At 38.0% G+C, this 57,671-nt stretch carries 47 protein-coding genes (2 of these 47 only partly in view); 30 read left to right on the top strand and 17 right to left on the bottom strand.

The window, feature by feature from the left end:
- Positions 1–1,299, top strand: the 3' portion of a protein-coding gene (locus ABR854_RS07335; RefSeq protein WP_350264742.1) for a cellulase family glycosylhydrolase. 1,623 nt of this gene lie to the left of the window's left edge; the window shows 1,299 of its 2,922 coding nt (coding positions 1,624–2,922); its start codon lies beyond the left edge, outside the window; the stop codon is at positions 1,297–1,299.
- A 69-nt stretch (positions 1,300–1,368) separates the two neighbouring features.
- Complete coding sequence (locus tag ABR854_RS07330) at positions 1,369–2,106, top strand: hypothetical protein (RefSeq protein ID WP_350264741.1); 738 nt, start codon at positions 1,369–1,371, stop codon at positions 2,104–2,106.
- Between the two features lie 76 nt (positions 2,107–2,182).
- On the opposite strand, the gene ABR854_RS07325 is transcribed toward ABR854_RS07330, so the two are convergent.
- Entirely contained in the window at positions 2,183–3,238 is a 1,056-nt protein-coding gene (locus ABR854_RS07325) for a 3-oxoacyl-ACP synthase III family protein (protein WP_350264740.1), read from the bottom strand.
- Between the two features lie 256 nt (positions 3,239–3,494).
- Between ABR854_RS07325 and ABR854_RS07320 the strand changes: the two genes are divergently transcribed.
- A complete protein-coding gene (locus tag ABR854_RS07320; protein WP_350264739.1) occupies positions 3,495–5,936 on the top strand; it encodes a TonB-dependent receptor plug domain-containing protein in 2,442 nt (813 codons plus the stop codon).
- 131 nt (positions 5,937–6,067) lie between these two features.
- A complete protein-coding gene (locus ABR854_RS07315) occupies positions 6,068–6,496 on the top strand; it encodes an RrF2 family transcriptional regulator (protein ID WP_350264738.1) in 429 nt (142 codons plus the stop codon).
- 178 nt (positions 6,497–6,674) lie between these two features.
- On the opposite strand, the gene ABR854_RS07310 is transcribed toward ABR854_RS07315, so the two are convergent.
- Both ABR854_RS07310 and ABR854_RS07305 read right to left on the bottom strand, forming a co-directional pair.
- Complete coding sequence (locus ABR854_RS07310; RefSeq protein ID WP_350264737.1) at positions 6,675–7,739, bottom strand: 3-oxoacyl-ACP synthase III family protein; 1,065 nt, start codon at positions 7,737–7,739, stop codon at positions 6,675–6,677.
- Between the two features lie 46 nt (positions 7,740–7,785).
- The gene (locus ABR854_RS07305) at positions 7,786–8,691 is read right to left on the bottom strand and encodes a M23 family metallopeptidase (protein WP_350264736.1); all 906 of its coding nucleotides are present in this window, start codon (positions 8,689–8,691) and stop codon (positions 7,786–7,788) included.
- Between the two features lie 221 nt (positions 8,692–8,912).
- Between ABR854_RS07305 and ABR854_RS07300 the strand changes: the two genes are divergently transcribed.
- Positions 8,913–9,455 (top strand): C40 family peptidase, encoded by a 543-nt coding sequence (locus ABR854_RS07300; RefSeq protein ID WP_350264734.1) that lies wholly within the window; start codon positions 8,913–8,915, stop codon positions 9,453–9,455.
- Positions 9,456–9,534: 79 nt separating this feature from the next.
- On the opposite strand, the gene ABR854_RS07295 is transcribed toward ABR854_RS07300, so the two are convergent.
- Together ABR854_RS07295 and ABR854_RS07290 are read right to left on the bottom strand one after the other, a co-directional pair.
- Entirely contained in the window at positions 9,535–11,748 is a 2,214-nt protein-coding gene (locus tag ABR854_RS07295; protein ID WP_350264733.1) for a hypothetical protein, read from the bottom strand.
- A 179-nt stretch (positions 11,749–11,927) separates the two neighbouring features.
- Positions 11,928–12,272 carry a winged helix-turn-helix transcriptional regulator gene (locus ABR854_RS07290; RefSeq protein ID WP_350264732.1) on the bottom strand — a complete coding sequence of 115 codons (345 nt, stop codon included), beginning with the start codon at positions 12,270–12,272 and terminating at the stop codon, positions 11,928–11,930.
- Positions 12,273–12,443: 171 nt separating this feature from the next.
- On the opposite strand from ABR854_RS07290, the gene ABR854_RS07285 reads away from it, so the two are divergent.
- From ABR854_RS07285 to ABR854_RS07215, 15 genes are all read left to right on the top strand, one after another.
- A complete protein-coding gene (locus ABR854_RS07285; protein ID WP_350264731.1) occupies positions 12,444–13,202 on the top strand; it encodes a type 1 glutamine amidotransferase domain-containing protein in 759 nt (252 codons plus the stop codon).
- A gap of 4 nt (positions 13,203–13,206) precedes the next feature.
- Complete coding sequence (locus tag ABR854_RS07280; protein ID WP_350264730.1) at positions 13,207–13,581, top strand: VOC family protein; 375 nt, start codon at positions 13,207–13,209, stop codon at positions 13,579–13,581.
- The gene (locus ABR854_RS07275; RefSeq protein WP_350264729.1) at positions 13,571–14,227 is read left to right on the top strand and encodes a hypothetical protein; all 657 of its coding nucleotides are present in this window, start codon (positions 13,571–13,573) and stop codon (positions 14,225–14,227) included. The genes ABR854_RS07280 and ABR854_RS07275 overlap by 11 nt, the downstream gene beginning before the upstream one ends.
- A gap of 3 nt (positions 14,228–14,230) precedes the next feature.
- Positions 14,231–15,163 carry a bestrophin family protein gene (locus ABR854_RS07270; RefSeq protein WP_350264728.1) on the top strand — a complete coding sequence of 311 codons (933 nt, stop codon included), beginning with the start codon at positions 14,231–14,233 and terminating at the stop codon, positions 15,161–15,163.
- Positions 15,164–15,175: 12 nt separating this feature from the next.
- Positions 15,176–15,790, top strand: a complete 615-nt coding sequence (locus ABR854_RS07265; RefSeq protein ID WP_350264727.1) for an NADPH-dependent F420 reductase — start codon at positions 15,176–15,178, stop codon at positions 15,788–15,790.
- Positions 15,791–15,947: 157 nt separating this feature from the next.
- A complete protein-coding gene (locus tag ABR854_RS07260; RefSeq protein ID WP_350264726.1) occupies positions 15,948–16,847 on the top strand; it encodes a PorP/SprF family type IX secretion system membrane protein in 900 nt (299 codons plus the stop codon).
- Positions 16,848–17,052: 205 nt separating this feature from the next.
- The gene (locus ABR854_RS07255; protein WP_350264725.1) at positions 17,053–19,845 is read left to right on the top strand and encodes a 2-oxoglutarate dehydrogenase E1 component; all 2,793 of its coding nucleotides are present in this window, start codon (positions 17,053–17,055) and stop codon (positions 19,843–19,845) included.
- A gap of 80 nt (positions 19,846–19,925) precedes the next feature.
- Entirely contained in the window at positions 19,926–21,458 is a 1,533-nt protein-coding gene (gene odhB, locus ABR854_RS07250) for a 2-oxoglutarate dehydrogenase complex dihydrolipoyllysine-residue succinyltransferase (protein ID WP_350264724.1), read from the top strand.
- Between the two features lie 2 nt (positions 21,459–21,460).
- Positions 21,461–21,658, top strand: coding sequence for a DUF4177 domain-containing protein (locus tag ABR854_RS07245; RefSeq protein ID WP_350264723.1), 198 nt, complete (start codon positions 21,461–21,463; stop codon positions 21,656–21,658).
- A 46-nt stretch (positions 21,659–21,704) separates the two neighbouring features.
- Complete coding sequence (lpdA, locus tag ABR854_RS07240; protein WP_350264722.1) at positions 21,705–23,105, top strand: dihydrolipoyl dehydrogenase; 1,401 nt, start codon at positions 21,705–21,707, stop codon at positions 23,103–23,105.
- Positions 23,106–23,222: 117 nt separating this feature from the next.
- Positions 23,223–24,443: a putative hexosyltransferase gene (locus ABR854_RS07235; protein WP_350264720.1), complete on the top strand. Its 1,221-nt coding sequence runs from the start codon at positions 23,223–23,225 to the stop codon at positions 24,441–24,443.
- Between the two features lie 99 nt (positions 24,444–24,542).
- The gene (locus ABR854_RS07230) at positions 24,543–24,905 is read left to right on the top strand and encodes a hypothetical protein (RefSeq protein WP_350264719.1); all 363 of its coding nucleotides are present in this window, start codon (positions 24,543–24,545) and stop codon (positions 24,903–24,905) included.
- Between the two features lie 86 nt (positions 24,906–24,991).
- Entirely contained in the window at positions 24,992–28,498 is a 3,507-nt protein-coding gene (locus ABR854_RS07225; protein ID WP_350264717.1) for a M4 family metallopeptidase, read from the top strand.
- Between the two features lie 75 nt (positions 28,499–28,573).
- Complete coding sequence (locus ABR854_RS07220) at positions 28,574–29,131, top strand: DUF1003 domain-containing protein (RefSeq protein WP_350264716.1); 558 nt, start codon at positions 28,574–28,576, stop codon at positions 29,129–29,131.
- A gap of 30 nt (positions 29,132–29,161) precedes the next feature.
- Entirely contained in the window at positions 29,162–30,244 is a 1,083-nt protein-coding gene (locus ABR854_RS07215; RefSeq protein ID WP_350264715.1) for a Gfo/Idh/MocA family protein, read from the top strand.
- 138 nt (positions 30,245–30,382) lie between these two features.
- On the opposite strand, the gene ABR854_RS07210 is transcribed toward ABR854_RS07215, so the two are convergent.
- The 5 genes from ABR854_RS07210 to ABR854_RS07190 form a co-directional block, all read right to left on the bottom strand.
- On the bottom strand, positions 30,383–30,565 hold the full coding sequence (locus ABR854_RS07210) for a BF3379 family histone-like protein (RefSeq protein ID WP_350264714.1): 183 nt from the start codon (positions 30,563–30,565) through the stop codon (positions 30,383–30,385).
- Between the two features lie 200 nt (positions 30,566–30,765).
- Positions 30,766–31,308 (bottom strand): DUF3575 domain-containing protein, encoded by a 543-nt coding sequence (locus ABR854_RS07205; protein WP_350264713.1) that lies wholly within the window; start codon positions 31,306–31,308, stop codon positions 30,766–30,768.
- A gap of 45 nt (positions 31,309–31,353) precedes the next feature.
- On the bottom strand, positions 31,354–31,941 hold the full coding sequence (locus ABR854_RS07200; protein WP_350264712.1) for a hypothetical protein: 588 nt from the start codon (positions 31,939–31,941) through the stop codon (positions 31,354–31,356).
- A gap of 40 nt (positions 31,942–31,981) precedes the next feature.
- A complete protein-coding gene (locus ABR854_RS07195) occupies positions 31,982–32,557 on the bottom strand; it encodes a hypothetical protein (RefSeq protein WP_350264711.1) in 576 nt (191 codons plus the stop codon).
- A 99-nt stretch (positions 32,558–32,656) separates the two neighbouring features.
- A complete protein-coding gene (locus ABR854_RS07190; protein ID WP_350264710.1) occupies positions 32,657–33,919 on the bottom strand; it encodes an aminotransferase class I/II-fold pyridoxal phosphate-dependent enzyme in 1,263 nt (420 codons plus the stop codon).
- Positions 33,920–34,293: 374 nt separating this feature from the next.
- Between ABR854_RS07190 and ABR854_RS07185 the strand changes: the two genes are divergently transcribed.
- The 3 genes from ABR854_RS07185 (at position 34,294) to ABR854_RS07175 (ending at position 37,333) form a co-directional block, all read left to right on the top strand.
- Positions 34,294–35,802 (top strand): acetyl-CoA carboxylase biotin carboxylase subunit, encoded by a 1,509-nt coding sequence (locus ABR854_RS07185; RefSeq protein WP_350264759.1) that lies wholly within the window; start codon positions 34,294–34,296, stop codon positions 35,800–35,802.
- Between the two features lie 161 nt (positions 35,803–35,963).
- Positions 35,964–36,548, top strand: a complete 585-nt coding sequence (locus tag ABR854_RS07180; RefSeq protein WP_350264709.1) for a Uma2 family endonuclease — start codon at positions 35,964–35,966, stop codon at positions 36,546–36,548.
- Positions 36,549–36,748: 200 nt separating this feature from the next.
- Entirely contained in the window at positions 36,749–37,333 is a 585-nt protein-coding gene (locus ABR854_RS07175) for a DUF1648 domain-containing protein (RefSeq protein WP_350264708.1), read from the top strand.
- Here ABR854_RS07175 and ABR854_RS07170 read toward each other — a convergent pair.
- Entirely contained in the window at positions 37,278–38,735 is a 1,458-nt protein-coding gene (locus tag ABR854_RS07170) for a DUF5106 domain-containing protein (protein ID WP_350264707.1), read from the bottom strand. The genes ABR854_RS07175 and ABR854_RS07170 overlap by 56 nt on opposite strands.
- 188 nt (positions 38,736–38,923) lie before the next feature.
- Here ABR854_RS07170 and ABR854_RS07165 point away from each other — a divergent pair, with 188 nt between their 5' ends.
- A complete protein-coding gene (locus tag ABR854_RS07165) occupies positions 38,924–39,652 on the top strand; it encodes a YdcF family protein (protein WP_350264706.1) in 729 nt (242 codons plus the stop codon).
- An 82-nt stretch (positions 39,653–39,734) separates the two neighbouring features.
- Here ABR854_RS07165 and pfkA read toward each other — a convergent pair whose 3' ends face one another.
- A complete protein-coding gene (pfkA, locus tag ABR854_RS07160) occupies positions 39,735–40,709 on the bottom strand; it encodes a 6-phosphofructokinase (protein ID WP_350264705.1) in 975 nt (324 codons plus the stop codon).
- Between the two features lie 685 nt (positions 40,710–41,394).
- Here pfkA and ABR854_RS07155 point away from each other — a divergent pair.
- The 5 genes from ABR854_RS07155 to ABR854_RS07135 all read left to right on the top strand — a co-directional run bounded on the left by ABR854_RS07155 (position 41,395) and on the right by ABR854_RS07135 (position 48,499).
- On the top strand, positions 41,395–44,436 hold the full coding sequence (locus ABR854_RS07155; RefSeq protein ID WP_350264704.1) for a phage tail-like protein: 3,042 nt from the start codon (positions 41,395–41,397) through the stop codon (positions 44,434–44,436).
- Between the two features lie 375 nt (positions 44,437–44,811).
- The gene (locus tag ABR854_RS07150; RefSeq protein WP_350264703.1) at positions 44,812–45,357 is read left to right on the top strand and encodes an acyl-CoA thioesterase; all 546 of its coding nucleotides are present in this window, start codon (positions 44,812–44,814) and stop codon (positions 45,355–45,357) included.
- 49 nt (positions 45,358–45,406) lie between these two features.
- Complete coding sequence (locus ABR854_RS07145; RefSeq protein WP_350264702.1) at positions 45,407–45,997, top strand: phosphatase PAP2 family protein; 591 nt, start codon at positions 45,407–45,409, stop codon at positions 45,995–45,997.
- Positions 45,998–46,062: 65 nt separating this feature from the next.
- A complete protein-coding gene (locus ABR854_RS07140) occupies positions 46,063–47,019 on the top strand; it encodes an NAD(P)/FAD-dependent oxidoreductase (RefSeq protein WP_350264701.1) in 957 nt (318 codons plus the stop codon).
- Between the two features lie 217 nt (positions 47,020–47,236).
- Positions 47,237–48,499: a ferritin family protein gene (locus ABR854_RS07135; protein ID WP_350264700.1), complete on the top strand. Its 1,263-nt coding sequence runs from the start codon at positions 47,237–47,239 to the stop codon at positions 48,497–48,499.
- A gap of 144 nt (positions 48,500–48,643) precedes the next feature.
- Here ABR854_RS07135 and yiaK read toward each other — a convergent pair whose 3' ends face one another.
- Positions 48,644–49,663, bottom strand: a complete 1,020-nt coding sequence (gene yiaK, locus ABR854_RS07130) for a 3-dehydro-L-gulonate 2-dehydrogenase (protein WP_350264699.1) — start codon at positions 49,661–49,663, stop codon at positions 48,644–48,646.
- A 357-nt stretch (positions 49,664–50,020) separates the two neighbouring features.
- Between yiaK and ABR854_RS07125 the strand changes: the two genes are divergently transcribed.
- Entirely contained in the window at positions 50,021–50,569 is a 549-nt protein-coding gene (locus tag ABR854_RS07125) for a fasciclin domain-containing protein (RefSeq protein ID WP_350264698.1), read from the top strand.
- A gap of 65 nt (positions 50,570–50,634) precedes the next feature.
- Here the strand turns inward: ABR854_RS07125 and ABR854_RS07120 are convergent, their stop codons facing one another.
- The 4 genes from ABR854_RS07120 to ABR854_RS07105 form a co-directional block, all read right to left on the bottom strand.
- Positions 50,635–52,407, bottom strand: coding sequence for a patatin-like phospholipase family protein (locus ABR854_RS07120; RefSeq protein WP_350264697.1), 1,773 nt, complete (start codon positions 52,405–52,407; stop codon positions 50,635–50,637).
- A 284-nt stretch (positions 52,408–52,691) separates the two neighbouring features.
- On the bottom strand, positions 52,692–55,106 hold the full coding sequence (locus tag ABR854_RS07115) for an ABC transporter permease (RefSeq protein WP_350264696.1): 2,415 nt from the start codon (positions 55,104–55,106) through the stop codon (positions 52,692–52,694).
- Positions 55,107–55,235: 129 nt separating this feature from the next.
- Entirely contained in the window at positions 55,236–57,608 is a 2,373-nt protein-coding gene (locus ABR854_RS07110; protein ID WP_350264695.1) for an ABC transporter permease, read from the bottom strand.
- A gap of 4 nt (positions 57,609–57,612) precedes the next feature.
- Positions 57,613–57,671, bottom strand: partial view of a class I SAM-dependent methyltransferase gene (locus ABR854_RS07105; RefSeq protein WP_350264694.1) — the final stretch only. It continues 532 nt past the right edge of the window; only the last 59 of its 591 coding nucleotides appear in the window; its start codon lies beyond the right edge, outside the window; it ends in the stop codon at positions 57,613–57,615.

Here is a 57,671-nt window from a genome sequence, read left to right as displayed (position 1 = left end):
TTCTACCCTACTTTACCAGCTTTTTGTTATAAAAGCATTACGCTAAATCCCGCAGCTTCTAATTGCCCTGAGTTGCTCACACTTCCGCAAGACGACCCAACTTCAGCAACCATCAGCAACGGCAGTCGAACTTTCAAAGCCAAAGGTATTTTGGCAACGAATGCCGTTACAAATACTGGTACGAACGTAGCTTATACCGCTGAAAAAAATATCATTTTATCGGCAGGTTTCAAGGCTGATGGTGGAGCAGTTTTCTCGGCTAAAATTGAAAATTGCCCCCAGAGTCAAGCTCCAACGATGTATATGCAGGGAAAAGACCTCTACGATGCGAATCGGCAAAAATTTATTATTAGAGGTGTAAATTATCCTGTGATGGACGACTGGGGTTTTCCTGCCAATGATTTAATTACCGAAATTGAAAAAAGCGGGGCAAATACCGTGCGTTTGCAGTGGTATAAAACTTATGGAAATCCGACTCGCCCAGCAGTATCAAATACCGACCTTGATAATTTATTGACCAAATGCAAGACCAATCAGATGATTCCAGTCTTAGAGCTTCATGACCTTACTTGTGCCGAAGATGCCAATCTAATAAATACTCAACTGATTTCGTGGTGGACAGACCCAGCCATCGTGACAATTTTAAACAAACACAAAAAATATCTGATTATCAATTTAGCCAATGAAGTAGGTAGATACCGTTGGGCAGGATATTCAACAGCAAGCTTAAATAATTGGAAAAATGCCTATAAAGCGGCCATTACGTCTATTAGAAATGCTAATCTAAAAATGCCAATTATGATTGATAGCCCCGACTGCGGCACCGACCTACGAGCGGTTGTTGATGCGGGACAAGAACTCATAGACCACGACCCCGAACATAATATTTTGTTTAGTGTACACGCCTATTGGGCTGGCTACAATACTAACACAGATTTGACCAATGCCATAAATGCGAATTTGCCTTTTATTGTTGGCGAAGTAGCCAACAAACAAGATGAATCGGTTAATGGAGCAACCTCTTACTGCCATTATAATATTGATGGCACAAACGATGCCCCCAACAATCCTACGAATGGATTTCAATACCAAAATCTGCTCACCACCCTCAAAACCAATAACATTGGCTGGTTGGCTTGGGCTTGGGTAAGAGATGGGTGTTCGGCCAGAAATATGACCAATAATAGTCAGGCTGCTCCGTATGGTGGGTATAATACGCTCACCACGTTTGGACAAAATATCGTGAACAATGCCACTTATGGCATTAAAAATACCGCTACCCGAAGCACCGCTTTTTAGATTATTGGCCATAATTGAACAACTTTTGCTGCTTTTTCGTTGATTAAGTTTCACATATTTTCTTAAACAATGAAAAAAGCATTTCTTTACATCGCAGCCGTAATATTAGTGGTAGTCGTTGGTGCTTATCTGATTTTCAATGAAAAACTACCTACGGGCGAAAACCCAGCAAAAGCCGACGAGCTGGCCAACAAAATGTTAAAGTCGCTCAATAAGTCTGCTTGGGATAGCACCAACGTAATAGCTTGGACACACAAAGGCGGACATCAGTTTGTATGGGATAAGAAAAACCAACTGGTGGAAGTAAAGTGGGGTGAAAACGATGTATTTCTCAATCTGAAAGAATGGAATAAAGGCAAGGCTTTCAGTGAAGGAAAAGAAGTGACCGATGGTCAACTGGATGTTTTAAGAGGCAAAGCATGGTCGATTTTCTGTAATGATTCCTATTGGTTGATTGCTCCGTATAAAGTTTTTGATGAAGGTGTAACTCGAAAAATAGTAAAAACCGAAGATGGCTCAGAAGCACTTTTGGCGAGTTATTCGTCGGGTGGCGTAACCCCAGGCGATTCTTATTTATGGTTTTTAGACACCAATGGTGTTCCGAAAGCATTTAAGCTTTGGGTAAAAATTCTGCCAATTGGAGGTGTTTCTGCTACTTGGGAAGACTGGAAAACCACCGAAACAGGAGCAATAATCGCCCAAAATCATAAACTCGGGCCATTAGACCTCAACGTAACCGACCTACGCACAGGCAATGATTTAGCAGCCGTAAAAGTAGATGCAGGGCTTTTTGATAAGATAAAATAGTTTTAGACCACAGTCGATGGTCAACAGAATAATAAAAATATCTGTTGACTGTTGACCATCGACCGTGGTCTTTTTCCTACCAACGAATCAAGGCCGAACCCCACGTAAATCCACTTCCAAAAGCAGCCAAACAAACCAAATCTCCCTCTTTTATTTTTCCGGCCTCCCAAGCTTCACACAAAGCAATCGGAATTGAAGCGGCTGTTGTATTTCCGTATTTCATAATATTGTTATAAACTTTCTCGTCAGGCAGACGGAGCGTTTTCTGCACAAATTGAGCAATACGCAAATTGGCTTGGTGCGGCACGAGCATATCAATATCTGCAGGAGTATAACCCGTTTTATTGAGAGCCTCCATGATTACCTCTGGAAATTTCGTCACGGCAGTTTTAAACACTAACTGACCATTCATATTTGGGTAATAAGTCTTGTTTTCGAGCAAATTTTCATAGACAAAAATTTCACCATATTCTACATCAGGAAAACCAAACTGTTCAGTTCCTAAATGATACCCGCCATGGCTACCTGGACTAATTAAGGCCAATTCTTCGGCATGAGTGCCGTCAGAATGCAAATGTGTTGTCAAGATCCCTTTACCTTCTTCGGTACTTGGTTGAAGCACCACTGCTCCTGCCCCATCACCAAACAAAACTGCAACATTTCGGCCACGAGTCGTAAAGTCAAGCCCCATTGAGTGCATTTCCGAACCAACAACCAATACATTTTTATACATCCCACCTTTGATAAATTGGTCAGCTACCGAAAGAGCATAAATAAAGCCCGAACATTGATTTCTAATATCCAAAGCACCCATTTCTTTATGTGTAATGCCCAATTCTCGCTGCAAAAGTACCCCACAACCTGGGAAATAATAATCAGGACTAAGTGTGGCAAATACAATAAAATCTATGTCTTCGGGGCTAATTCCCGCACGTTCACAAGCAATTTTTGTGGCAGCGGCTCCCATTGTAGTTGGTGTTTCAACACCTTTTATTCCATAGCGTCTTTCTTTAATTCCTGAGCGTTCTTGTATCCATTCGTCAGTTGTATCCATCACTTTCATGAGGTCGTGGTTTGTCACAACTTTCTCTGGTACATAAAAACCTATTCCTGCAATTTTCGAGTGTAACATATTTTTTAGTTTGTTTAGAATCTAGCTACGAATTTACAAGAAAAACTACTCATTGTACAAATAATTCTTAGAAATATTATGTTTTAATAAAAACTCAAAAGATAAGTTGCCTCGTAAAACTTCTGTATAAATTTTAAAATAACCACTCATCAATAAAAAACTAAAAAATTAGTTATAATATTTTCAATTCTAACTTTTTATATTCATTTTGCAGTACAAAACAATACAAATTCAAACACATCTTCTTACTGTTTCAATGAAAACAAACCTATTATCACTCGCACTCGCTACAATACTATTTGCTTTTACTTTCGAAGACGATTTACTTGAGAAAATTGTAACTAAATTCAATCGTTTCCAAGATGAACTGCCACAAGAAAAAGCCTATTTACACCTCGACAAACCTTATTACACCGCTGGCGAAACCATCTGGTTTAAAGCTTATTTAGTAGAAGCCACTACACACTTACCTGATACGATAAGTATTCCACTCTATGTCGAATTGATTGATAATCAGCGAGGTAAACTAATCGAAAAAAAGATTTTGAAATTAGAGGGGGGTAGTGCCGCAGCCGATTTTCAATTGGCTGATACCTTAAAAGCAGGCTATTATAGCCTTAGAGCTTATACAAATTGGATGCTAAATTTTGATGAGAACCTGTTGTTTACAAAGGATTTTAAGGTTTTCAGGTCAAACCAAGTGGATGAACCTACTAAACTCAACGTCCAAGAAATTGACTTTAGATTCTTCCCTGAAGGTGGTAATTTAATTGAAGGAATCGAGAACCGAATGGCCTATAAAGCAGTAGATGCATTAGGAAGTGGCATTGATGTTACAGGGATTATTATGAATGATAAGGGCGATACAATCATCAATTTTGAAAGCGAACACTTAGGTATGGGAGTGATGACTTTCAAGCCGCAAGTTGGCGAACAGTATATTGCAAAAGTCAAGTATAGAAATATTTTTGAAAAGGAAGTAAAATTACCCACAATTGAAAAACAGGGATTTGTGATGGGTATTGAATCAGTGGCAGATAAAAACAATATCCGCTTGTTTGTAGGCCATAACATTGACAATTTAACTGGACAAATTGCCATTGTGGGGCAATCGCAAGGTAAAATCTGCTACACAGCTAAGACTGTATCTACTAAGAAGGTTTTGCTCGTTAAAATTCCTAAAAGTAAATTCCCGAGTGGGATTACTCAGTTTACGGTTTTCAGCGATAAAGGCTTACCACTCTGCGAACGTGTGATTTTTTTAAGGAATGATAGTACATTAAATATCAGACTTTTAACAAACAAAACACAATACAAAACCCGAGAAAAGGTAACACTCGATATTGAAGCCAAAGATGCAAAGGGGCAACCTATTTCTGGCGATTTTTCGGTTTCGGTTACAGATGCAGCACAAGTTCTAAGAAACCCTTTTTCCGAAAATATTGAGACGAATTTACTCCTAAGCTCCGACTTAAAAGGAAGAATCGAACAACCAGCTTATTATTTTTCAAAAGAAAATCCAGATGCTGCTCGTCATTTAGATATTTTAATGATGACCCAAGGCTGGCGTCGATACCAGTGGAATGATATAATGAAAGAAGAATTGCCTAAGACTAAATTTCTATTTGAGCGTGGGCTAAGTATCTCAGGAGAAATCAGCCGACCAAATGGAAAACTTTTTGAAAAACCAGTGAATTTAACTTTTATGTTCAAGCTAAAAGATAGCACACAACTTTTTGGTATGGGTATGGCCGAAAAAGATGGTTCTTTTGCAGCATATAACCTTGATTTTGCAGATTCCGCCAAAGTGATCATACAGGCAATTGCGGGAAATAATAACCGAAATACCAAAATTTTTATCAATAAAGCCTTCTCACCAAAAGTACAAATTGTAGCTATCCCGTTTAATGCGGTTACTTTCGATGAAAAAGACCTCGCTGATTACTTGAAACGCACCAAAGAAGCATTAGATTTTGAGCGAACGTTACGCTTCAATAAAGCCATTATGCTCAACGAAGTTACGGTTAAGGCCAAGAAAAAAACACAAGAGCGAGACTCACGTGTATTGTATGATAAACCAAGCAAATCGCTTACGGTTGATAGAACAATGGCAGGTTATACAAATATACTCGACTTGATCAGAGGTCGTTTTGCGGGCGTACAGGTATCGGGAAGCGTCAATGACCCTACTATCACAATCAGAGGTGCAAGTTCTATTATGCTTTCATCGGAGCCAATGTTTTTGTTAGATGGTATGCAGACTAACAAAGAAGCTATTTTAATGCTACCCGTTCCAGATGTTGACAGAGTTGACGTACTTACAGGAGCAGAAGCCTCTATCTATGGTTCAGGAGCAGGTGGTGGTGTCATTTCAATACTAACAAAAAGAGGAAGTCCAAACTATGATTACAGCCAAGATGAAACAATGGGTGTTCAACATTTTAGTATTGCAGGCTACTACCCCACTAAAGAATTTTATGCTCCCAAATACGATGTCGATATTCCAGAAAACCTTCGTCCAGATTTTCGCTCAACAATTTTTTGGTCGCCAAAAATAAAAACCGATGCCAACGGTAAAGCCAGTATTACATTTTTTAATACAGATGCTACAACCAAAGTCGATATACACTTAGAAGGAATTTCGTCAACTGGAATTCCGATTGCAGCAAAAACTACCTATTCAGTAGGCATGAAATAATTTTAGATTATTGAATGTGGGGTGTTTGAAGAAAGCTATTGGAAAGTGAACGAAAAATTGTACTTTTGTTCGGTAAGATGTCAGTTTTCCTATTTCCTGATTTCTTTAAATTCTTCGTCAAAACTAATAAAATGATTTCGAAAAAAGCAAAATATGCACTGAAAGCCCTCAAGGTCCTTGCAGAAAGATACGAGTCGAAGCAACCGATTTTGATTGCTGATATTGCCGAACAACAGAGTATTCCGAAGAAATTTTTGGAGGCAATTCTGCTCGAACTCCGCAATAATGGTGTACTTCATAGTCAAAAAGGAAAAGGTGGTGGATACCAACTCAGAATGTCACCAGAACAAGTTTCTATTGCTAAAATCGTCCGTATCATTGATGGGCCGATTTCGCCAATGCTTTGTGTATCGCTTTATTTCTACGGAAAATGTGATGATTGTGCCGACGAAAAAACTTGCAAAATCAGACCTATTATGGAGCGGGTTCGAGATGCTAACTTGGCAGTTTACGAAAATACGACATTGAAAGATTTGATGGATTTGCCAGAAGAGGAATAAATAGTCAACGGTCGATAGTCCGCAGACAACAGTATTTCAATGAGTTATAATTACATTCTTGATAATCAGACAAATAATATAACAAAAACGGCACAAAAACTAAGTTTTGTGACGTTTTTGTTACTAATCATTAGTTGTTGAAATAATTTATGGCGAAGTCGGAACTTCGCTCCAGAATTTAAAACTGATAAACGATTGCGTTGCAGTGCATTCCTGCACCAACCGATGCCATCACGACTTTCATTCCTTCCTTGATGTTGTAATTTGCCAACTCGCTTTTACGAATCAAATCAAGCATTGTCGGAATGGTCGCTACTGAAGTATTTCCTGTAAACTCGATTGTAGTGGGAATTTTTCCCTCAAAAGACAGACCTTCAATATTATACATTTGAGCCAAATTATTAGCAAAAGCATGTAGCATTTTGCCATTTGCTTGATGAAATAAAAACATATCAACATCAGACGCATCTAAACCAGCTTTATCAAGGGCTTTTTTGATAACTTTCGGTACCCAAACTGTGGCATATTTATAGACATCTTTACCATTCATTTTAAATAATGTCGGATTTTTCAGTTCCTTATTATACGAACCACTCAAGTAAATACACGAAACATCTTCTTGGGCGTGTGAGTAAGTAGCATAAGACACAATGCCCGAATTATCTGTTTCGGAAGCTGAAATAATGGCAGCCCCACAACCATCGGCCAAAATCATGGAGTCTAAATCGTGAGGGTCGAGCAAGCGTGATGCTACCTCAATTCCTACCACCAACACATTAGTAGCATCGCCCATTTGAATGGCTTGATGTGCCTGAATAATGCCCTGCAACCAACCTGGGCAACCAAAAAGCAAATCATAAGCAAAACATTCGTGGTTGCTGATTTCGAGTTTATTTTTGAGCAAAGCCGCCATATTTGGTACAGTATGAAAACCCAACGTACCTTCAAGCATATTACCCGCATTATGAGCCACAATTATTCCATCTATTTGGTTTTTATCAATTCCTGCATCTGAAATCGCATTTTTTGAAGCTTCAACCATTAAAGGCACTGAATCTCCTTTTTCGGGAATATATCTTCTTGATTTTATGCCAGTAATAGCCTCCAGTTTTTCGATGATTTCTTCGGCAGGTTTTGGATTCACGACACCATTGGCGTCCATGAATTGTCTATCCAAAAAATAGGAGTTTTCTATGATGCGTTCGGGTAAGTGGCTTCCCGTTCCTTTGATAATTGTTTTCAATGTTAGTGTTTTATAGATGGTTTTGCAGTTTAATCTAAAAGAAAAATTATTGACGATTACGGCGACGGCGAGACTTTGATTCTTCCTCTTGTAATGGTACAACCTCTCGGTAAGCCACTTGGGGTGCTTCGATAAGAGACATGTTTTTAATATTTTCTGGTAATTTTTTAACTTCAATTGCCGAAATTGGTTCTAAATCGATTGCAATGCGTGGGTCGAGCAAAGTTGTGGCATTTTTAAGCCAGCCATAGGTATTTACAGGAAACGGATTGCCTTCTTCATCAATTCTTAGGTAGGTCATGTGCAAATGCGTATCCGAACGGGGCATGGCAGCATTGAATCCTGTTCGACCAACAAGTGCTATTTTTTGGCCAGCACGCACAGTTTGTCCCGTTTTTACATAAATTTCTCTTTGGTGAGCATAGTACCAAAGTCCACCAGTGGCGGTGTCATAAATCCAGATATAATTCCCACCACGATATTCGCTACCAGCTTGCCAGCCATTTTCGGTGGCTATCACTATCCCATCGGAGGTTGAAAGTACTGGTACATAATCACCAGTTCGATCGTCTCGACAATCTTGGTCTTTATCTTTCATAAAAATATCATGAGCAGGGTGGCTTCCTTTTTTGGTTTGATCGAATAAATCATATCCCCGAGGAATGTACCCACTACCACGCCCACCAACGGCACGAAAATCGAAACCCATCAACGGAAAACAGATTTGCACTTGGGTAGAGTCATAACGAGCAGTTGGGTGAGCTTTTTTCAGAATCATCATCATCTCTTGGAAACGCTCACGGGCTTGCTGGGGCGAGAGTTTATACTCACGAATATCGACCAGCAACTGTTTATATCCATTAATGACGCTGAGGTATTGTTTATGGGTAACGGAAGAGGTGTCTTTCTGCAAAAGCAGGAAGTTAAAACAAAAAACAAAAATTTTAATCATACTTTTCAACGAGTCACCGCATTTGTTTCTGGCACGAAATTAAGAAAATCTTGTGCTAATACAGAACCAAAACACTCAAAATCTTAGTTTAGTTTAGCATTTTTTACAGTAAAATTAAACTTTTTGACGATAAAATTTCACTAAACAACTATTAGTCAATATTTTAAGGTTATTTTAATTTGCATTTATTTAATTTTGTGCCTGAACCAAAAATTGTATGTATGCGAAGAAAGTATTTTATTGGTTCGTTGATTGTCATTTTATCGTTGTCAAATTTGGTCAGTAGAGCAAATTTCATCAGCGAAACTCCTACCAAAAAAGTATCGGTATCGGCTAATGAAACACCTATCGGGGAATCTTATCTAAAGTTAGCCAACGACATTCAGCGGTATGCCAAAAAGTTTATCGGAACACGCTATAAAAGTGGTGGAAAAGCAGCCAAAGGCTTCGATTGTTCGGGTTTTGTGGGCTATGTTTTCAAGAAATTCGGCATGAAACTCGGAGCTTGTAGCACCGAAATGTTTAAATTGGGCTACGATGTTGAAACAAACGAAGCACTTCCTGGTGATTTAATATTTTTCAGAAGGGGACGCAGCTCAAAAAGTGGTATTTCTCATGTTGGTATTGTGGTTGAATCAACCGCTAAAGGTTTGAAATTTATTCACTCCGCAACGAGCAAAGGCGTAACTATTAGTTATCTGAAAGACCCTTATTACTCGGCTCATTTTGTGGGTGTAAAACGAGTAATTGATAGCTTTAAGTAAGACCATTTTGAGTCGGGAATTTATATTTCGGTACAAGTATTTAAAAAACGCACTTGTACCGAAAAAGCTTTAAGTTTGTTCAAAACTTCATTCTGACCACACTCGTGTATTGTCCTCTGATGATAATTTCTTGACCATCAACTACAATTTTTACAGCCTTATTAGCAGGATTATGCCCCCAATAAGCCGTATAAAGTACATCTTTGCTATCATCATCACGTTTTTTCATTACTAATGGAAACCCTTTAATGAAAGCTTCGGTCGGGAGCTTATTATCGCCAGTTACTCGACGACCATCTGGCAATGTTACATCTGGGTATTCGATGGGTGTATTTGCTTCGATAATATCTTTGTTTACGCTCATCGCCCACACGCCTGCCATAAGCCAATCAATATTTTTCTGAGATTGAAACGGATAACTCGAAAGATTCTCACCAAAACGATTCTCAAGAAACTTATCGGCTTCAAGTTCCATTGCTTTGCTTCCCCACAAATCGGGATTATCTACTTTTGTGTTAGGGTCACTCCAAAGGTCTATTCCGTCGAGCCACATGCCCCATACTCCCCAACTTTGCATTAAATCGGGTGGGACAATCGGCTTGATTTTAATTTTAAAAACTTCTCCCTTTGAGGTTCGATGTGTTTGCTCACCTAATTGCCAATCCATTGCTTCTACTTCGTGCCAGATATTAGCCAGAGCTTTTTTGGTTGGTTCAATTTTTTTCGAGATAAGCCCTTCGGTCATTAAATGATAAATAGTACCTACATTTCGTAAATCATTACAATAGTTTCCAACGTGCGATACCGTAACTATTTCTCGTACCGAATTCCAAACATTTCTGGTTGGCGATGTTGGAAATGTCCGATTATAGGCTTCAAAACCACTTCCCTGCCATATCAATACACTCGTCATTCCTTGGGCATCTCGTTCGCCTTCAAATTTTGCACGGCTTACTATTTTTGGGCTCAAACTCCCGATAGCAAATTCTCCTTCAGCATTTTGACGTTTGAATTCTTGTAAAGCAACACCGATTTTATACATACTTTTACTACTATTCCAAACCCCAATAGGCTCGAAGTTGAGACTCAAAAAACCTGTTTTCACGTTTGGTGCAACCACATTTGCAAAGTTTTTTCGTAAAACTTCAGTATCTACTCTATCGAGCCATTGGTTAACAACTTCTTCGGTTGTTGTATAAGCCTTAGGGCAGCCTGATTCATAAAGCCAACCATCATAATCCATCCATGCTCTACGAGCGGCATTTGGAGCATTATGTACATAGCTTACTCCTCGTTTCATGGCTTTTTCGCCACTTATATCTGAACCTGATAAATATGAAAACTTTAATATTTTACCTTTTGGCAAAGTAAATTCTGGGAAGGCATCATAAAAATCAGGCAAAATACTTTCGCTCACATATTGCGTTGGGTTCCAGAAATAGACAGCGTTATTGACAGTATCAGTCGTCATACGTTTACCAGGTACTGTAATATATTGTTGAATCCAATTTCGGGCATTCCAGTATTTAGTCCGATCGGTATAAACTTCTATCACACTAAGGTCAAAGCCAGCCATTTCCGAAATATCTAAATTTTGCAAAGCAGAAGTATTAGATTTTTCTCCCAAACCAATGTAAAAGCCTTTTTCGTAGTTTCTATCATTCAAAAAAGATACATGCCACTGCTCTTCGCTTAGTTTTCCATTTTCAACTTTAAGTTTTGAAAATGTTTCTCCTGCCAATCCATTCGGGACTTTAGGATAATTCGCAAATTTCATATCAATACTTTTTCCTCGTCGAGTTGTCGATAATAATGGCGGCTGAGTTTGAGGTAAAGTTGTAGGTTTTTCTTGCGAAATTATTGGAGGAGTTTCTTTTGGTAAAGTCTTAGGTTTTGAAGTATTGGCGGCATCAATGGCTTTTTGTCCGCACAGAATAAAGGTAGTTCCATCAGCAGTTTTTTGTTGGATACAAAACTGAGGAATCACAAAGCTTTTGGGCATTTCTAAACCTCCATTTCTTGTAGGTTCGGCAAAATACTGTACATGATTTTTGTAATTAGTCACTACATCTGGGCGTGAAAGCATATTAGCTCCACGCACCACAAAATTGTCCATTTCGCCCTGAATTACAAAAATTTTATCACCCGTAAGCCAAGCTCTTAGTGGCTGATTAGTTGTTTGCCATTGACCAATAATCTGCCCGTGACGAGGCCGTAAAACCAACCTTCGGAATTGAGCAGAAGTGTCTATAAATGCTACAAAAAGTAGAACAACAGCAAAAATTTTTCTCATTAAAATAAAGTTTAAAGGCTAAATCAAGTCAAATTTATGAGTTTGTAGTAGGAAATCCGAGCTTTGGATTCTGATAAAATTGATGCTTTTACGAAAATCAACAGTATTTACTCATTTTTAGTATTCATTTTCAGCAAAATCATTTCCTACAAACGAGTAATATCTGATTAAGAAATGGGCTATTTCCTAATATTTTGTTTTTCCATCATTTTAAGCCCATAATTACGTATCGTTGTTATGAGTTCTATGATTTCCTTCCCTTGTTCTGTTAGGCTGTATTCTGTCTTTGGTGGCACTACCGCAAAAACTTCACGGTGGATATAGCCATCTTCTTCCAATTCTCTGAGCTGCGTAGTCAGCATTTTATCCGAAATATGCGGAATATCCTTTCGTAATTCACCATAACGCATGGTTTGGTCTTTCAACCTCCATAAAATCGGAGCTTTCCAAGTTCCACCAATTTGTTCCATCACCAGCTGCACTGGATTATAGTAAACTTTCCCGTTATATATAAAATCTGGCATACTAACTATCTGTTTATCAATTACTTTCCAAAAAGTATGTATCGCACTTTTGGGTTATACAGTTGGTAAAAGTAGATACTGTTTGCAGATTTGCAAAGTAAAGTTGCAAAAATATCTAATCATCAACTAAAGTCATTATAGCACTTAACATTGATAAAATCCATCAAAAACATGATAACAGAAGTAAATAATTACGTGCATTTTCATGGTGCACCTACGAAAGGAAGAATCTTAATGGTGGCAAGTTCGCCAAGCGTAAGTAAACAAACAGGCTGGCCGATTGGCTTTTGGGCAGCAGAATTAACCCACCCTTTGAGAGTGTTTCAAGAAGCTGGCTATGAAGTAGAATTGGTTTCGACCGAGGGTGGGAAATTAGAAATGGACGGATATTCCAATCCAACCGATGCCAGTGGTTATTCGGCACATGACGTTATTTCTCTCGGATATTTACAAAAACCTGAGTTTAACGCCATGCTCGAAAATACCAAAAAGCTAACCGAGGTTGATGCCGCTAATTATGATGCCATCTTTTTGGTAGGTGGTCAAGGGCCGATGTACACTTTCAGAGGCAACCATGATTTAGAAAAACTATTTGTTTCATTCTATGAAGCCAACAAACCAAGTGCCGCCGTGTGCCATTCAACAACCTTGCTTTTAGACGCAAAAAAATCTGATGGCGACTTAGTAGTAAAAGGAAAAACTTGGACAGGCTTTGCCGATGCCGAAGAAGAATTTGCCGACCAAGCCGTAGGTATGAAAATTCAACCATACAGAATTGAAGCAGAGGCCAGAAAAATAGCAGAAACTATCTTTAAAGTAGCTGCCCCTTTTAGCTCTTATGCCATCGAAGACGGAAATTTGATTACAGGACAACAACAAAATTCTGGTGCAGCCGCTGCGGAATTGGTAGTAAAACAATTAAATAAATAATACGATGAATGCGATTAATTGGTTTGAGATTCCCGCTCTTGACTTAGAAAGAGCCTTTCAGTTCTACACTTCGGTCTTGCACGGAAACGTAAGAAAAGGAACATTTGGCAATGGTGAGTTAATTTTATTCAATGTGCCTTTCAATACTGGCGAGGCAGTTGGGGGTTCTATCGTAGTGCGTGAAGATTTAAAACCTACTACCGATGGAGCAGTAATTTATCTCAATGCTTTCGGAAAACTGAGCAGTGCTGTCGAAAAAGTTGAAAGTGCTGGTGGAAAAACAATCATTCCCGAAATGAATCTTGGCAAATTTGGTTTTGCGGCCATTATTATCGATAGTGAAGGAAATAAAATCGGCTTGTTGTCTGATGAACAATAAAACAACTCTGCTTTTAATGGTAATGTTTCTTCTGCGAAACATTGCCATTGCCCAAATTCCCGTAGAAGTTTTTGCGGGTCATAAGAAAACTACGGTCGATGTCATGTTTTTCAAGTTCTTTAAAAACAAAGCAGGGCAAGCATCAAAATTCTTGTTTTTCAACCGAAACCGAGCGAGTATCGACTATGCCATCACAAAAACCACCAACTTACCACAATTCGGATTCACAGAGGCCGTCAGCTACAACCACCCCAAACTAAAAGGGTTTGCTCCTGTGGCGGTGGTTCAAGTACTAAACAAAGGCATTTCTCCGAAAGCAGGTATCCAATTTGCAAAAATCACCAAAAATTATACGATTTTCAGTTGGGCAGTTTCCGAAACTCTTAAAAATCCGAATATAGATTTTTTCTTTTTGAGCAGATATACCCCAAAACTGACCGATAAACTCAACTTATTTTCACAAATCGAACTCATCAATAGCTTTCCATCTAATCAACAAAATAACCTCGCATTTACACAACGATTTCGGCTGGGTTTAAAAATAAAAGAATTTCAGTTTGGTGCAGGTTTCGATTTGACCCAACAGGGCAAAGGTATTTTCATCAAAAACGAAAATTTTGGAGCATTTACACGATATGAATTTTAGAAAATGATAGTAAAAAGAAATTTTGATTTGCGAAAAGTGTTTCAGAATATTCGTTCAGAAACACTCACAACGCTACTCGTGGCAACAAGCGTTTTTGCTTTGCACACATACAAGGCGATTGATATTGCTTTGCCGTTTTCTATTGCTGGAATCTTAGGTTCGGCATTGGCTATTTTTATTGCCTTCCGCAATCAGAGTAGTTATGCTCGATGGTGGGAAGCTCGTACCATTTGGGGCGGAATCATCAACAACAGTCGCATTTTTGCCCGACAAATCATCGCAAACGTCGATAACGCCGTGGCAATCGGTAAAGCCAATAAGCAAGAAGCCGATTTACACAAAAAAGAAATGATTGACCGCCAAATTGCCTTTGCTCACGCTTTACGGCTCCATCTCAGAAAGCAAAATATAACCGAAGAATTCCAGCATTTACTCACCGAAAGCGAGTATGAAACCCTCAAAAACAAGCAAAATCTGCCAAATATTTTGCTTCAAACACAAGGCATTAGAATAAAAGAAGCCATGCAAAAGGAAATGTTGGGGGCTTTTGATAATATTAGTATGGAACCTAATTTGGCAACTTTTAGTAATTGGCAAGGAGCTTGCGAGCGTATCAAAAACACGCCGCTACCCATGAATTATCAATATTTTACTAAATTATTTCTCTATGTTTTTATTTTTGTATTGCCTATCTGCCTGATTGGCGATTTCAAGAAAATGAACATCGACTGGATGCTCATTCCTGTGAGTTTTATCATCAGCTTTGTGTTTTCGGTGCTGAATAAAGTAGGCGAAATCAACGAAAATCCTTTTGAGAATAGTATTTCGGATATACCAATGACGGCACTCTGCAATACCATCGAACGAGATTTAAAAGAAGCTCTGGGCGAACCTTTGCCCGAAAAATTAGAAGCAAAAAATGGATATTTATTTTAAAATCAACGATATATGAAAGTAGCAATTATTGGTTCGGGAAATGTTGGAGGAGCATTGGCACAACAATGGATTAAGGCGGGTCATACAGTCTTAATAGGTGCAAAATTTCCTTTAAGTGAAAAAAACATCAATTTGGCAACAAAAATTGGTGAAGACAGATTTGCAGCCATCGAAAATGCCGTGAAGCAGTCGGAAGTGATACTCATTGCCACGCCACCGACGGCTATCTTTGAGGTTTTAGAACAAATGGGCGATGTATCGGGCAAAATACTCATTGACGCCACAAATTCAGTGATGAAAACACCCGAACCATACAAAACGGTATATCATTGCTTGGCCGACAAAACAAGTGCCGAGGTCGTAAAATGTTTCAACACTACGGGTTTTGAAAATATGCTAAACCCCAGCTATAACGGCGAAGGAATTGATATGTTTATGGCAGGCGATAGCAATAACGCAAAGGCCATTGCCAAACAACTGGCTTTAGACTGTGGGTTCAGCACCTGCATAGATTTTGGAAAAGCCGATAAAGTAGAATTACTCGAAAAATTTGCCCTTTCGTGGATAAACTTAGCCATCATGCAAGGTCATGGCCGAGATTTGGCCTTTAAGCTTATTCGCAGATAAGTGATTTGAGGCGTATTTAATTATAAAATAACTCGCACTTATAAACGATTTTCTTCGTTTTACTAAAAGTCACCTAATCAGATGGGTGACTTTTTTAATTTTATTATAATCCTTTTGGTCGTATTTTTGTTATTCTAAAAAGAAAAAACATTACCACATGAAAAAACATTTTCTTGCAGCCTTCATGGCGTTTTCATCATTAGCCAATGCTCAAACGCTTCTTGAAGACCAATTTCAGTTTAATTTTTTGGCACTTAACCCTGCCTTTGCGGGTGCAAGAGAAACTTTCAGCATGAATGCCATGCTCGGAAACCAATTTAACGGAACACTTCGCCCACAACAAATCTATCAACTTTTCTCAACCGATGGAGCAATTCAACAAGGTCGTGGTGGTTTGGGACTTCAAGCCTTCAATAGCAATATAGTTGGATTTAATAATTCGGGCGTAAAAGTTTCCTACGCTTACCGCAAACAAATCGGCGATTTATTCTCGGTCGGCCTCGGAGCTGATGCAGGCTTTATTTATCAACCTACACTTTTGGCGGGTCTTGGTCTAAAACAAATGTATCCGTATGCAGGTTTGGGAGGTTTGCTAAACGCCGAACGTTTCTACGTTAGTCTTTCAAAACCAGTTCTTTTCATTAACAACGAAGGGCTTTTCAATAGTAAAAAACCTTTTTATACAATGTTGGGTTTTTCATTAGGTGAATACGACGGCACCATGTTTAATATTAGTGCTTTGGTTGAAACCAACCAAACAGCAGGCAATGGTTTCCATCTGAATGGAAAAGCATGGTTTGGACGAAAATTTGGACTGGGCGTTTCGTATCGTTCACAAGAAGTTGGTGGAGCAAGGGTTAATAAACTTATTCCAATGGCTGAATTTCAAGTTTCAGAAGCCATTCGTTTGGGAGCTTCTTATGATACTAAGCCGCCAACATTCAGTAATACAGGAACACCCACCAGCAATTTCCAACAAAGAGGTATTTTACAGATTTATTTCCGATATGAGGGTCGTGGCGATGAGCGTAGTACAAATCGTTTGAAATATTATTAATAAATGAATTATTACATCAGATGAGTAATTATTGCCATCGCCTTCTATTAAAAATTGAATAATTTCAATTTTTAATTTACCATTATCCATTAATCATTAGTTTATCTATTTGAATTTTGCAAAAAAAATGTTACTTTATAGAATACGTACCGTAACTTTGCACAGATTATAAAGTTTACTCATTTCCGACATATACCATAGTTCAATGGACCAATTTTCATACATAGCCAATGCCGACGTAGCCGCATTGGACGCACTTTACCAACAATACAAAGAAAATCCAACTTCTGTTGACGAAAGCTGGCAGAATTTCTTCAAAGGTTTTGAATTTAATCAAACATTTAACGGCTCAAACGGAGCAACAAAGTCTGTTGCGGGAATTCCTGCCGCTGGCACTCCTGTTAGTGCAGAACATACCCGCAAGGAGATGGAAGTAGTGCATTTGATTCGTGGATACCGTTCACGTGGACACTTACTTTCAAACATTAACCCAATCGGAGGAAGAAGAGACCGCCAACCAATGCTCGACCTTGCTGATTTTAATCTTTCAGAGGCAGATTTAGATACAGTATTTGAAGCTGGGGTTGAACTATTCGGAGAAGCCGCTACACTTCGTAAGATTGTTGATGCTTTAAAGAAAGTTTATCTCGGAAAAATCGGTTTTGAATATCTATACATTAGAGATAGAAAAGCAAAAAACTGGTTGCGTAAGAAAATCGAAAACGAATATCTGTATTTCGACCCAACTCGTGACCAAAAACTTCGTATTTTCGAGAAATTAAACGAAGCCGTAAACTTCGAGAATTTTATTCATACCAAATTCTTAGGTAAAAAACGTTTCTCGCTCGAAGGTGGTGAGTCAACCATTCCTGCCCTTGATATTGCCATCAATCGTGGAGCTGAACTTGGAGTAGAGGAAGTTGTAATAGGAATGGCTCACCGTGGGCGTCTGAATGTTTTGACAAATATCTTGCAAAAACCTTATGAGCAAGTATTTAATGAGTTTGAAGAAAACGTTCAACTCGAATCTTATAGTGATGGTGATGTGAAATACCACATGGGCTATACAAGTCAAGTGGAAACCCCTGAAGGACACCGTATAAGTCTAAAACTTATGCCAAATCCTTCGCACTTAGAGGCTGTAAATCCAGTTGTTGTGGGTTATGCTCGTGCCAGAGCCGATGCACACTTCGAGAAAGCAGCAGTAAAACCAAACGACCGTGATGATATTTACGATAAAGTATTACCAATTTTGATTCATGGCGATGCAGCCATTGCTGGACAAGGCATCGTTTATGAAGTTACACAAATGTCTGACCTTCCTGCATATTATACGGGTGGAACGCTACATTTCGTAATCAATAATCAGATTGGTTTTACAACTGATTTTGAAGATGCTCGCTCGTCAATTTACTGTACTGATATTGCAAAAATTATTGATGCTCCGATATTCCATGTCAATGGTGATGACCCAGAAGCCGTAGTTTATGCCATGAAACTGGCCGTTGAATTCCGCCAAGAATTCAACCGTGATGCTTTCGTGAATATGATTTGTTATCGTAAATATGGTCATAACGAATCTGACGAACCACGCATGACGCAGCCGACGATGTATAAAGTCATCGATAAACACGCTAATCCACGTGAGATTTATTTGCAAGAATTAATGACTCGTGGCGAAGCCGATACGAAGTTTGCCGAAGAAATGAAGAAAAGCTTCGAGGGTGAATTACAAGATCTTTTGGCGAAAGTAAAACAAAAACAATTACCTTACCAAAAACCAAAATTGGAAGAGGCTTGGGAAAAACTCCGCCGTTCGGTGCCAGAAGATTTCGAGAAGTCACCAGCAACAGGTATTTCACAAGAAGTAATTGATAAAGTTGGAAAAGCACTTTCAAATGTTCCAGCCGATTTCAAACCATTGAAGCAAATCGAAAAGATTTTGGACGAAAGAAAAGCCATTTTTGCCAAAGACAAACCATTTAACTGGTCGGTAGGAGAATTGATGGCTTATGGTTCGATTCTTAATGAAGGGAAATTTGTTCGTTTCACAGGTCAGGACGTACAACGTGGTACATTCACGCACCGTCATGCAGTATTACATGATTCGGAAACCAACGAAAATTATAGCAACTTAGCTCATTTGGGAGAAGGACAAGGCAAATTTGAGATTTATAACTCACTTTTGGCCGAATATGGTGTTATGGGTTTTGAATATGGCTATGCAATGGCCAACCCTGACGCTCTCGTAATTTGGGAAGCTCAATTCGGTGATTTCTCGAACGGAGCTCAAACCATGATTGACCAATTTATTGCCGCTTCCGAGTCGAAATGGAACGCCATGAATGGCTTGGTACTTTTACTACCACACGGCTATGAAGGTCAAGGCCCTGAGCATTCAAATGCTCGTCCAGAGCGTTTCTTGCAACTGGCGGCTGAATATAACATGTACGTTTGTACTTGTACTACGCCAGCCAACATCTTCCACATGCTACGTCGTCAATTGGCATTACCTTTCCGTAAGCCATGTATTCATTTATCTCCAAAATCAATGTTGCGTCACCCATTGGCGGTTTCAGCAATGAGTGATTTTGCCGAAGGAACGCACTTCCAAGAAGTTATCGGAGATAAATACGCTGACCCTAAAAAGGTTAAACGTGTATTGCTTTGCAGTGGAAAAGTTTACTACGATTTACTCGATAAACAACAAAAAGAAGGTCGCACCGATGTAGCTATCGTGAGAGTTGAGCAATTACATCCATTCCCGAAAACACAAGTTGAAGCTGAATTAGCTAAATATAAAGCAAAAGAAATTCTTTGGGTACAAGAAGAACCTGAAAACATGGGTTATTGGTCATTTGTATTGCGTGAATTCCCAGAAGTTGGTTTGGGCAATGTAGTGGCTCGTAAATCAAGTGCTTCACCAGCAACAGGTTTCACGAAAGTACACGCAAAAGAGCAAGCTGATCTCGTTGAAAGAGCTTTTGCAGCAAAATAACACCAAAGAAACTAAGTTAGTCTTAGAAATTGTTGATATATAATAAAGAAGAAAAACAGCAGTAGAAAAATAGAATCATCATGGCAATAGAAATGAAAGTCCCTTCGGTGGGCGAATCAGTAAGCGAAGTAACCATCGCTTCATGGACAAAAAAAGACGGTGATTTAGTCAAAATGGATGAAGTTATCTGTGAATTAGAATCAGATAAAGCCACATTCGAATTACCCGCCGAAGCCGACGGAATTCTAAGAATAGTAGCCCCAGAAGGTACTACCCTACCGATTGGAGCATTGATATGCAAAATCGAGGCTGCGGGAAGCACAGCAGTAGCAGCTCCTGCGGCAGCCGAAGCTCCAAAAGCAGCAGCCGAAGCACCAGCAGCACCAGTTCCTACCAAAGTAATTGACGTAGTTGTACCAGCAGTTGGCGAGTCAATTTCTGAAGTTACGATTGCCGCTTGGAGCAAAAAAGGAGGCGATAGCGTAAAAATGGACGAAGTTATCTGCGAACTCGAATCAGATAAAGCCACTTTTGAATTGCCTTCACCAGAAAACGGAGTATTGACAATCGTTGCCCAAGCAGGCCAAGTTGTGCCAATTGGCGGAGTAGTAGCTAAGATTACGGTAGGCGGTGCAGCAGTAGCAAGCCAACCAGCAGCGGCTCCTGCACCAACTGCAAGTGCAGCACCAGCAACTTCTGATTCAAGCTATGCAGCAGGTCATCCATCACCAGTAGCGGCGAAAGTTTTGGCTGAAAAAGGTATCGACCCAGCAACAGTTCAAGGTACTGGCATTGGCGGACGTATCACTAAAGATGATGCTGTAAAAGCTGAAAAACCAGCAGCAGCTCCAGCACCACAAGCAGCAAAACCAGCGGCAACTCCTTCACCAGCAGCCCCTGCTACTGAAGGCGGTAGAGTTTCTCGTCGTGAAAAAATGACTTCATTGCGTAAAACAATCGCCAAGCGTTTGGTTGCAGTAAAACAAGAAACAGCAATGCTCACAACCTTCAACGAGGTTGACATGAAACCAATCATGGAATTAAGAGCAAAATATAAAGATAAATTCAAAGAAGTTCACGGCGTAGGCTTAGGCTTTATGTCATTCTTCACGAAAGCTTGTGCGATTGCATTGAAAGAATTCCCGTTGGTAAATTCATACATTGATGGCGACGAAATCGTTTTCAATGATTATGCAGATATTGCCATTGCGGTTTCAGCTCCACGTGGTTTAGTTGTACCAGTTATTCGCAGTGCAGAAAAATTGAATTTTGCTCAAATTGAGTCAGAAGTTGTTCGTCTGGCAGGAAAAGCCCGTGAAAACAAACTAACGATTGAAGAAATGACTGGCGGAACATTCACTATTACTAATGGTGGTATCTTCGGCTCAATGCTTTCTACACCAATCATCAATGCTCCACAATCAGCTATCTTGGGTATGCACAATATCGTTGAGCGTGCTGTAGTAGTAAATGGAGAAATCGTTGTTCGTCCGATTATGTACGTGGCTCTAAGCTATGACCACCGCACTATCGACGGAAAAGATTCGGTTAGTTTCTTAGTAAGAGTAAAACAACTCTTAGAAGACCCAACAAGAATTCTTTTAGGTGTGTAATCATGACTAAGTGGGAATATAGAACGGTAACTGTTGAAACTGAAGAAGCAAAAACTTTCATAGACAGTCTTAACATTCTTGGTGGTGAAGGTTGGGAACTTGTTTCTACATTTACCATTGAAAATATTGCCAGTAGGTTTCTTGTTAGTGGTACTGAAACTTCTGGAATTGTAGCGGTTTTAAAAAGACCGAAGGAATAAATTTGATAAAAATATTATTCGTCTCATAAAAGAGATAAGCAAAAATATGCAATACGACGTAGTAGTAATAGGCTCAGGGCCTGGAGGATATGTGGCGGCGATTCGCTCGGCACAATTGGGCAAAAAAGTTGCCATCATCGAAAAATACAGTGTTCTGGGGGGAACGTGTCTGAATGTTGGATGTATTCCATCAAAAGCCCTCCTCGACTCTTCGGAGCATTTCTATAATGCTGCTCACCACTTTGCCGACCACGGTATTGAGATTCCAGCTCCAGTAGCAAATCTTAATAAAATGATTGGCCGTAAAAATGGTGTTGTTGAGAAAATGAACGCAGGTATCAATTTCTTGATGAAGAAAAACAAGATTACGGTTCATAATGGTCTTGGTTCGTTTGTTGACAAAAACACCATCAAAATCACAAAAACTGATGGTTCGGAAGAAACAATTACGGCTCAACAAGTAATCATCGCAACTGGCTCGAAACCAACGATTCTTCCTTTCATGAATTATGATAAGAAAAGAATAATTACGAGTACAGAAGCCTTGAATCTTCCTGAAATTCCGAAACATTTAATTGTAATCGGTGCGGGCGTAATTGGTGCCGAATTAGGTTCTGTTTATGCACGTTTAGGTGCGAAGGTTTCGTTTGTAGAATTTGCCGATTCGATGATTCCGACAATGGATAAAACGATGGGCAAAGAATTACAAAAATCAGTTAAGAAACTTGGTGCAGACTTCTTTTTCAATACGAAAGTAACAAAAATCGAAAACTCAGGCGAAGAAGTTACCGTAACTGCTGAAGCTGCCGATGGAAAACCAGTTGAAATCAAAGGTGACTATTGCTTAGTTTGTATTGGTCGCCGTGCATATACCGATGGCTTAAATTTAGAAGCCGTTGGTGTAGCAACTGACCGTGGCAAAGTTTTAGTTGACGAACATACTTTGGAAACCAACGTAAAAGGAATTTATGCCATCGGTGATGTAGTTCGTGGGGCAATGCTTGCACACAAAGCAGAAGAAGAAGGCGTTTTTGTAGCCGAAGTAATGGCAGGACAAAAACCACATATCAACTATAATCTTATTCCTGGAGTAGTTTATACTTGGCCAGAAGTTGCTTCAGTTGGTGCAACCGAAGAAGAACTAAAAGCCAAAGGTGTAGCCTACAAGGCTGGAAGTTTCCCTTTCAAAGCTCTCGGCCGTGCAACTGCCAGTGGCGATACTGATGGTTTAGTAAAGGTTTTAGCTGATACTGCTACTGATGAAATTTTAGGTGTACACATCATCGGAGCAAGAGCTGCCGATATGATTGCCGAGGCCGTTACAGCAATGGAGTTCAGAGCAAGTGCCGAAGACATCGCTCGTATTTCACACGCTCACCCAACATACATGGAAGCATTGAAAGAAGCTGCTTTGGCCGCAACCGCCAATCGTGCGATTCATTCATAAGAAACATTTTCTATTCCTGAAAAGCCCTTCATTTAGTGTGAAGGGCTTTTATATTTTATAATGATTCCATTTCCAAACCCAATTTTCTTAAATTTGCAGGCCGATAAATATTAAAGCATGCAAAAACTCATCGAAAACTCGCCAATCAAATGGCATCATCTACTTTTTTTTAGTCTTTTAGTCGCTATCATTCCTCATACTGGCTTTTGGTATGATCTGAATAACGACTGGCCTCGTTGGTCGGCTTATGCCTTAGAACATGGCTTAAGCCAAATCTATAATTCTGACACCAACTATATGCCTATTTATCTGCACGGCCTCTACTGGTTTGGCAAACTTCACGGTACAAAAGAACTCATTTACGCCAATAGCTATCAACTAAAATACTTCTTTTTATTGTTCGATTTTGCGGGAGCAATCGCTATTGCTTATGCTCTACGTCAGTACTATACTCGCCAATTTGTTGAATATATGTTGCTCTTCAACATGGGTTATTTGTACTGCACCACAATTTGGGGACAACTTGATAGCGTTCCGACTACTATCGTAATTATAGCCATCATCTGTCTGTTCGAGCGAAAACTCCTTTGGGCATCACTTTTCTGTACATTATCAATTTATGCGAAACTGCAAGCCATCGTTTTTTTACCATTTTTTGCTATACTACTTATTTATCAGCTGAGTATAAAATTTGATAAAATGCTGATTCTGAAAATGTTGGCAGTATCTATCATAGCTCAACTCATTTTGCTCAGCCCATTTATTTTAGGCGGAACTTTCAGCAATTTCTTAAAAGTCGTACGAGAATCAGTCGGCTTTTTTCCTCGTGTTTCGGTCAATGCTTTTAATATTTGGTATTTATTCCTCAAAAAAGACCCCAGTACCATCAATGATACCTTGATCTTTGCAGGGCTTACTTACAAAAAATGGGGCTTTATTATGTTTTTTACACTATCAGCCATTACATTTTTACCATTGATAATCAATACATTAAATAGAATACTTTCTAAAAAAACCTTAGACCAAGAGTATTATGCTATTCTTTGGCTAACGGCCGCTACTACCGCAATTGTATTCTTTTTTGTGAATACCCAAATGCACGAACGATATTCGTTTCCTGCTATTCCGATGTATTTTGCTTATGCCTTACTTACTAATCGTTATTCCATTTTTGCCCTAACTTCGATTGCTCATTTGATGAATGTCGATGGCACAAATAAATATTTAGGAATAAACCCTTTTAAACCAGAGTTTACTGCAATGATTTTCGGAGTAATACTGCTAATGTCATTCCTAAGCCTTTATAAAGGCTTTAAGTTGAGATTGAATATTTCATAAATTCCAAAAATATAATAAATATAAATATTTCAAAATAAATTGAAAATAAATAGTACAACTTTTGCTTGTGTCATTTCACTAATAGCTTGCTCACATAAAATGAACCCAGATAAATACAAAAAAAGTCAGATAATTTTTGGGAGTGGCGGCGGCTTTACGAACTTAGTAAATGAATATCATCTACTCGAAAATGGTCAACTTTACCATAAAAAAAGTACAGACACCTCTTTTACAGAACTCGGCAAACAAAATACCGATTCAGTTAAGATACTTTTTGCTAAAACCAAAATCTTATTTGAAACGAACAAAGGGTTTCGTGAACCTGGCAATATGTATTACTTTATAAAATTTAAGCACGATTCTGTCAGAAACGAGATTATCTGGGGAGCGTCAAAAGAAAGCACTCCAGCAAAAGCAAAAGATTTATATAAAGAATTGATGAATTTAGTACATTTGAAATAATTTAGAGGAACTCCACAAGACAAATTTCCAACTTATTAATAACCTTTTGCATAAAAATACCTCACCAAACAAAGCTCCCAAATAATATGAGACTGACTTTTATCCTTCTCTTTTTTGCCATAACAAGTACTTTCGCTCAGAAAGGCTTCGACAAAAAACATAAACCACTGGCAGGTAAAACTACCCTTCCACAAGGACAATTTACAGAAATTAACGGGCAAAAAAACGATAGAAATACTCGTCAGTCAAGTTTGCCTTCACTCTCAACGAAATTCGTAAACAAACTTAAAGTAACGCACGATAGTGAGACAGGTGGAGTTTTAATGATTGAAAATCTATCAAAATCCACGGCACCCAATGCACGAAAAGGCTTACAGGCAATGGCCATTGATTTTTTAGGTGATGTAAAAACTGCTCTGAAAATAGAAGATCCCAATCAAGAACTCGAAATGATAAACATGGAGTCGGACGAAATCGGTATGACTCATATCCAGCTTCAACAAAAATATAAAGACATCCCCGTCTATGGTGGCGAAATTTGGCTGCATACCAAAGGTGATAAAATTGATATTTTGAATGGTCGTAATTTTCCAACTCCCAATTTAGCATCTATCTCTCCTACCCTTTCTGAAGATAAAGCAATTGCGTTTGCAATGGCTGATGTCGGCAAAAAATCAATTGTCCAGCAAGCAGGCGTTACTGGCAAATTATTGGGCAAAATGCAAAATACAGCCGAGTTAATCATTTTTCATAAGGATGGAAATTTTGCTGATGAGCGTTTGGCGTATAATCTAACCATCCGTCCTAATTTACTGGAACGCTGGACTTACTTCATTGATGCCAATACGGGAGAAGTTCTAAAGAAATTCAATAATACTTGCTCGCTCAATAATCCTTTTACGGCCACCGCTCGTGACCTCAATAATATTTCTCGCTCATTCAGCGTACAACAGTCAGGCAGCACTTATTACATGCTTGATACACAACGTCCGATGTACAACAAAACAACTTCAAAACTTCCCGATGACCCAGTCGGTGGAATTTGGACGATTGATGCTTTGAATTCTACATCGGATAATATGAAGTATGACCAAGTAAAGTCAAACAGTATCAACATTTGGAGTGCAACGGCAGTTTCAGCTCATTATAATGCGGGTCTATGCTATGACTATTATCGTACAAAATTTGGCAGAAATTCACTTGATGGCAAAGGAAGTAGCATTATTTCGGTAATAAACATCGCTGATGATGACGGTAGAGGCATGGATAATGCTTACTGGAATGGTGAATTTATGGGTTATGGTAATGGCCGTGATGCTTTCAAACCTTTGGCTGGGGCATTAGATGTGGCTGGTCATGAAATGACTCACGGAGTGGTAGAAGCAACCGCTCGTTTAGAATATCAGAATCAATCAGGGGCTTTGAATGAATCGTTTGCTGATATTTTTGGCGTTTTAATTGACCGTGACGACTGGACGCTGGGCGAAGATGTAATCAAAGCAGGTTCGTTTCCGTCAGGTGCATTGCGTAGTTTGTCAAACCCTAATCAAGGTGGAAGAAATGACCCTGGTTATCAACCCCGAACGATGTCACAGTATGCCAATCTACCCAACACCGATGAAGGTGATAATGGGGGAGTTCACGTAAATAGTGGTATTCCGAACTATGCTTTCTATTTATTTGCGTCAAATGCCAACGTTGGTAAAGACAAAGCCGAACAAGTTTATTACCGAGCATTAACAAAGTATATGACACGTACTTCTAAATTCGTAGATGCTCGCTTGGCAGTTGTGAGAGCGGCGGCTGATATTAATGGAGACACGTCGCCAGTTGTTGCGGCAGCAAAAGCAGCCTTCGATGCCGTAGGTATTGCCGACCCAAGTGGTAGCAGTAGCAACACAACTCCTCCACCAGTTCCAACGCAAACGCAACAAAATATTCCTGTCAATAACGGTGGTGATTTTATCTTAGTTTTCGAGCCATCATCGGGCAAACTTTATACAGCCAAAGCTAACGCTCCAGTGAGCGACTACAAAGTTATTTCATCAAGTGGTTGTTTGGGAAAACCAAGCGTTACTGACGATGGAATGGTAGCTTATTTTGTGGGTTCGGATAAAAATATTCGTAGAATAAACCTGACAGGTGCTTTCACTGAAAGCAAATTATCAAGCGATGGGGTTTGGGGTAATGTTGCTATCTCGAAAGATGGTAAACGCTTAGCAGCACTGACCGACGAAGGCGATAAATACATTTATATTTATAATCTCGAAGATAGTGGCAAAGGCTACCGATTAACTTTGTACAACCCGACTTACTCTACTGGTGTAAGCACTGGTGAAGTGCAATATGCCGACTCTTTCGAGTGGGATTATTCGGGAGAAAATATCATTTATGATGCTTTCAATAGCGTAAAAAGTATCTCTGGAACAATCGAATTCTGGGATGTAGGTTTCATAAAAGCGTGGGATTTGACCAAAAATGCCATTGGAAGTGGTAAAATTGACAAACTGTTTACTGACCTCGAAGCAGGTGAAAGCATCGGCAATCCATCTTTCTCGAAAAATTCTCAGGATGTAATCGCTTTTGATTATTTTACTGAAGAAGAACCCGATACTTATTACCAAATTGCAATTGATTTAAGTAAAACGGGCGATGATGCCATTGATAGTATCAATGAAAACAATGATGTCGGCTATCCTGGGTATTCTCGTCTGGATGATAAAATGCTATTCAATACCCTCAATGGAAAACAGCAAGATGTCAATATTATTAATATAGATAAAAATAAGATCTCACCTTCGGGAACTGCAAAAATGTTTTTACCCGATGCTTCATGGGCAGTTTGGTATGCACAAGGCACAAGAAGTACAACAACCACCAAAACCGATCAAACTATTAATTTTGGTACAATTGCTGACAAAAACATTGGCGAAAGTTTCACAGTTTCAGCTTCTACGAGTTCAAACTTAGCCGTGACATTTTCGGTAGGCTCTGGCGATCTTTCAATCTCTGGAAATACAGTAAAAGTAGGAACAAATGCAGGAAAAGCGAGCATCAAAGCTACCCAAGCTGGAAATACCCAGTTTAATGCTGCCACCACAACTCAAACATTTTGTATCATTCCAGCTACGCCACGAATCACTTTAAGTGGTGGAAACTATGTAATTTCGGGCGGTAAAAACTTCCAATGGTATGTAGGCGGAAATCCAGTTGGTGGACAAACAACGGCTACTACTTTAAAGCCTGACCTAAACGGCGTTTATACCGTAAAAGCCATTACTGATGATGGCTGTTTTAGTGCAGCATCGAATGGTATTGAGAATAAAATTGCGGTATTGGCCAACGAACCAAATGAAAGTATTAAAGTTGTGATATTCCCGAATCCAACGGCCGACGAACTCAGAATTGAATTACCAACAGGTGCAATATTTAAAGAAGCAAATTTCTATTCAACAACGGGTCAAAACATGATGAGTTTCGACAAACTCTCTAATGATAATTCATTAAATATCAGAAACTTACCAAAAGGATTATATTCAGTAAAAATCGAAACTTCGCAAGGAAGTGCCGTAAGAAAAATCATCAGAGAATAATATATTTGTCATTCAAAGACTAAAACCTCGTCAAATGCCTTGGCGGGGTTTCTTTATCCATAACCTTTTATAACTATGAATAATAAAGAAATTGATGGATTGTTTGCAAGCGAACAAGAGCATCTTAGTAAATTGCACAAGATTGTAGAGCAGACAATCAAAGAAGAGCAATTAATCGTGAATAATTTGCTCAATCCACCCAAAGAAGTGATTTCTCGTGGGCAAGCGATTTCGGATAAAGTGGCACAATTTGGCGGAAGTTGGAAATTTATTATTCTTTTCAGTGTTATTCTTACAGTTTGGATAATAGTCAATGTAACACTTCCCGAAAAAGATAGATTTGATCCTTATCCATTTATTCTGATGAATTTGGTTTTATCAACCATTGCAGCACTGCAAGCTCCGATAATTATGATGAGCCAAAATCGCCAAGAAGAAAAAGACAGAATGAGAAGCGAAAACGATTACTTGGTAAATCTGAAAGCAGAAATGGAAATTAGGGGTTTACACCAAAAAATTGATTTACTGTTGGAAGAACAAATCAAAACTTTGTTTGATACCCAAGCCAAACAGTTTGCCTTACTCGAAGAAATCAATGAAAAATTAGAAAAACATTTAAAAAATAAATCATAAAACCTTATTATATCAATTCATTAACACGATATGTCAACCTTAACATCACCTGTAAGAGTACTCGTAGTTGGCTGCGGAAACATGGGAGCATCGCACGCACAAGCGTATCAATTAATTGATGGATTTGAAATTTGCGGTATTGTATCAACAGGAAAAAGCAAAGAAGTTCTCAACGAAAAATTGGGTGGCGGCTATGCCTTATTTTCTGACTACGCAACTGCCCTTGCCGAAACCAAACCCGATGCCGTTTGTATCTCAACTTATCCTGATACCCACGAAGCATTCGCTATCATGGCTCTCGAAAGTGGCTGCCATGTTTTTATCGAAAAACCACTGGCAGATACAGTTGAAGGCTCAGAACGAGTAGCTGCTGCTGCCCAAAAGGCTGGCAAGAAATTAGTAGTTGGTTATATTCTGCGTCATCATCCATCATGGGAAAAATTTGTAGAACTCTCTCATGAACTCGGCAAACCTTTGGTGATGCGTATGAACCTCAATCAACAAAGCCACGGCGTAATGTGGGACGTTCATCGTAATCTAATGAAAAGCCTCAGCCCGATTGTTGATTGTGGCGTGCATTACATTGATGTGATGTGTCAAATGACTCGCTCGAAACCGCTCCAAGTAACGGCCATCGGAGCAAGATTGACCAACGATATTGCCGAAAGCAATTATAACTACGGACAATTACAGATACGTTTTGAAGATGGCTCAGTGGGTTGGTACGAAGCAGGTTGGGGGCCAATGATGAGCGAAACAGCCTTTTTTATTAAAGATGTAATTGGGCCAAAAGGTTGTGTTTCGATTGTAGCAAAAGAAGCGGGTGGCAGTGGAAAATCAGATAATGTTGATGCTCATACAAAAACAGAGTCATTACGTTTTCATCATGCCGATATTGACGAAAATAATCAGTTCGTAAAGCAAGATACATGGTTTAATTTGAGCGATGAACCTGACCATCAAGAACTTTGTAACCGTGAACAACGCTATTTCTTGAAAGCAATCGAAGAAGATATTGATTTAACCGACCATGTGCAAGATGCCGTAAATAGTTTAAAAATTGCATTTGCTTGTGATGAGTCAGTGCGGACGGGGCAAGTAGTTTATCTATAATTTTTTCAAGTGCCAAAACAAAAACGTCTCAAAGAAATCTTCGAGACGTTTTTGCTTTATGAGTAGTATATCTGCAAAAATCATTTAGTAAACAACTAAGAAAGAAATACTGACTCATCTACGATTTCTTTAACATCATCAAGCTTTCCCAGCATTTTTCTTAGCCTGAACCTCTGCTCTCGTATCTTTAGCCCATTTAGCAAGTGTAGCCATTCCTGCTCTTACACGAGTACCAGCAGCATTGTTTCCTTTGTCATAAAATTTTTCAAAATCTCCTGATAAAGAAGCCACAAGGTCAGTTAATTCTTTGTACTTATCCATGATAGAAATAAAAGGTTTTTGGGTGAATAATGAAAGTATTTGTTGATTATTGAATAGTATGTACTTGCAAGTTAGATATATTATAAAATATTACAAATTTTTCATTAAAAAATACCATCAAAATCGCCTTATTTTTATCTAAAACTAAAAAAGTCTGGCCAAAACCAGACTTATCTCAACAAATAATCAATTCTTGATACTTAAAATCGAAGACCCATATTTATACCAGCTCTTAGGCTAATTGAACCGTAAGATGAATTATAAGCATAGGCATTCGCAATACGCCCAATATCAGTGGTAATACTGAGTAAAAATTTCTCTTTGATTAGAAATTTATAACCAACACCAAAACCAGCAGATGCAATTTTAGGGCGAAATTTTCTAATCGGATTAAAATATCCTACATAATATTTTCCAGCGGTAACCTTCAAAAATGGGGCCACAAAAAAACCTGCATTTCTCTTTTTTTCAGATGTATAATAAAGAAATTCTATTTGTACACTAAAGGGGTTATTTCTTGCTGACCTTAGTTCGTGGTATGGTTTATCAAGGAAAAAAGTTTTTACTACAATTGACTGATAATTATTAATGAAATGTTCGTAAGAAATTGGAATGATACCTCCTACAATAAGTTCAAAGGCATTCACCATAATCTCGTTTTTCTTTACTTTTGGTTTCAATGAATCTTCTTGTGCAAAAAGTGATAATGGAAGAACCATCATTAAAAACAATATTTTTCTCATGACTAATTGTGTTGAAGATTTGTATAAAAAAGGATTCTTACGTACTTAAAACCTAATACCCATATTTGCACCCAATCTTGCCTCAGAAGGTCCAGATAATTGGTAATACCCAGCTTTATTCAGCACACGTCCGATATCAATGGAGAAACCAAATGAAACCTTATTCCTTGATAAAAATTTATAGCCAATACCAAAACCAGAAATTAAGGCATTAACTCTCAATGCTTTGCCAGGAGTATTCAAAAATCTGTTTCCATTATAATCATAATAACTTTCGTATGTTGGTGTGTATTTTCCACCAGTAAATTTCAAAAATGGAGCAAAAAAGAAGCCTGCATTTTGTTTTTTTTCTGAAAAATAGAAATTATACTGTGTCTGAAAGCTAATCACCTTAGTTTGGTCGAATTTTTCTGAGTTAAAATCGCCAGAACTTTTATCAAGGAAAAATGCCTTTACCGTAATTGATTGATTTTTGTCGATAAAACGCTCGTAGCTAATTGGTACAATACCACCAACAATAAGCTCAAAAGCATTAACTATAATCTCGTTTTTATTTACTTTTGATTTCAGTGAATCTACTTGTGCAAAAAGCAATGATGGAAGAACCAACATTAAGAACAATGCTTTTTTCATGACTAATTGTGTTTAAGATTTATATAAGAAGAATGTTTACTTAAAACCTAAGCCCCATATTCATACCAATTCTCAATTCTATTGGAATATATTCAGCATAATAACCTTTTGCATGTACTACACGACCTACATCAGTAGTAAAATTAAGACTAATTTTCTCTTTCCAGAGTAGTTTATAACCTAATCCAAGACCTAAAATTGCTCCGTTTACATCCAATATGGCTTTCTTAAGACGTACCTGATAAATCCCATTATTGTCATAATAACCGCTACTTTCTCCATAATGATACTTGCCTTTGGTAAACTTAAAAAATGGAGAAAAGGAGAACCCTGCATTTTTTTTCTTCTCCGAAAAGTAAAAGTTATATTGTGCTTGTAGGCTAATATAAATATTGTTTGAGTTGAACTCCGTATAACGTTTATCGAATAAGAAAGTTTTTACAGTAATGGACTGATTACTATCAATAAATCGCTCATAAGTAATTGGAATAATCCTTGCTATTACAAGCTCAAATGTATTAATCGAAATCTCATTTTTTTTAATCTTTGTTTTAAGAGAGTCTTGTGCAAAAAGAAAAGATGGCAAGCAAAGCATGAAAAGCAGAAGTGTTTTCATAGAAAGCTATTGTGTAGATTTATAAAAGATATGTGAAGAATGTTAATATTCAGCAAAAAATAAGCTAAACACTAACATTCTTTCAAAAGTATTTGGTATTTACGCCACCGCTAACGGAGCATATTCGCCCGCTTGAAGTTTAGCCTGAACTTTCTCGAAACAATCCATTGTATATTCTACATCTTCAAGTGTATGCGAAGCCGTAGGAATGATACGAAGCATAATAACACCCTTAGGAACGACGGGGTAAATAATTACAGAACAGAAAATACCCATGTTTTCACGCATATCACGAATCAAATTTGTTACAGTCGGTAAATCATAGCTTCCGTGTAAAAAAACAGGGGTTACTGGTGAAGTGGTATCTCCAATATCAAATCCACGCTTGCGGAAACCATCTTGAAGAGCCTTCACGATTGTCCAAAGATTTTCTCTAAACTCTGGGTGATTTTTCATCAATTCCAAACGCTTCATTCCACCCAATACAAAAGGCATTGGTAATGCTTTTGCATAGGTTTGTGAACGCATATTGTATTTCAAGAACATCACGATTTCTGGGTCGGCAGCAATAAATGCACCAATAGCTGCCATTGATTTGGCAAACGTACAGAAATGCAAATCTACTTGGTCTTGCACACCAAAATACTCAGGTACACCAGCACCCGTTTCACCCATCGTGCCAAATCCGTGAGCATCATCAACCAATAAACGGAAGTTGAATTTCTTCTTCAGTTCAACGATTTTATCCAAACTACCAACCTTACCCGACATACCAAATACACCTTCAGTAATCACCAAGATTCCTCCACCTTGCTCTTCAGCCAATTTGGTTGCTCTTACCAAGTTTTTCTCTAAGCTCTCCATATCGTTATGAGCAAATTGGTAGTAAGTACCGCCCTTTGCTTTGTGCAAACGAATACCATCAATCAAACAAGCGTGGCTTTCGGCATCAAACACGATCACGTCTTTTCTATCAACAATACATTCGATCACTGACATAACGCCCTGATAACCATAGTTTAGCAAAAACGAATCTTTTTTACCAACATATTCAGCTAATTGCTTTTCAAACTGCTCATGTAATTCGGTATTCCCTGTCATCATTCTCGCACCCATTGGGTAAGCCAAACCATATTCAGCTGCAGCCTCAGCATCTGCCTGACGCACTTCTGGATGATTGGCCAATCCTAAATAGTTGTTCAACGACCAGTTTAGCATCTTTTTACCCATAAACTCCATGTGTGGGCCAAGCTCACCCGAAAGTTTTGGAAAAGAATAATAATGGTGAGAATTAAGCAATTTCGCCTGTGACCCGATTGGACCTAAATTGTTGAGAGCTTTATCAAAAATATCCTGTGCCATTTTTTTAAAATTATAACGGGGTCGCCCGTGCGATAATATAATGATGAATGTTGATTACATCACCTTAAAATTTTACACAAAAATAACGCTTTTTTAGTAGGAAACCAAACACCGATTTCTTTGAAAAATCCTATCTATACAAAATGTGCAATATTTTTAGGGCATATTTAAAAAATCCAATTCGATTTTAGTGTTAATTAGTGTTTAAATAGTCGATAGACGACAGAAAACAGTCATTAAAAAGCCTTAGCTGTTAATACTACAAACTAAGTATTTTACATTTAGTTGGATTAAACTACAAAAAAATACTGTTGGCCATCAACTGTGGACTATATTTTAAAGTACAGCAAAACTAAATCAATCAAAAGAAAGTGATAAAGTCAATTCGCAAAATATTAATTGCCAACAGAGGCGAAATAGCGGTTCGTGTGATGCGAACTGCTCGTGAAATGGGTATCAAAACGGTTGCGGTTTTCTCAGAAGCCGACCGAAATTTTCCGCACGTAAAATATGCTGATGAAGCTGTTTGCATTGGTCCAGCCGCTTCAAAGGAGTCTTATCTACGAGGCGATAAAATCATAGAAGTTGCCAAAAGTTTGGGCGTTGATGCCATTCATCCAGGTTATGGTTTTTTATCGGAAAATGCTGATTTTTCGAGAAAAGTACAAGAAGCTGGCTTGATTTTCATTGGTCCATCCCCAGAGTCCATTGAAGTAATGGGCGATAAATTATCTTCCAAACATACGGTTGCGAAATATAATATTCCGATGGTTCCTGGTACACCCGATGCCATTACAGACCGTGCGGCAGCCAAAGCAAAGTCGGCCGAGATTGGGTATCCAGTTTTGATAAAAGCCAGTGCAGGTGGTGGCGGAAAAGGGATGAGAGTCGTAGAAAACGAAGCCGAATTTGATGAACAAATGGACCGAGCCGTTGGCGAAGCTATTTCTTCATTTGGAAATGGGGCGTGTTTCATCGAAAAGTATATCACGAAGCCAAAGCACATCGAAATTCAGGTGATGGGCGATAAGCACGGTAATGTTCTTCATTTTTTTGAGCGAGAATGTTCTATTCAGCGACGCCACCAAAAAGTAGTAGAAGAAGCTCCGTCAGCCGTACTTACGCCCGAAATCCGTGAAGCGATGGGCAAATGTGCCGTTGATGTAGCTAAAGCTTGTAACTATTATGGTGCAGGAACAGTAGAGTTTATCGTTGACGAAGATTTGAATTTTTATTTCTTAGAAATGAACACTCGTTTGCAGGTTGAACACCCAGTAACCGAAATGATTACGGGAATCGACTTGGTAAAAGAAATGATATACGTGGCCGAAGGACGTGAATTGAGCATAAAACAAGAAGATTTGAAAATAAATGGTCATGCAATTGAGGTAAGAGTTTGTGCCGAAGACCCAGCCAATAACTTCTTGCCAGATGTGGGAATTTTGCAAACTTATGTACGTCCGCAAGGCAATGGCGTGCGTGTCGATGATGGCATAGAAGAAGGCATGGAGATTCCGATTCACTACGACCCCATGATTGCAAAATTGATTGCATACGGAAAAGACCGCACCGAAGCTATCGAAAAAATGATTCGTGCCATTGATGAATTTAAAATTACGGGCGTGGCCACTACACTACCATTCTGCAAATTTGCTCTTCAACACGAGGCATTTGTGAGTGGTAAATTTGATACTCGGTTTGTGGGTTTATACTTTACTCCAGAGGTTTTGCAGGAAGAAATTCCAACTATAGAATTTGAAATTGCCGCAGTTTTGGCCGTTGAGATATTGAAACGTAAGCAAAATAATAGTTCAGCACAAAATACGCCAACCATAACTCAAACAAGTCAATGGCGTAGAAATAGAGTAAATTTGCGAAGTTAAATTTAGCTATTTTGTGAGATAATCTCTCAAAAACCAAAGACTAATCAAAATAGCAATAACCCTCCACTATTTCTTAGTTAGTGGAGGGTTTATGTTTTTCAAACAATTGAAAGATACAATACCACTGATAAAATCTGTATATTTGTCAAAAAAGATTAGTTATGGGAGAATCCGACAAAAAAAAGCGGTATACTATCGAAGAATATTTTGCATTGGAAGAAACAAGCGAAATTCGCCACGAGTATTTTGATGGTGAAATTTTTGCAATGGCTGGTACTACACTTAATCATAGTAGATTAGCCAGTAATATCGAATTTTCATTAAGAAAACAGCGAAAACAACATTGTGATGTATTCAGAGAAAGTGTAAAACTTGAAGTCATCAAAGATTTCTATTATCCCTACCCTGATGTGATGCTAACTTGTAATCCGTTTGATTTGAAGCAGAAAAACAAAATCGCACATCCGAGTTTGATTGTAGAAGTTTTATCAACCTCGACCGAAAAATATGATAAAACAGTCAAACTAAAAAAATACAAAGCAATAGCCTCGGTGCAATATTATATGTTGATTTCTCAGTACGAAATGAGCGTTGAATTATACAGTAGAGTCAGTGATGCCCTTTGGACTTATGAAGAATTCACTGAACAAAATGCAATGATTAATCTTGAAAAACTCGAAATAACTATTTCTTTATCAGATATTTACGAAAATATTGTATTTGAGAAAGAGGAAGATGTTGAGTAGGCATCTCATTCAACACGCTCAACCACTTATTTTACTTCCCACTCATCAAAAAGCCAACCAAACCTTCAAATCTCCACTAATCAAAATTTGCTTGCCGCCACTCATTTTACTTGTTAATTTTGTCTCATTAGTCAGCTCTCACACCCTGCTTGGGCCTCGTGCGTAGAACTGGATGTTTTACATTCAAATTCTGTACAACAATGAAAACTCATAACAGCACACTCGTATTTTTAGCAATCCTGATTGCTATCATCAATTTGGCTTATGCCGCTTATTCGTTTGCCAATCTACCCGCCACCATTCCGATTCACTTTGGTATTGATGGAAAACCCAACGGCTGGGGTGAGAAATATACAATTTTCTTTATTCCACTCATCAATTTGGCTTTGGTTGGCTTCATGGCAAGCGTGCGTAAGAATCCGTTTAGTTACTTAAATTTGCCAATTAAGTTAAGCAATAATAATTTGGAAGAAAGAATGAAACTCGGCCGACAATTATTAGATTTGATTTCGATTTGTATCAGTACACTCTTCTTTTTTATTGAGCTTAACATCGTAAAATCAAGTCAAAATCCAATATCAAGCAATGGGATATTTTTTGTAATCATCAGCATTGTGGCGGCAATTCTTGGTTTTTCGGCTTATTATACAAGTAAGATTAATAAACTGGCAAAAAAAAATGCCCCGAGAGTAGCTACTTTCGGGGCATTTTTTTGTATATCTTTCTTCTTTACTTTCCAGTATTTCCACTCATTTTCTGTATCTGCTGACGCTCATAAAAATTAATAAAATCTTCGAGTTTATCAACGGGTATTCGTCGAGCAATGATTTTCTTATCCTTATCTAAGATATAATTAGTTGGCGTAGAATATACATCAAAGTTTTTTCTAAAATAATATCTACCTTTCGAGTCCCAAAGATTTAACAGCGGTTGAGTTTTATAACCATGCACAAAGTTGTTCATTTTTTTGGTATCATATGCTACGCTCACGTTATAAATCGTTGCTTTATCTTTGTTTTTATTATAAAACTCCATCAACTTCGGTGCAGATTCTTTACAGTGACCACAGTCTGGGTCGTAAAAGTGAACGATTGTATATTTAGTTTTGCTCTGCATTGGATTATATTCTCTACCCAAAGAATCAGCAACAATCAAGGTCGGAAATACAAAACCTGTCTGTAAAGGCTTCAAAATATCAACTCTTTCTTTGAATTTTGCACGTTGTGTTGAATCCAACCAATCGGCATCTTTCAGATAATAGTTTTCAGCTAAGTGAATAAATACACCGTCAAGTCCAACTATTTCATTGTTTTCGTATTTATTCGTCACCCACCACAAGGCCCAACGGTACACTTCTTGGTTTTTCTTGGCAAGTTTCAAAACTTTATCGGCATCATGATTGACAGAATCGGTTGTTTGATAAACCAAATCCTTAAAATATCGCTCCATACGGCTGTGAATAAACGGCGAACGAAGTAGGCGGTCATCAGCAAAATCAAGATTATCGAAATAATGTCCTTTATAATAATTAAATAGATACGTAGAATCTGGACGGCCATTGGCCTTTTTAGGCAACACCGTTGGTAATTCAGGGTCGATATTTGCTTTAATTACTTTCGCTGCAAATGTACCTTCGTTTTCTTTGACTATATTCTTCATGTAAGTATCTACTTCCTTCTGAATCAGTTCAACTTTCTTACGGTTCATTTCTTGCGAAGTTGGGTCGTTTTTCATTTTTGCCATCGCACTCATTGCTTCGGCTTCTTTACTTTTATCTTGCAAGAATTTACGATAGCCAAATAAAATCTCATTCTCTCTTGAGCCTTTAAATTTCACCGAACCAACAAAATCGGTTGTATCGCCCTCAATTTCCATAAATTGTTCTTTACCATTTATTGCAAAATCATAGTATTTCGATGGTGAAAGTACAATCAGATAAATCCCTCCTTTGAGTGGGTCTTTGCCCTTAAAATTAAGTTCGCCATTCTCAACTTTGGCCGAATCAACCTTGATATATTGATTATAACCAAAAAAATGAGCCAAATGACAAGTTCTTCCTTCAGTAACTCCTTTCATTCGTACTTTGATTGAGTGACCATCTTGGGCAAAACTTTCAGTAGAAAAAATAAGCGAAGCAATCAATAATAGGCTTTTGAAATAGCGGAACGCCGCTCGGCTAATTCTCATATTAGTACAGGTTTTATTCATTTTATATTATTTCACAAAGATAAATACTTAATTGCGTGTTTTTTGTTAAAGGCTTGTTAATTTAGCTATCGAGTAAATGTACGAAAACACTAAAGCCTCAGTTTTTTTCTAAAATTAAACGAATTCTAATGTTTTATATTGTTTCTAAGTTTCTAACATTTGTAATTATGCCCATCGGTATTTTGTGTTTGCTGTTGGGTTATGCTATCTATACAAAAAATCGTACCAAATCGAAGAAAGTAATCATTTCGGCATTTGTTTTTTTGTATGCATTTTCTAATCCATTGATTATCAACGAATTATTACTTTGGTGGGAAGTGCCTCCAACCTCAATCTTGAGCGTAAAAAAACACGATATTGGCATTATTTTGACTGGAGGTACAATCAACGAAGAAAAACTACCTCAAGAAAATACCTTTCTTGGAAAATCAGCTGACCGAATAGCTCAAGCAATAGAACTATATAAACGAGGTAAAATCAAGAAGATTTTGATTAGTGGGGGTGAAATAAGTGTTTTGGGGAAAAGTCCTAAAAAAGAGATTGAAGAGATTGCTAAGTATCTGATTATTAGTGGAGTAATACAAGAAAATATACTTTTAGAAGCCCACTCGCAAAACACACGAGAAAATGCCGAAAACTGCTCGAAGATTCTGAAAAAACATTTCAAAAATCAATCATATTTATTAATTACCTCGGGTTATCACCTGAGAAGGGCAAGTGCTTGTTTTGAGAAAGTAGGTGTACAAGTAGATACTTTCGGGGCAAATTATCTTTCGCATGGACGAAATTATTATTGGTATAATATCTTACCGAAAGAAGATTATTTTGCTCATAGCCAGTTGATTTTCAGAGAAATAATCGGCTACTGCACTTATAAAGCAATGGGCTGGATTTGATTATTAATGGAGAATTGAGAATGAATAATGGAGAATGAATTTTGACAAACATTTTCAATTCTCCATTATCCATTCTCAATTATTACATGCTCAATATATGCACCATTCTCAACAAATCGTCGTGAATTGGTTTTGGTTTTTTGATAGTATCAATGAACGGTGTGTAAACCATTTCATTGTTTACAACCCCTGCCATTACATTTTTATAACCTTTAATCAAGCCTTCAACTGCACCTAAACCCAGACGGCTCGCCAAAATACGGTCGTAAGCAGTTGGTGTACCACCACGCTGAATGTGTCCGAGCGTTGTTACACGAATATCGAGTTTGTCAGCAACTTGATTCTTTATCTTTTCAGCAATATCAACGGCGTGACCTTCCTCGTCTCCTTCGGCAACCACTACGATTGATGAAGATTTCGATCGTGACCAGCCATCTTTTAATGTACTTACTACTTTTTTGAGTGGCGTATGGGTTTCGGGAACCATTACAATTTCAGCACCACCACCAATACCCGATTGAATGGCAATATAGCCTGAGTCACGACCCATTACTTCGATAAAAAATACACGGTCGTGTGAGTCAGCGGTATCTCTAATTTTATCAATGGCTTCGAGTGAAGTATTTACGGCTGTATCAAAACCAATCGTATAATCAGTTCCATAAAGGTCATTATCAATTGTGCCTGGACAACCTACCGTAGGAATTTCATATTCATTATAAAAAACCTCAGCTCCCGTAAATGTTCCGTTTCCACCAATGGCAACCAAACCTTCGATTCCTGCATTCATTAAGTTTTCGTAAGCTTTTTTACGGCCTTCAGGAGTCATAAACTCTTTACTTCTCGCCGATTTTAGCATCGTACCACCACGCTGAACTATATTACTTACTGATTGTGAATACATCGGAAAAATATCACCCGAAATCATTCCATTATATCCTCTTCTGATACCGTAAACTTCCAAACCATGATATATTGCTCCTCTAACTGCGGCTCTGATGCAGGCATTCATGCCAGGTGCATCTCCTCCAGAAGTAAAAACTGCTATTCGTTTCATCTTAATATTTTCTTAATTTTGCTTAAGTATTTAGCCTATTACCATTCTCTCTCCAACTTCTTCTGCACTCGGCACAAAAGTAATTAGTTTTCTTTACTTCTCCCAAACTTTCATTATTATTCATTAACAATATTGTTCTGCAAAAAGGGTTTTTATCGAAATTAAATTCTTTTTTATGATTATTTATAGAATTTATTGTATATTATTATTTTTTCATAGAGAGATACACTATTCCTTTACTTACCTGACTACAAACATAATAATATATCGAAAAAGACAAAAAACAACGCATAAAATTCCTCAAAAACTAATATTTTTTGTCGTCAGTATTAAGTAATTTTTAAAGTCTGTACTTAATGACTTTTAATCGTTTCAATAGCTGGATAAATGCTATTTGAAGTTGTGTTGAAACTTTGAATATGAGCCGAAAATAGAACTATTTCGCAAAGTCTATTTTTTCTTCTAAAGTTAGTCAAACTATCTCAACATTCAACCTTAAAATAGTATTTTTAAATAGAACAACTCAAAAACCACACTTCAATAAATTGATTATCAGCAGATTATAAGTTATTTGACATTTGTTTTTTTTTGGCATACTATTTGAGCTTTTTTGGGCAATAACGGTAATGTATTCACCGCTTAACCCAAAGAGTAAGCCAAAGACTTACACTTAATCTTTTAAAAAATGTCAGGAATAACTTTACCTTTCAAGAATCTCCGTCTGAGAGTCGGAGTATTTATTTTACTTCTTTTGAGTGCCTTTAACTCAATTGCACAAAGCGAAAATGTTGGAATCGGAACTACAAAACCCGATAATTCAGCACTATTAGACCTAACCTCTACATCAAAAGGTCTACTAATTCCACGTATGACTCTTGCTCAAAGAGCAAACATCAAGAGTCCAGCAACGGGTTTGATGGTCTATCAGATTGATTTCTTCACTGGCTTTTATTTCTTTGATGGAGCTTCATGGAAAGGACTTTATGCTCGTAATACCGATGGTGCAGCCATCACATCTGAACCAACTGGTAGTTCAGTTAAAACGAGTGAAAATAGTTGGAATTTAGGTGGAAACAGTGGGTTAAATTCTGACTTCAACTTTCTTGGTACCTTAGATACTACATCGTTGGTATTCAAGGTAAACAATTACCGCTCAGGTTTGATTGATTATCGTTTTGGTAATACTTACTTAGGTTATAGAGCTGGTTATCGTAGTCATGGCTTCAATTCGATTGCCATCGGTGCTTATGCTTTGCACGATTCAAATTTAGGTCTTAACAATGTTGCCATAGGTTATCAGTCATTACTTAATAGTCAAACAGGTAGTGATAACATAGCTTTGGGGGCCAATGCCCTGTATAGTAATATAACAGGTTCTCAGAATATTGGTATCGGAACACAGGCAGGACAACGCTCTAAAGGAGATGGAAACATTTTTATTGGCCACAAAGCTGGGGTCAATGAAGTTGGCGACAATAAGCTATACATTGATAATAATATCAAAGATGTTCCGCTCATTTATGGAGATTTTGAAAAAGGCTATGTGGGTATCAATACTCAAAGCCCAGAAAGTGCCTTTTCAATTGATAGTAAATCACTAAATATCAGCGGTTTAGAATTTAAACAACTTAACAGTAATTCGCCGACCGAGCAATCAAATCTGAGAGTATTATCAGTCGATAGTAAAGGGCGTGTTATTTTAGTAAAAGATTCAGTTGGAACAAGTTCAAATATACCTGTATCAGTACCAAATTACTGGTCGTTGAAAGGAAGTTCAATCGAAAATAATAATTCTGGTGATGTAATAGTAGGCAATTTACGTTTCAAAAGTCTCCGTACAATTTCGCCAGCAGTTAAGTCAAATGGAAAAGTGTTGACAGTTGATGATAATGGGTTGATTGTTTTAGCTCGTGATTCAGTTGGTACTTCGTCTCCTGCATTTTGGGGATTAAATGGAACTACCCTATCAAACACCAACTCAGGAAGAGTAATATTAAATGGTCCGATACAATTGAGCAATATTAGAGCCTCAAATACTGCATTTCGCTCTTATGGAAAAGTATTGACGGTTGACGATAACGGAAATTTAATTTTAGTAAGAGATTCAGTAGCCGCCGCAAACAACATTCCTGTAAGTCCATCACCATGGAATGTCAATGGAAATAATATAGCAAATAGCAATTTAGGAGCAGTTTATATAAATAATAGCTTGATTTTATCGAAGTTGAGTAGCAATAATACTGTGACTATTTCGGCACAAAAATTCCTTACTGTTGATAATGCAGGAAACGTAATTTTAGCAAATGTTCCGTCAAGTACCATTGCAAATCCTACTTCAGACTGGAATTTAGACGCCAATAATCTTACTAATAAAAATACTGGTGGAGTGTATGTAAATAATGGTTTGTGGGTAAAAAATGGCTTCAGCTTACAATCGGGTACACTCGAATTAAATAGTGCCACAGAAAATAAAAGTGGATTACAATTCACTCAATTGAAGGCTTCAAATCCAGCAGCAAAAGGCTACGGAAAGGTGCTTTCGGTTGATGATAACGGAAACGTAATTTTAGTACGTGACTCGGTGGGTGTTGCTGGGACAATCGTTAATGCATCTTCCCCTTGGACAATCAGCGGAAATGACATTGTTAACTCAAACCTCGGCAAAGCTTATATCAATAACGGTTTATCTGTAAAAAGTGGCATCACTATTGAATCAGGAAACTTGGTTACTAATGGCTCTTTAACTAACCGTAGTGGACTGGTATTCAACCAATTAAAACTATCTTTTCCTGCTTCGAAGCCATCAGGTAAAGTACTCTCAATTGATGAAAACGGCAACGTAATTTTAGTAAGAGATTCTGTAGGTGTTGCTGGAACTATCATTAACACACCTTCTCCTTGGACGGTAACAGGTGATAATATCAATAATGCCAATACTGGTACTGTATCAATCAATGCCCTAACTTTACCCAAGCTGAGTAGTAATAATACACCGACCATAATAACTCAAAAGGTATTATCGGTTGATGAAAGCGGAAACGTAATTTTGGTTAATACACCAACTACTAATGGCGGCACAACTCCAACAAGTGAACTTTGGAAAACTAATGCTGGCGGGGCAATATTCAATAATAACACCCAAGGAGTTGTGATTACTGCCAATAACGAAGGTACAAGTGGTCTTCAATTTACTAAACTAAATGCGTCCTCAGTAGCTGGAAATAGATATGGCAAAGTACTTTCGGTTGATGATAACGGAAACGTAATTTTAGTTAATGATGGTGTGACAAGTGGTGGGAATAATAATACTGGTGCTGGTTGGACAATTACTGACGGCCGTCTGCACAACGCCAATAATGGAAAAGTAGTCATCGGTACAGGTATTAACTCTTATCCGGGTGATTTCCAATTATATGTAAAAGGTGGAATATTGACAGAAAGAGTGAGAGTGGCTGTTGCTAATTCTGACCGTTGGGCTGACTATGTTTTTGAGCATGGTTACAAATTAATGTCACTCCATGATGTTGAAAAACACATTAATTATTATAAACACTTACCAAACGTTCCATCAGCTGAACAAATGGTAAAAAGTGGAATGGATGTTACTGAAACAAGTGCTAAGTTATTAGAAAAAATCGAAGAGCTTACGCTATATATGATTAAAGCCAATAAGCAAATTGAAGCTTTAGAAGCAAAAGTAAACAATCTTGAAAAAGTACAAAAATAGTCAACATCTTTTGTATAAATTATGAATAAACTCAAGCATCAAATTTTTCATTTTTTTATAAAAAAATGAAAAATTTGGCACGAAATTATCATATTTCACAATACAAAATTTGTTTTTATAATCATTTGACTGACAATTAGTTGACTATATAGATGTATCGGTTTAAAAAGTTTTTATTTCTAAAAATGGTTTATGGCACAATGATTGCCAAATAAATATAAAAATAATACAAATAAAAAGTACAAGTTATACAACATTGATTTTTATGGGTTAGGGTTTATTTTAAACGCCACAGCACAAGATTGCGGTGGCGTTTTTGTTTTATTTTAAAACTCTCCTATCTTTACCGCACGTTCTACAATATTTTTTAAATCAATGCTAAAGTCAAAATCTATCTCTTATTCACGCACAACAATCACTGAATTAATGATTCCATCTTACGCTAATTTTGGTGGTAAAATTCACGGAGGGATCTTACTTTCACTCCTGGATAAAGTGGCGTATGCCTGTGCCTCAAAACACGCTGGTTCGTATGTCGTTACGGTGTCGGTTGATGGTGTAAATTTCTTACAACCAATTGAAGTTGGAGAACTCCTTTCGCTTCATGCATCGGTCAATTATGTAGGTCGTAGCTCTATGGTAATTGGTATAAGAGTGGTTTCAGAAAATGTAAAAACTGGCGAACAAAAACATACAAACACTTCATACTTTACGATGGTGGCTAAAGACGATAACGGTAAACCAACCGAAGTACCAATGCTCGAACTCGAAGACAAAGACGATGTTCGCCGCTGTCTCGAAGCCATCAAACGCAAACAATTAAAAGAAGCCTACAAAGATGATTTCGATAACGAAAAATCAAGTTTGCACCTCGAAGACAACCTTCATTTACTTGATAATGAGCGAGTTATTGTAAGATAATTATCCGTCCAGCACTTGTTTATCACCCAAGATACTCGTTTTCAAAATCATGATAAAAGCACTTACTATTTCACTGACTTTTTTTCTCTTACATTTTAGTATCTTTGCTCAAAATACTGATATTTACATTTTAAAAAATATCAATCAAAACCGCAACCAAAACCTTGATAAACCCCTCAACGGCATCAGTAAATCGGTTTATCCTTTGAGCGTTGCTCTACCTATTAGTTTGTTGGGTGCGGGACTTATAAATAAAGATAAAAACCTACAACGACAAAGCCTAACTTCATTGGCATCACTGGCGATTTCGATGGGAACTACTTATACTCTCAAAAAAATCATTAATCGTGACCGTCCATACATTACTTATCCTTCAATTCAGCCTTATTACCTCGAAGATGACCCTGCTTTTCCATCGGGGCATACTACGGCGGCTTTTACAACGGCAACTTCACTGAGTTTGACTTTCAAAAAATGGTATGTTGCTGTGCCAGCTTATACTTGGGCAGGGGCAGTTGCTTACTCACGCATGCACTTAGGCGTGCATTATCCGAGCGATGTTTTGGCAGGAGCAGCCATCGGTGCGGGTTCTGCTTGGCTGTGCTATAAAGCCAATCGTTGGTTACAAAGAAAAAAATAAACTTTTTGGCAGGTTGGTAGTTAATAAACTAAGTAAAATGCTTAATCATTAACGACAAAATTTCATTGAAAAAGTCTTGTATCATCATCGGAGCGGGTTTATCGGGTCTCACAGCCGCCCACGAATTAATAAAAAACAATTGGGAAGTAACCATCCTTGACAAAGGACGAGGCGTGGGCGGACGCATGGCAACTCGCCGGGCAGGCGAAGCTCGTTTTGACCACGGAACTCAATACTTTTCCACCAAAACTACTAATTTTCAAGCATTTTCTCAAAATATTATTCAGAAAAACATTGCTAAAGAATGGAATTTGCAAGAATGTGATAAAACTTTTTCGCACGCAAGAGTTATCGGTATCAATGGAATGAATACCATTCCAAAGTTTTTGGCAGAAGGACTAAATATTAAAACAAATGAAAAAGTAATTAGTATTTCGGAAATCGAAAACGGATGTAAAGTAAGTACCGAAACAGGAAATTTCTATGAAGCCAATGCCTTGATTTGCACAGCTCCTGCTCCACAAGCTATTGAGCTATTACAAAAAAGTGAAATGGGATTTACTGAGATTGAAGCTTTACAAAGTATTCATTATCAGCCTTGTTTAGCGGTAATGGTCAATTTAAAAACTCAAACAAATATTCCAAGCCCAGGTGGAATCAGCCTTGAAAATAGTAATGTTTCGTGGGTAGCTGATAATTTTCAGAAAGGAATTTCTCCGATCTTTTCGGCAACTATTCATGCCAACCCTGCTTTTAGTTTAGCCCATTTTGATGATGATTTGACCCAAATCGGGCATCAGCTCCTTTCCGAAATTGTAGATTTAATTCCTGCCGATTCGGTCGAAAGCTATCAGGTACATCGTTGGCGATACAGTTTGGCTTCCGAACGTTACGCAGAAAATTATTTAACTTCAAACTCTACTAAATTCTCTTTGATTTTTGCGGGTGACGGTTTTGGCATTGGCAACATCGAAGGTGCGTATATTTCTGGGAAAAGTGCCGCTCAAAGTCTTTTTATTTGAGCCGTTTTTTCTACGTTAATCATTTATCCATGACACGCATAGCGTGCCATGATAGCGAGCTCTTCGTGTCATGCTGTACATGGCACGAATAAATGTAAGCAACTCCAATTATTCTCTCTAATCACCTGATTATAAGCGAATAAATTTATTTCCTGCAAGTATTTCATTTAGAATTCTTTTCAGTATATTTGATTAAATTCTTTAAAACGCTTGAGCCATGTCTAATAGATTTTTTCCTCTGTTATTGCTCTTGTTTGCTGGGCAAAGCTTCGCCAATGCTATCCTGATTCCGATGGACGATAGCCAGACTAACCATCTAAAAGCCTACGGAATAGCCTATACGACGCTAAAAAACAATACTGAAATCGACTGGTTACTCAATTATCGTGGTGGTAGTTTTCTGATAAATTATACGTCAAATACCCAAAAAGAATGTCTTGTTCGTGGGGTTTCGTTTGAAATAATCTCTGATGCTGATGTGCAAGCACTCAAACAACAAATCTCGAACCCTGATGTAAATATGGAAATCATGCGGCTGCACAAAGCGGCTCGTATTGCGGTTTATTCTCCTTCCAAAATTAGTCTTTCATCGTTTGAAGATACCGATGCTGTCTTGTTAGTGCTGAAATACGCTGAAATTCCTTTTGAAGTAGTTTATGATGAAGAAATTTTGCGGGGCGACCTCAATAAATATGATTGGCTTCACTTACATCATGAAGATTTTACGGGGCAATTCGGCAGAAATATGCGTCGAATGAGCTATAAAGACATGAAGGCTCAAGAAGAAATTGCTCAACGATTCAAGTATAATAAAATTTCAGCACTCAAACTCGATGTTGCTAAAACCATCAAAGCCTATTGTATGGGTGGTGGATTTTTGTTTGCGATGTGCTCGGGGGCAGAAACGCTTGACATCGCCCTTTCGGCCGAAGGTGTTGATATTGTAAGTAGCCGCTTCGATGGTGATAATGTTGACAATAACGCCCAAGAACGACTCGATTTTAATAAAACTTTTGCCTTTGAAGATTTCACGCTTTACCTCAACGATGGAGATGGATATGGCTATAATTCGATGTCGTTTTCTGATATAAATGCTTCCAATGGTCGATTCGATGATGAAAATAACACTTGGTTTAATTTATTTGATTTTTCTGCCAAATGGGATTTTATTCCTGCTATGCTTGTACAAAATCACGAGCATTTGATTCGTGAATTTATGGGGCAAACGACTGCTTTCAATAAAAAAACGGTCAAATCGAGCGTTTTGGTAATGGGAGAAAGTAAAGAATCGAACCGCTATATGTATGGCGAACTGGGGCTTGGTCAGTGGGTATTTTATGGTGGTCACGACCCCGAAGGTCGTCGAGGTTTTCACCGAACACCCACCGACTTGAACCTTTTTCCGCATTCGCCAGGGTATCGTCTTATTTTGAACAATGTGCTTTTTCCTTCAGCTAAAAAGAAAAAGAGAAAGACCTGATTTATAAATAGTCCACGGTCAATAGTCGGCGAGGCCACAGCAGTACAACACCCTCATAATCAAGTATTTAGATATACAAAAATTTAACTGCACCAATTGTAAGGAAAAGTGATTGTCGCCCGCACAAAGTTTCACAGAGGACGTTTACAACGATAAAATTTCTTCCCAAACATTTTTCAAAACTGGGATTCCGTTAGCTGTATTTTTTTCTCGGGTATTCAGAACTCGCTCGCCTGGGAAGGTAATTTTCTTAGAATCATTTATTGGTTTTGATTGATGATAATCTTCAATGATTCGTTCTACGGCTGCCGAAATAGACGAATGATTATTCAGTTTTGAGACATCAATGGCGATATAAACTTGCGAAAGTCGGTATTCTACTTCTTCTTGGCTAATTTCGTACGTAGAAAGTCCACCCGACAACACAACAGACAGAATATCAAGCAAAAGCGAAAGCCCCGCTCCTTTCCAATAACCAACTGGCAACGAACGCCAAGATTTCAGAATCGCATTGGGATCATCTGAGATATTTCCTTCGCTATCATATCCACCAGCAACTGATAATTTTTCACCCTTCATAGCAGCCAATTCCATTGCACCAAACGAATACTGCGACATAGCCATATCCAGCACTATGGCTTCGTTTTCGTAGGGTAAAGCCATCACCAAAGGATTATTGCCCAGCTTGGCATCAGTTGCTCCCCAAGCTGGCATATTAGCTATGGTGTTTGTCCAACCAATAAATACAAAACCTGCTTTGGCAGCTTGCCAACCGTAAGTACCGCCACGCATCCAGTGATTTGTATTTGATAAACCTACACAACCAATTCCGTGTTCTTTGGCCAATCTCATGGCAGCTTCAGTTGCATGAATCGCATTTAGAGGGCCGGGGCCGAGATTTCCATCCCACTGCTCAATTCCCCCAAATTTCGACACTAAGCTTGGCTCTGCATCGGGTTTCACGAAGCCACCTTTTAGGTATTTCACAAACCTTGGGAAACGATTAACTCCATGCGTATAAATACCATCAAGGCTATTGATTGTAAAGATTTCTGCACAAGTTTTTGCTTTGGCTTCACTTAAACCATTACTTAATAAAATACGCTCAAAGGTTGACTGCATTACTGCTTTTGAAATGACCAAAGTATTGCTTTCGGCTGTCATAATTTTTAGGGTTTGGTTAGAATAAAAGGCTTTGCAATGTAGTAAAAAACGGGTATTATCTATATCCCAAAAACCAAATAAATATACAATGCCATCAGCTTACAAAATTTTATTTGTTTAATTTTAAAACAAAAACATTAAACAAAGTATTCTATTAATGTAAGACAATTGATTTGAAATAATCACTAAGGCTTACACTTTAAAGATTTAACAAACTGATAATTAGCAATTTATAAATTATTTTTCAAAAAATAAATCCAGCTCTAATTTTATCTCGTTAGTTAAGTCAACAAATAACAAATGTAAAACTTAAACAATTAACATTAAAGCGATGCGGCGTTCCGCAACACAAATCCAATGAAAAAATTAGCATTAGTATTCGTTTCAGCACTTATCTCATTAAGTACATTCGCACAAAAAGAAAAAACTGTAACAGTAGGTGGAGCACCTATGTATCCATCAAAAAACATTGTTGAAAATGCAGTAAATTCAAAAGACCACACAACGCTTGTAGCAGCAGTAAAAGCAGCAGGTTTGGTAGAAACACTTCAAAGTGCAGGACCATTCACGGTATTTGCTCCAACCAACGCAGCTTTTGGTAAATTGCCAGCTGGAACGGTTGAAACTTTAGTAAAACCAGAAAACAAAGCAACTTTGACAGCAATTTTAACTTACCACGTAGTAGCAGGAAAATTGAATGCTTCGGATATTGCAGCTAAAATCAAAGCTGGTAACGGAACAGCTACTTTGACAACCGTGCAAGGTGGTACATTGAAGGCAATGATGAAAGGCAAAAGTTTAGTTTTGACTGACGAAAAAGGTGGAATGTCAACTGTAACAATTGCTGACGTAAATCAAAGCAACGGTGTTATTCACGTAATTGACACAGTTGTTTTGCCAAAATAATTTGGTTATGAGTCGTTAATGAAAAAGCCAATTATGCAAAACTGCATGATTGGCTTTTTTAGTTTTTATAGCATTTCGTGCAGATAATAAGGATTTTGTTTAAATTCTTCCCAATCGGTCAGTATTTGTTTTTTCAATTTCAGTAATTCGTCTTTATCTGCTAATTCCTTAAACTTAGGTTCTTTCTCCAATTCCTTAAAATAGCTCGCCAGTGCATTACAAAGCGTAAACTGAGCAGTAGCAATAATATCCTTTAATCTATCCTTTTGAATATCATCCTTCGAAAACCAAAGTGTTGTACCTGTCGTACGTGCATTTTCGGCCACATCCATCATTTTTATACTCGGTAAAAGTTGAGTCATATCATCCATTGCTTTGTTCTCATCTTCTTTCTCTACCGAACTTTGATAACCTTTACTTAAAGTATAAATCAGATTGGATACCCGACGAAAATCATAATCCGCACACTCATAAAATTTTTCAAAAATGGCTCTTCGGATTTTTTTCAGGAAAACCTCGCTGGCCATTGTAGCGGTAGATGAAATACGGCTATAAAGTAGCTTTGACAAAACAGATATTTTGATTGATGTTAAAAAGCTGCCATACCGTGAAAGAATATCCCAATTAAGGCTTTGTGTTTCGCTGGTTTCAATTTTGATTTTTTCGATTAATTCAGCTATCTTCTTTTTATAGAACTTCCCTCCTGCTATCAATGCAATGGCTGGTAAAAATAATAAATAACCGAGAGGCTTTGTAAACTTGGCGAAATTGGTCAAGGTTTCGTTTGGCGAACTTACAAGACTAATAGCGTCAGTACCGAAATAAGCAATTAACGATACCACAAATAATGCAATTCCCAATGGTAGCAAACGTTTGGCTTTTTGATGATAGTCATTGATACTTTTATTGAAATCAATTTTAGAAACCTTGGTGTTATATGATGCAATTATTCGGTTGGAAACATCAGCCACAATCATCAGATCAAAAGGCTTGAGTCCTTTCTTTTGGGCGGTTTTGTTACTTCTTCTATTATAAGCCAGCATCATACTCTCAATGCCTTGATTATCAGTAATTCCGCCATCCATTAAACCGAAAGCCGAGCCTTGCACATTTGTTCCATTGGCAGTTTTAAAAATGATACTTTCTTCCAGTTTTTGTTTCATTGTGTCATCACTGGCAAAATCGTTTGGAAAAACCATCGGCTCAAAACCAATCGGAAAGCACGATGAAGCAGCCAACAAATCTCCAACTCGAAGCTGTCGCACTTCTTCAGTATTGGCAATATTCACATAACTATTGCCAATGATATTTTTGGTGTTTTTTTCTGAAGTCTGAAATCGAAAACTATGACCACTCTGAAAGTCAGTGGTATTGATACAAACCTCTTTTATATGTGTATTTTTTGATAAATCCCAGATATTCTCCCACTTCAATCGAAGTAGTTTTTCATCATAAACTTTTGCGAAAGCATTAATAAAATTCTGTTCTTTTGTTTCATTCAACCAGCACTGCTCATCCGATAAAATCTTTATGGCATCTTCTAAGAGTTTTTCTCCATCCATAAATGCCAGTAAGGTCTTTCGGAATTGCGTGAAATCTTCTTTTCGGTGCAACGACAATAAATAAACAACTACTGCAATAGTACCACCCGATGCCGAAGCCATAAATTTAGTACGTTGAAGCAATGACTTTTCTTTAAACACTAAACGGTTCAGGTACATCATAGTTCCTAAAGCAAAAGCAGCAGCTCTAAAACCTCCACCCGAAAAGGCTAAAGCTATTTCATCGAAAGGATTTTGAGGGTAAGATTGAAGATTTTTTTCAGATTTTGATGGCATAAAAGTAGAGTTCTATATCCCAAATATACCGAAAAAAGGAGATAAATCCGAGGGAAGAAAGTTAAATTTAGGATAAGATTATCAAAAAACTTTTGCTTATTCTTATTCAGTTATAAGTTGTAAAAAGAGCTTTTTTAGAACTATTTTTATTGTATTTCATGACATTTCGCAGCTTAAGATTTTATTAATCATTCAATATTAAGAGAAAAGAAAAAGAATTGATTCGCAATAAAATTATTGCAAACCAATTCTACACTAAAATTTTGGCTAATACCCAAATCAATTTACTCCACCTTCAAACTCTTCACAGGGTTCATCAAAGCGGCTTTTAGGGTTTGAAAACCTACTAAAAATAAAACTACAATCATAAACAAAAGCCCAACCATAGCAAACGTAAACCACGTAATATCAACTCGATACGAGTAGTTTTCTAACCATTTTTGCATACCTATGAGCGTAAACGGTAATGAAATAGCAACCGCTATGAGCATCAAAACCAAAAATTCTTTCATAAACAAAAGCATAATACTCCAACTCGATGCACCAAGCACTTTTCTAATGCTTAATTCTTTGGTTCGCTTTACGATATTGAGTGAAACCACACCCAAAATTCCGAGTAAAACGATGATGATTGATAGCACAGTGGCTACTCGTGAGGCTTGTTTAAGCTGAATTTCGGACTTGTACAAAGTCTGAAGTGTATCATCAACAAAAGTGTATTCAAAAGGAGCATTAGGCATGAGTTGTCGCCATTTCGACTCGATGGCGGTCATTGATTCGCTCAAATTTTGTGTTTGGATTTTGAAGGATAAATAACGATAAAAATTATTGTCTCGCACGTGCATGAAAGCTATCGGTCCAATGGTTTTGTGCATCGACTCGAAATGAAAGTTTTTGCAGATACCAGCAATCGTAAAAACAACTGGCGAAGAGTGCATTCTAATCTTTTGTCCTAAAGCATTGGCTGGTGTTTTGAAACCCAAAGATTTTGCGGCTTCTTCATTCAAAACTATCTGATTTGGCTGAAAATTGCTATTTTTTGCTTGAAAGAACTGGCCTTCGAGCTGCGGAATTTGGTAAGTTTCGGCATATTTTTCGTCGGTTACGAGCGTGGGCGTATATACTGCGAGGGTAGAGTCTTGTCCCATTTTGTAGATGCCGCTACTAAAGCCAAACGAACCATCGGGGATAATATACGATAAACTCACTTGTCTTACTTCTTTCAGCTTTGCCATTTCGTTGCGAATAGTTTCCATTTTTTCGACGCCCGCTGGCGACCAATCTCGTGGAACTTTTATCGAAAAAACGGAGGCTTTGTTATAACCTAAATCTTTATCGAAAAAGTAATTGACTTGCTTTGAAATCACGGCCGCTCCACCAAACACAAAAAGTGCCACCGCAAACTGAGAAACAATGAGCATTCGGCGAAAAAAAACATTTTCTTTGACTGATTTTAGCTTACCTTTCATCGAATCGACTGAGGGTAAAGTAGCCAACACAAAAGCAGGATATGCTCCTGATAATAAACCAATTATGAGAGCCAACACGAATGCAGCAAAGAAGAAAATCGGAGGTGCGGCAACTATCGAAATGATTTCTTTTTGTAAGATTTTTTCAAAGGAAGTGCGTAGAATTTGGTAGAAAATCAGCGAAATAAATAGGCTGAAAACCGAAATAATGATTGATTCGGCCAAAAACTGACGTAAAACTTGCTGTTTGCTGCTACCAAGCATTTTTCGGACACCAATTTCTTTGAGTCGGGAAGAAGATGCTCCGATAGAAATATTCACAAAATTAACAATCGACATCAGCAATATAAACAAACCCACGAGCGAAAGCGTACAGATGGTTTTCTTTACGACTCCGTTGTTGGCTTCTCGATATACATCTTTGAGTGGAACTAAATAAACAGTCAGATTTTCGCTGATTTCGCTTGGCACGTTGGCAGCAATCAATTTGGCCAAAGGCTTTTCTAAATCTTCTTTCCGAACACCTTTTTGAAGTTCGAGATAATTGACAATGTAAGGATTATTCCAAGAATTATACTGCGTTCGACCGAAGAAGTTGGCGTTGTTGAACGACATCAAAATTGGTTGTTCTTTGCCCGAATTTGTAAGATTTGTTATCGAATTATGGCGTAATTTGTCCAAAACGCCCGTAATCATAAATTCTTGTTTACTTCCAGAAAATGATTCAACCGTGAGCGAATTACCCACGACATCAAGATTTCCGAAGAATTTGATGGCTTGTTCAGAGGAAATAACCATCGAATTAGGTTGTTTGAGAGCCGTGCGAGAATCGCCATGCAAGAGAGCGAAACCGTACATATCCAGCATCGTAGAATCGCCCAACTGAACACTTTCACGGAAAACTTTATCGCCTTTCGAGACAACCGTCGTAACGCCATCGAATCGGTAAAAGTTAGCCACCAAGTTGGGGTAATTTTCTTTCATTGCTTGCCCCAAAGCTCCCAACGTAGCAATCTCAACTCCCATGTTTTCTTTCTTCCACTTACTCTGAATCATGTATTGGTTTTCTACATTTTTCAAAGTGGAATTGACGTTCAATTCGCCCCAAACATAGCTACCAATGAGCAATGCAAAGGTGATTCCAACCGATAGGCCAAAGATGGTTATTGCTGAGTAAAACTTGCGTTTGGCGAGGTTACGCCAAGCTATTTTTAGGTAGTTTCTTAACATTTTCGTAGCGTATTAGAATGAAAATATTAATTTACGGTGTTATCGTGAAACTACTGTTTTGTTTAACCATTTTTAACATTTTGGGGGCAATGGCTGTAACAAAAATTCGCAATAATTAATCATCAAACTTTACTCTGCCCTCAAACTCTTCACAGGATTCAAACTGGCTGCTCGCATGGCGTAATAGCCAATGGTGAAGGTAGCAATAGCCAATATCGAAATAAAAAATACGCCCATCAGACCCGCATTCAGACCTGCGTAATAAGTAAATAATTTATCCAAAGCCCAGCTTTCGGCAAGGCCAATTGGAATGGCAATAATGCCCGCCCAAATGAGCAATTTCATAAAACTCCACGACAAAATTTTCACAATTTCCCAAACCGATGCCCCCATTACCTTACGAATTCCGATTTCTTTGATACGTTTTTCGGTGCTATACGTAACCATTCCCAATAAGCCCATGACGGCAATTACGATGATTACAAGTGCTGCCATGCCCATCATTTTCATATCTTCGGCGGGGTAATAACGCTCGTAGAGTTCTTGTTCAAACCACGAATAGCCCATTTGCTGATAAGGATAGTGTTTCTTCCAAATCCTTTGCATTTCGGTCAGAAATGTTTCTTTGGAGGCCTGAGCATTTGTTCGGATTGCCATTACAGCAAACTGAGCAGGATTATATTGAAAAACTACAGGTTGTTTTTCAAATTGATAATTGAAATGGCAAAAATCTTTGACAACCCCCACAATTTGCGATGCCGTAGCCGAATTATTCAAAAAAACAGCTTTGCCAATGGCCTCTTGTGGTGTACCTGTACCTAAACGCAGCCTTTCGACGGCACGCTCATTGAGCAAAACAAAGTTTGTAGCCGAGTCGGACTTAGAAACTGGTAAATTGTTTCCTGCCAAAATCGTTAGCTGCATATTGTCAATAAAATTGGCATCGGCAGCATAATAATACGAAGCTATATTTTCGTCTTTGGGTTTTGATTTGATGGCATATTCGGTCGAGATTCCGCCAAAAGGCACAGAAACCATTCCTATTTTTTCGACATTTTTATTGGCCGAAATTTCATCTACCAACAAGGCATAGTTTTTATCGGCAAGTGAAATATTAAAAATGCCTTTTCGATTAAAATTATCATTTTCGGTAGCCATATACTTAAACTGATTGTAGAAATGCCCCATGAAAAAGATAAAACCCAACGAAACCACAAACTGTATGACTATCAATACTTTACGAAAGCCTATTTTGCCAAATGTTGCTGGCAAAATGTTGCCTTTAAGCACTTTTACAGGCTGAAAACTTGATAAAATCCATGCTGGTAAACTGCCTGCCAAAACGCCCACAAAGAGCGTAAAGGCAATAAAAATACACCAAATGAGCGTTTGATTTTCTACTTCCCAAGTTACCCAACTGATATGAATAGATGATTTCAGGATTTGTAAAATTACAACCCCAACTAAGAGTGAGAAAAAGGCAATCAGGATTGCTTCGGCAATAAATTGAAGTATTAATTGGCTTCGTAAAGCTCCCATAACTTTACGCACGCCCACTTCTTTCGAGCGGCTCAACGACCTTGCCAACGTAAGATTGGTATAATTGAAACCCGCCAAAAGCAAAATCATAAACGGAATACTAAAATTGAAGTAAATATCCTGTAAATCTTCTACATATGGATTATAGCGGAGGTCTTCGGTATTGGGCGAAATATCGGCCAAGGCTTGCTTACGGAAACTATTGGTCTTTTTGGCTGCTGAAAGAAAAGTATTAGTTTTCTTCGAGATTTCTACCAAAGCCAAATCTAAGGCTTGTGGTTGAGCATTCGAGGCCAATTTGACAAATGTATGAGTTTCTAATTTTGCCCATGAACTTGGTTTTAGTTGGTCGGCGTTGAATTTTTCGAAAGTAGCCATTGATACCATCACATCACTACGAAACTGCGTACCTCTCTTGAATGGCATTAAAACCCCTGTAATTTTAAAAGAACCATAGGTTGGGTGTGTCAAGAATTGTCCGATTGGATTGGAATCATTAAAAAACTTTTGGGCAGTTTCTTGGCTCAAAATCAAGCTATTAGGATCGGTAGGAATAGAACCTTTGGCCAAACGAAAACCAAATATTTCAAAAAAAGTTGGTTCAACATAAATCGTGTTTACATGAATATTCTTCAGTCGATTGTTTAACTCCCAGCCAAACTGACGCACAACTTTGGTGGCTTTTTCGACCGAAGTATAATTATTCCGCAAATTATCGGCCAACAGATAAGGCGATGAAGCATAATGCGACACACCATTTTCATTGCTTTTTTCGTCGGTAATGATTCTGTAAATTTTATCAGAATTTGGGTGGAAATTATCAAACTCAAACGAGCCTTGCAGTTGCATCAAAGCCATGAGGGCAAATGGAATAGCCAAGCCCAAACCCATGATGTTAATGAATGAAAAAAGCTTGTTTTTCCAGAGATTTCTGAATGCTATTTTTAAGTAATTGCGTATCATAATTTTATCGTTTTTGGGCCAAAACCACCAATCCTCGGTCGGTGCCTTTTTCCATATAATCTT

The sequence above is a fragment of the Emticicia sp. W12TSBA100-4 genome, assembly GCF_040253585.1.
Lineage (GTDB): Bacteria > Bacteroidota > Bacteroidia > Cytophagales > Spirosomataceae > Emticicia.
Note: the sequence above shows the minus strand (reverse complement) of the source record. Positions and strands in the feature narration are given on the sequence as shown.

Excerpts from the sequence above, each read along its gene's own strand:
- ABR854_RS07245 (WP_350264723.1), top strand. The coding sequence starts at position 21,461 with ATGACTAAGTGGGAATATAGAACGGTAACTGTTGAAACTGAAGAAGCA.
- ABR854_RS07210 (WP_350264714.1), bottom strand. The coding sequence starts at position 30,565 with ATGGATAAGTACAAAGAATTAACTGACCTTGTGGCTTCTTTATCAGGA.
- ABR854_RS07225 (WP_350264717.1), top strand. The coding sequence starts at position 24,992 with ATGAGACTGACTTTTATCCTTCTCTTTTTTGCCATAACAAGTACTTTC.
- yiaK (WP_350264699.1), bottom strand. The coding sequence starts at position 49,663 with ATGACAGCCGAAAGCAATACTTTGGTCATTTCAAAAGCAGTAATGCAG.
- ABR854_RS07175 (WP_350264708.1), top strand. The coding sequence starts at position 36,749 with ATGAAAACTCATAACAGCACACTCGTATTTTTAGCAATCCTGATTGCT.
- ABR854_RS07205 (WP_350264713.1), bottom strand. The coding sequence starts at position 31,308 with ATGAGAAAAATATTGTTTTTAATGATGGTTCTTCCATTATCACTTTTT.
- ABR854_RS07315 (WP_350264738.1), top strand. The coding sequence starts at position 6,068 with ATGATTTCGAAAAAAGCAAAATATGCACTGAAAGCCCTCAAGGTCCTT.
- ABR854_RS07295 (WP_350264733.1), bottom strand. The coding sequence starts at position 11,748 with ATGAGAAAAATTTTTGCTGTTGTTCTACTTTTTGTAGCATTTATAGAC.
- ABR854_RS07255 (WP_350264725.1), top strand. The coding sequence starts at position 17,053 with ATGGACCAATTTTCATACATAGCCAATGCCGACGTAGCCGCATTGGAC.
- odhB (WP_350264724.1), top strand. The coding sequence starts at position 19,926 with ATGGCAATAGAAATGAAAGTCCCTTCGGTGGGCGAATCAGTAAGCGAA.
- ABR854_RS07110 (WP_350264695.1), bottom strand. The coding sequence starts at position 57,608 with ATGATACGCAATTACTTAAAAATAGCATTCAGAAATCTCTGGAAAAAC.
- ABR854_RS07285 (WP_350264731.1), top strand. The coding sequence starts at position 12,444 with ATGATAACAGAAGTAAATAATTACGTGCATTTTCATGGTGCACCTACG.
- ABR854_RS07330 (WP_350264741.1), top strand. The coding sequence starts at position 1,369 with ATGAAAAAAGCATTTCTTTACATCGCAGCCGTAATATTAGTGGTAGTC.
- ABR854_RS07260 (WP_350264726.1), top strand. The coding sequence starts at position 15,948 with ATGAAAAAACATTTTCTTGCAGCCTTCATGGCGTTTTCATCATTAGCC.
- ABR854_RS07200 (WP_350264712.1), bottom strand. The coding sequence starts at position 31,941 with ATGAAAAAAGCATTGTTCTTAATGTTGGTTCTTCCATCATTGCTTTTT.
- ABR854_RS07215 (WP_350264715.1), top strand. The coding sequence starts at position 29,162 with ATGTCAACCTTAACATCACCTGTAAGAGTACTCGTAGTTGGCTGCGGA.
- ABR854_RS07235 (WP_350264720.1), top strand. The coding sequence starts at position 23,223 with ATGCAAAAACTCATCGAAAACTCGCCAATCAAATGGCATCATCTACTT.
- ABR854_RS07300 (WP_350264734.1), top strand. The coding sequence starts at position 8,913 with ATGCGAAGAAAGTATTTTATTGGTTCGTTGATTGTCATTTTATCGTTG.
- ABR854_RS07135 (WP_350264700.1), top strand. The coding sequence starts at position 47,237 with ATGTCTAATAGATTTTTTCCTCTGTTATTGCTCTTGTTTGCTGGGCAA.
- ABR854_RS07275 (WP_350264729.1), top strand. The coding sequence starts at position 13,571 with ATGAACAATAAAACAACTCTGCTTTTAATGGTAATGTTTCTTCTGCGA.
- ABR854_RS07190 (WP_350264710.1), bottom strand. The coding sequence starts at position 33,919 with ATGGCACAGGATATTTTTGATAAAGCTCTCAACAATTTAGGTCCAATC.
- pfkA (WP_350264705.1), bottom strand. The coding sequence starts at position 40,709 with ATGAAACGAATAGCAGTTTTTACTTCTGGAGGAGATGCACCTGGCATG.
- ABR854_RS07170 (WP_350264707.1), bottom strand. The coding sequence starts at position 38,735 with ATGAGAATTAGCCGAGCGGCGTTCCGCTATTTCAAAAGCCTATTATTG.
- ABR854_RS07120 (WP_350264697.1), bottom strand. The coding sequence starts at position 52,407 with ATGCCATCAAAATCTGAAAAAAATCTTCAATCTTACCCTCAAAATCCT.
- ABR854_RS07165 (WP_350264706.1), top strand. The coding sequence starts at position 38,924 with ATGCCCATCGGTATTTTGTGTTTGCTGTTGGGTTATGCTATCTATACA.
- ABR854_RS07195 (WP_350264711.1), bottom strand. The coding sequence starts at position 32,557 with ATGAAAACACTTCTGCTTTTCATGCTTTGCTTGCCATCTTTTCTTTTT.
- ABR854_RS07145 (WP_350264702.1), top strand. The coding sequence starts at position 45,407 with ATGATAAAAGCACTTACTATTTCACTGACTTTTTTTCTCTTACATTTT.
- ABR854_RS07230 (WP_350264719.1), top strand. The coding sequence starts at position 24,543 with ATGAACCCAGATAAATACAAAAAAAGTCAGATAATTTTTGGGAGTGGC.
- ABR854_RS07265 (WP_350264727.1), top strand. The coding sequence starts at position 15,176 with ATGAAAGTAGCAATTATTGGTTCGGGAAATGTTGGAGGAGCATTGGCA.
- ABR854_RS07180 (WP_350264709.1), top strand. The coding sequence starts at position 35,964 with ATGGGAGAATCCGACAAAAAAAAGCGGTATACTATCGAAGAATATTTT.
- ABR854_RS07290 (WP_350264732.1), bottom strand. The coding sequence starts at position 12,272 with ATGCCAGATTTTATATATAACGGGAAAGTTTACTATAATCCAGTGCAG.
- ABR854_RS07270 (WP_350264728.1), top strand. The coding sequence starts at position 14,231 with ATGATAGTAAAAAGAAATTTTGATTTGCGAAAAGTGTTTCAGAATATT.
- ABR854_RS07220 (WP_350264716.1), top strand. The coding sequence starts at position 28,574 with ATGAATAATAAAGAAATTGATGGATTGTTTGCAAGCGAACAAGAGCAT.
- ABR854_RS07280 (WP_350264730.1), top strand. The coding sequence starts at position 13,207 with ATGAATGCGATTAATTGGTTTGAGATTCCCGCTCTTGACTTAGAAAGA.
- ABR854_RS07155 (WP_350264704.1), top strand. The coding sequence starts at position 41,395 with ATGTCAGGAATAACTTTACCTTTCAAGAATCTCCGTCTGAGAGTCGGA.
- ABR854_RS07115 (WP_350264696.1), bottom strand. The coding sequence starts at position 55,106 with ATGTTAAGAAACTACCTAAAAATAGCTTGGCGTAACCTCGCCAAACGC.
- ABR854_RS07320 (WP_350264739.1), top strand. The coding sequence starts at position 3,495 with ATGAAAACAAACCTATTATCACTCGCACTCGCTACAATACTATTTGCT.
- ABR854_RS07150 (WP_350264703.1), top strand. The coding sequence starts at position 44,812 with ATGCTAAAGTCAAAATCTATCTCTTATTCACGCACAACAATCACTGAA.
- ABR854_RS07325 (WP_350264740.1), bottom strand. The coding sequence starts at position 3,238 with ATGTTACACTCGAAAATTGCAGGAATAGGTTTTTATGTACCAGAGAAA.
- ABR854_RS07305 (WP_350264736.1), bottom strand. The coding sequence starts at position 8,691 with ATGATTAAAATTTTTGTTTTTTGTTTTAACTTCCTGCTTTTGCAGAAA.
- lpdA (WP_350264722.1), top strand. The coding sequence starts at position 21,705 with ATGCAATACGACGTAGTAGTAATAGGCTCAGGGCCTGGAGGATATGTG.
- ABR854_RS07125 (WP_350264698.1), top strand. The coding sequence starts at position 50,021 with ATGAAAAAATTAGCATTAGTATTCGTTTCAGCACTTATCTCATTAAGT.